The organism is Pseudomonas sp. 5.2 (assembly GCF_059025405.1).
Map to the genome: position 1 here is coordinate 110,504 of NZ_JBYBHH010000003.1, position 57,671 is coordinate 168,174.

Annotated in this window: 48 protein-coding genes and 1 pseudogene (2 of these 49 running past the window's edge); 22 read left to right on the forward strand and 27 right to left on the reverse strand. The window is 63.4% G+C overall.

All coding sequences use genetic code 11. The features are described from left to right. The 3 genes in view from AC5PZ0_RS06305 to AC5PZ0_RS06315 are tightly spaced (each overlapping or abutting the next) and all read left to right on the forward strand, a layout consistent with a single transcriptional unit that may run on beyond the window. Positions 1–200: the 3' portion of a DUF484 family protein gene (locus tag AC5PZ0_RS06305; RefSeq protein ID WP_493854547.1), read on the forward strand. It extends 511 nt beyond the left edge of the window; 200 of the gene's 711 nt are visible here — the last part of the coding sequence; its start codon lies off the left edge, out of view; the stop codon is at positions 198–200. Then, positions 200–1,099: a tyrosine recombinase XerC gene (gene xerC, locus AC5PZ0_RS06310; protein WP_275748283.1), complete on the forward strand. Its 900-nt coding sequence runs from the start codon at positions 200–202 to the stop codon at positions 1,097–1,099. Before AC5PZ0_RS06305 ends, xerC begins: the two co-directional genes overlap by 1 nt. Then, a complete protein-coding gene (locus AC5PZ0_RS06315; RefSeq protein WP_085272188.1) occupies positions 1,096–1,791 on the forward strand; it encodes an HAD family hydrolase in 696 nt (231 codons plus the stop codon). Before xerC ends, AC5PZ0_RS06315 begins: the two co-directional genes overlap by 4 nt. A gap of 166 nt (positions 1,792–1,957) precedes the next feature. Here the strand turns inward: AC5PZ0_RS06315 and sutA are convergent, their stop codons facing one another. The 3 genes from sutA to glnK form a co-directional block, all read right to left on the reverse strand. Beyond that, positions 1,958–2,284, reverse strand: coding sequence for a dormancy-specific transcriptional regulator SutA (sutA, locus tag AC5PZ0_RS06320; RefSeq protein WP_027592204.1), 327 nt, complete (start codon positions 2,282–2,284; stop codon positions 1,958–1,960). A gap of 431 nt (positions 2,285–2,715) precedes the next feature. Beyond that, entirely contained in the window at positions 2,716–4,047 is a 1,332-nt protein-coding gene (locus AC5PZ0_RS06325; protein ID WP_027592203.1) for an ammonium transporter, read from the reverse strand. A gap of 47 nt (positions 4,048–4,094) precedes the next feature. Then, complete coding sequence (gene glnK, locus AC5PZ0_RS06330) at positions 4,095–4,433, reverse strand: P-II family nitrogen regulator (protein WP_002555808.1); 339 nt, start codon at positions 4,431–4,433, stop codon at positions 4,095–4,097. 385 nt (positions 4,434–4,818) lie between these two features. On the opposite strand from glnK, the gene AC5PZ0_RS06335 reads away from it, so the two are divergent. After that, a complete protein-coding gene (locus tag AC5PZ0_RS06335; protein WP_027592202.1) occupies positions 4,819–5,079 on the forward strand; it encodes an accessory factor UbiK family protein in 261 nt (86 codons plus the stop codon). Positions 5,080–5,082: 3 nt separating this feature from the next. Here AC5PZ0_RS06335 and AC5PZ0_RS06340 read toward each other — a convergent pair whose 3' ends face one another. Next, positions 5,083–7,110: a DUF4034 domain-containing protein gene (locus tag AC5PZ0_RS06340; protein ID WP_493854548.1), complete on the reverse strand. Its 2,028-nt coding sequence runs from the start codon at positions 7,108–7,110 to the stop codon at positions 5,083–5,085. Between the two features lie 256 nt (positions 7,111–7,366). Between AC5PZ0_RS06340 and AC5PZ0_RS06345 the strand changes: the two genes are divergently transcribed. Further along, positions 7,367–8,854, forward strand: a complete 1,488-nt coding sequence (locus AC5PZ0_RS06345) for a YifB family Mg chelatase-like AAA ATPase (RefSeq protein WP_027592198.1) — start codon at positions 7,367–7,369, stop codon at positions 8,852–8,854. 36 nt (positions 8,855–8,890) lie between these two features. Here AC5PZ0_RS06345 and AC5PZ0_RS06350 read toward each other — a convergent pair whose 3' ends face one another. The 3 genes from AC5PZ0_RS06350 to AC5PZ0_RS06360 all read right to left on the reverse strand — a co-directional run bounded on the left by AC5PZ0_RS06350 (position 8,891) and on the right by AC5PZ0_RS06360 (position 10,782). Further along, positions 8,891–9,319: a DoxX family protein gene (locus AC5PZ0_RS06350; protein WP_493854549.1), complete on the reverse strand. Its 429-nt coding sequence runs from the start codon at positions 9,317–9,319 to the stop codon at positions 8,891–8,893. Positions 9,320–9,397: 78 nt separating this feature from the next. After that, positions 9,398–9,760 carry a response regulator transcription factor gene (locus tag AC5PZ0_RS06355; protein ID WP_493854621.1) on the reverse strand — a complete coding sequence of 121 codons (363 nt, stop codon included), beginning with the start codon at positions 9,758–9,760 and terminating at the stop codon, positions 9,398–9,400. Between the two features lie 29 nt (positions 9,761–9,789). Then, entirely contained in the window at positions 9,790–10,782 is a 993-nt protein-coding gene (locus AC5PZ0_RS06360) for a response regulator (RefSeq protein ID WP_493854550.1), read from the reverse strand. Between the two features lie 245 nt (positions 10,783–11,027). Here AC5PZ0_RS06360 and AC5PZ0_RS06365 point away from each other — a divergent pair, with 245 nt between their 5' ends. Further along, a complete protein-coding gene (locus tag AC5PZ0_RS06365) occupies positions 11,028–16,130 on the forward strand; it encodes a trifunctional serine/threonine-protein kinase/ATP-binding protein/sensor histidine kinase (RefSeq protein WP_493854551.1) in 5,103 nt (1,700 codons plus the stop codon). A gap of 160 nt (positions 16,131–16,290) precedes the next feature. Here the strand turns inward: AC5PZ0_RS06365 and AC5PZ0_RS06370 are convergent, their stop codons facing one another. Together AC5PZ0_RS06370 and AC5PZ0_RS06375 are read right to left on the reverse strand one after the other, a co-directional pair. Further along, complete coding sequence (locus AC5PZ0_RS06370) at positions 16,291–18,078, reverse strand: monovalent cation:proton antiporter-2 (CPA2) family protein (protein ID WP_252826214.1); 1,788 nt, start codon at positions 18,076–18,078, stop codon at positions 16,291–16,293. A 145-nt stretch (positions 18,079–18,223) separates the two neighbouring features. After that, positions 18,224–19,198 carry a GlxA family transcriptional regulator gene (locus tag AC5PZ0_RS06375; RefSeq protein WP_493854552.1) on the reverse strand — a complete coding sequence of 325 codons (975 nt, stop codon included), beginning with the start codon at positions 19,196–19,198 and terminating at the stop codon, positions 18,224–18,226. Positions 19,199–19,377: 179 nt separating this feature from the next. Here AC5PZ0_RS06375 and AC5PZ0_RS06380 point away from each other — a divergent pair, with 179 nt between their 5' ends. Together AC5PZ0_RS06380 and ycaC (AC5PZ0_RS06385) are read left to right on the forward strand one after the other, a co-directional pair. Beyond that, positions 19,378–19,758, forward strand: coding sequence for a helix-turn-helix domain-containing protein (locus AC5PZ0_RS06380; protein ID WP_274884839.1), 381 nt, complete (start codon positions 19,378–19,380; stop codon positions 19,756–19,758). Positions 19,759–19,840: 82 nt separating this feature from the next. Further along, positions 19,841–20,467, forward strand: coding sequence for an isochorismate family cysteine hydrolase YcaC (gene ycaC / locus AC5PZ0_RS06385; protein ID WP_493854553.1), 627 nt, complete (start codon positions 19,841–19,843; stop codon positions 20,465–20,467). Between the two features lie 75 nt (positions 20,468–20,542). Here ycaC (AC5PZ0_RS06385) and ycaC (AC5PZ0_RS06390) read toward each other — a convergent pair whose 3' ends face one another. Beyond that, the gene (gene ycaC, locus AC5PZ0_RS06390) at positions 20,543–21,172 is read right to left on the reverse strand and encodes an isochorismate family cysteine hydrolase YcaC (protein WP_099430781.1); all 630 of its coding nucleotides are present in this window, start codon (positions 21,170–21,172) and stop codon (positions 20,543–20,545) included. A 135-nt stretch (positions 21,173–21,307) separates the two neighbouring features. Between ycaC (AC5PZ0_RS06390) and AC5PZ0_RS06395 the strand changes: the two genes are divergently transcribed. The 3 genes from AC5PZ0_RS06395 to AC5PZ0_RS06405 all read left to right on the forward strand — a co-directional run bounded on the left by AC5PZ0_RS06395 (position 21,308) and on the right by AC5PZ0_RS06405 (position 25,370). Beyond that, positions 21,308–22,219 (forward strand): LysR substrate-binding domain-containing protein, encoded by a 912-nt coding sequence (locus tag AC5PZ0_RS06395; RefSeq protein WP_493854554.1) that lies wholly within the window; start codon positions 21,308–21,310, stop codon positions 22,217–22,219. 288 nt (positions 22,220–22,507) lie between these two features. After that, positions 22,508–23,770 carry an OprD family porin gene (locus AC5PZ0_RS06400; protein ID WP_493854555.1) on the forward strand — a complete coding sequence of 421 codons (1,263 nt, stop codon included), beginning with the start codon at positions 22,508–22,510 and terminating at the stop codon, positions 23,768–23,770. A 1-nt stretch (position 23,771) separates the two neighbouring features. After that, positions 23,772–25,370: an MFS transporter gene (locus AC5PZ0_RS06405; protein ID WP_493854556.1), complete on the forward strand. Its 1,599-nt coding sequence runs from the start codon at positions 23,772–23,774 to the stop codon at positions 25,368–25,370. 51 nt (positions 25,371–25,421) lie between these two features. Here AC5PZ0_RS06405 and AC5PZ0_RS06410 read toward each other — a convergent pair whose 3' ends face one another. The 4 genes from AC5PZ0_RS06410 to ycaC (AC5PZ0_RS06425) form a co-directional block, all read right to left on the reverse strand. Next, positions 25,422–27,263 (reverse strand): amidohydrolase, encoded by a 1,842-nt coding sequence (locus tag AC5PZ0_RS06410; RefSeq protein WP_027592188.1) that lies wholly within the window; start codon positions 27,261–27,263, stop codon positions 25,422–25,424. Between the two features lie 405 nt (positions 27,264–27,668). After that, a complete protein-coding gene (locus AC5PZ0_RS06415; RefSeq protein ID WP_085272179.1) occupies positions 27,669–28,487 on the reverse strand; it encodes an alpha/beta fold hydrolase in 819 nt (272 codons plus the stop codon). Between the two features lie 39 nt (positions 28,488–28,526). Then, positions 28,527–29,093, reverse strand: a complete 567-nt coding sequence (locus AC5PZ0_RS06420; protein ID WP_027592186.1) for an antibiotic biosynthesis monooxygenase — start codon at positions 29,091–29,093, stop codon at positions 28,527–28,529. Positions 29,094–29,210: 117 nt separating this feature from the next. Then, positions 29,211–29,840 (reverse strand): isochorismate family cysteine hydrolase YcaC, encoded by a 630-nt coding sequence (gene ycaC / locus AC5PZ0_RS06425; RefSeq protein ID WP_027592185.1) that lies wholly within the window; start codon positions 29,838–29,840, stop codon positions 29,211–29,213. Between the two features lie 434 nt (positions 29,841–30,274). Here ycaC (AC5PZ0_RS06425) and AC5PZ0_RS06430 point away from each other — a divergent pair, with 434 nt between their 5' ends. Beyond that, positions 30,275–30,736 (forward strand): PBECR2 nuclease fold domain-containing protein, encoded by a 462-nt coding sequence (locus AC5PZ0_RS06430; protein WP_493854557.1) that lies wholly within the window; start codon positions 30,275–30,277, stop codon positions 30,734–30,736. 337 nt (positions 30,737–31,073) lie between these two features. Beyond that, positions 31,074–32,501 carry a mechanosensitive ion channel domain-containing protein gene (locus AC5PZ0_RS06435; protein WP_493854558.1) on the forward strand — a complete coding sequence of 476 codons (1,428 nt, stop codon included), beginning with the start codon at positions 31,074–31,076 and terminating at the stop codon, positions 32,499–32,501. A 108-nt stretch (positions 32,502–32,609) separates the two neighbouring features. Here AC5PZ0_RS06435 and amaA read toward each other — a convergent pair whose 3' ends face one another. After that, positions 32,610–33,896, reverse strand: coding sequence for an L-pipecolate oxidase (amaA, locus tag AC5PZ0_RS06440; RefSeq protein ID WP_027592183.1), 1,287 nt, complete (start codon positions 33,894–33,896; stop codon positions 32,610–32,612). Between the two features lie 181 nt (positions 33,897–34,077). Then, positions 34,078–35,568 (reverse strand): L-piperidine-6-carboxylate dehydrogenase, encoded by a 1,491-nt coding sequence (amaB, locus tag AC5PZ0_RS06445; RefSeq protein ID WP_012274799.1) that lies wholly within the window; start codon positions 35,566–35,568, stop codon positions 34,078–34,080. Positions 35,569–35,703: 135 nt separating this feature from the next. Between amaB and AC5PZ0_RS06450 the strand changes: the two genes are divergently transcribed. After that, a complete protein-coding gene (locus AC5PZ0_RS06450) occupies positions 35,704–36,588 on the forward strand; it encodes a LysR family transcriptional regulator (protein ID WP_493854559.1) in 885 nt (294 codons plus the stop codon). 207 nt (positions 36,589–36,795) lie between these two features. Continuing rightward, positions 36,796–38,190 carry a 2-oxoadipate dioxygenase/decarboxylase HglS gene (gene hglS, locus AC5PZ0_RS06455; RefSeq protein ID WP_493854560.1) on the forward strand — a complete coding sequence of 465 codons (1,395 nt, stop codon included), beginning with the start codon at positions 36,796–36,798 and terminating at the stop codon, positions 38,188–38,190. A gap of 3 nt (positions 38,191–38,193) precedes the next feature. Here hglS and AC5PZ0_RS06460 read toward each other — a convergent pair whose 3' ends face one another. Next, a complete protein-coding gene (locus tag AC5PZ0_RS06460) occupies positions 38,194–39,147 on the reverse strand; it encodes a LysR substrate-binding domain-containing protein (RefSeq protein ID WP_027592180.1) in 954 nt (317 codons plus the stop codon). A gap of 154 nt (positions 39,148–39,301) precedes the next feature. Here AC5PZ0_RS06460 and AC5PZ0_RS06465 point away from each other — a divergent pair, with 154 nt between their 5' ends. Further along, positions 39,302–40,690 (forward strand): NorM family multidrug efflux MATE transporter, encoded by a 1,389-nt coding sequence (locus AC5PZ0_RS06465; protein ID WP_274884834.1) that lies wholly within the window; start codon positions 39,302–39,304, stop codon positions 40,688–40,690. Positions 40,691–40,721: 31 nt separating this feature from the next. Here the strand turns inward: AC5PZ0_RS06465 and AC5PZ0_RS06470 are convergent, their stop codons facing one another. Further along, positions 40,722–42,386, reverse strand: coding sequence for a putative bifunctional diguanylate cyclase/phosphodiesterase (locus tag AC5PZ0_RS06470; protein WP_265968645.1), 1,665 nt, complete (start codon positions 42,384–42,386; stop codon positions 40,722–40,724). Positions 42,387–42,672: 286 nt separating this feature from the next. On the opposite strand from AC5PZ0_RS06470, the gene rep reads away from it, so the two are divergent. After that, a complete protein-coding gene (gene rep / locus AC5PZ0_RS06475; RefSeq protein WP_099430788.1) occupies positions 42,673–44,682 on the forward strand; it encodes a DNA helicase Rep in 2,010 nt (669 codons plus the stop codon). Between the two features lie 65 nt (positions 44,683–44,747). After that, positions 44,748–45,320, forward strand: a complete 573-nt coding sequence (locus tag AC5PZ0_RS06480; protein WP_003253535.1) for a xanthine phosphoribosyltransferase — start codon at positions 44,748–44,750, stop codon at positions 45,318–45,320. A gap of 117 nt (positions 45,321–45,437) precedes the next feature. Here AC5PZ0_RS06480 and AC5PZ0_RS06485 read toward each other — a convergent pair whose 3' ends face one another. The 7 genes and pseudogenes from AC5PZ0_RS06485 to dadA all read right to left on the reverse strand — a co-directional run bounded on the left by AC5PZ0_RS06485 (position 45,438) and on the right by dadA (position 52,418). Next, the gene (locus AC5PZ0_RS06485; protein WP_493854561.1) at positions 45,438–47,297 is read right to left on the reverse strand and encodes an acetyl-CoA hydrolase/transferase C-terminal domain-containing protein; all 1,860 of its coding nucleotides are present in this window, start codon (positions 47,295–47,297) and stop codon (positions 45,438–45,440) included. Between the two features lie 152 nt (positions 47,298–47,449). After that, on the reverse strand, positions 47,450–47,875 hold the full coding sequence (locus AC5PZ0_RS06490; protein WP_493854623.1) for a hypothetical protein: 426 nt from the start codon (positions 47,873–47,875) through the stop codon (positions 47,450–47,452). A gap of 105 nt (positions 47,876–47,980) precedes the next feature. Continuing rightward, positions 47,981–48,298, reverse strand: a pseudogene (locus tag AC5PZ0_RS06495) (RHS repeat-associated core domain-containing protein); the annotation flags it as partial. A gap of 316 nt (positions 48,299–48,614) precedes the next feature. Then, positions 48,615–49,019, reverse strand: coding sequence for a c-type cytochrome (locus AC5PZ0_RS06500; RefSeq protein ID WP_033693936.1), 405 nt, complete (start codon positions 49,017–49,019; stop codon positions 48,615–48,617). Positions 49,020–49,173: 154 nt separating this feature from the next. Continuing rightward, a complete protein-coding gene (locus tag AC5PZ0_RS06505; RefSeq protein WP_099430791.1) occupies positions 49,174–49,722 on the reverse strand; it encodes a cupin domain-containing protein in 549 nt (182 codons plus the stop codon). 123 nt (positions 49,723–49,845) lie between these two features. Then, entirely contained in the window at positions 49,846–50,919 is a 1,074-nt protein-coding gene (gene alr, locus AC5PZ0_RS06510) for an alanine racemase (RefSeq protein ID WP_493854562.1), read from the reverse strand. Between the two features lie 194 nt (positions 50,920–51,113). After that, positions 51,114–52,418 (reverse strand): D-amino acid dehydrogenase, encoded by a 1,305-nt coding sequence (dadA, locus tag AC5PZ0_RS06515; RefSeq protein WP_186681483.1) that lies wholly within the window; start codon positions 52,416–52,418, stop codon positions 51,114–51,116. A gap of 155 nt (positions 52,419–52,573) precedes the next feature. Between dadA and dadR the strand changes: the two genes are divergently transcribed. After that, positions 52,574–53,062, forward strand: coding sequence for a transcriptional regulator DadR (gene dadR / locus AC5PZ0_RS06520; protein ID WP_003258963.1), 489 nt, complete (start codon positions 52,574–52,576; stop codon positions 53,060–53,062). A 2-nt stretch (positions 53,063–53,064) separates the two neighbouring features. Here the strand turns inward: dadR and AC5PZ0_RS06525 are convergent, their stop codons facing one another. Beyond that, entirely contained in the window at positions 53,065–53,418 is a 354-nt protein-coding gene (locus tag AC5PZ0_RS06525; protein ID WP_027592171.1) for a YkgJ family cysteine cluster protein, read from the reverse strand. A 195-nt stretch (positions 53,419–53,613) separates the two neighbouring features. Between AC5PZ0_RS06525 and AC5PZ0_RS06530 the strand changes: the two genes are divergently transcribed. Continuing rightward, complete coding sequence (locus tag AC5PZ0_RS06530) at positions 53,614–54,906, forward strand: NAD(P)/FAD-dependent oxidoreductase (RefSeq protein WP_493854563.1); 1,293 nt, start codon at positions 53,614–53,616, stop codon at positions 54,904–54,906. A gap of 28 nt (positions 54,907–54,934) precedes the next feature. On the opposite strand, the gene AC5PZ0_RS06535 is transcribed toward AC5PZ0_RS06530, so the two are convergent. Further along, a complete protein-coding gene (locus AC5PZ0_RS06535; protein ID WP_493854564.1) occupies positions 54,935–55,165 on the reverse strand; it encodes a DUF1127 domain-containing protein in 231 nt (76 codons plus the stop codon). Positions 55,166–55,343: 178 nt separating this feature from the next. Here AC5PZ0_RS06535 and AC5PZ0_RS06540 point away from each other — a divergent pair, with 178 nt between their 5' ends. Beyond that, positions 55,344–56,774 (forward strand): aminotransferase-like domain-containing protein, encoded by a 1,431-nt coding sequence (locus tag AC5PZ0_RS06540; protein WP_177323868.1) that lies wholly within the window; start codon positions 55,344–55,346, stop codon positions 56,772–56,774. Between the two features lie 60 nt (positions 56,775–56,834). Further along, positions 56,835–57,671: the 5' portion of a phospholipase D family protein gene (locus AC5PZ0_RS06545; RefSeq protein ID WP_265970271.1), read on the forward strand. The gene runs 717 nt beyond the window's last position; only the first 837 of its 1,554 coding nucleotides appear in the window; it begins with the start codon at positions 56,835–56,837; the stop codon falls past the right edge of the window.

Genomic DNA, 57,671 nt, shown 5'->3' on the forward strand with positions numbered 1-57,671 from the left:
GTGAAGATCAGCGCCTCGAAGTCGGCTCCAGCGCCGTTGCCGCCCTCGAATACCAAGGGCTGCACGGCGTACTGGCGATTGGCAGCCGCGACCCGCAACACTACAAGAGCAGCGTCGGCACCCTGTTCCTCGGCTACATTGCCGAGGTGCTGGGCCGTGTCGTGCCGCGCGTTACCCTGACCCTGCGTCCGGTGCGCTGATGGAACGCCAGCTGGAGGCTTATTGCGCCCACCTGCGCAATGAGCGCCAGGTGTCCGAGCACACCCTGCTGGCCTACCGCCGTGACCTCGACAAGGTCATTGCCTACTGCAACGATCAGGGCATCGCCGGCTGGCCAGCGCTGCAAATCCAGCAGCTACGCCAGTTGATCGCCCGCCAGCACCACCAAGGCCAATCCTCGCGCAGCCTGGCGCGCCTGCTGTCGGCCGTGCGCGGCTTGTACCGATACCTGAACCGTGAAGGCCTGTGCCAGCACGACCCGGCCAGCGGCCTGTCTGCGCCCAAGGGCGAGCGCCGCCTGCCCAAGACGCTGGATACCGACCGCGCCCTGCAACTGCTCGACGGCGGCGTCGACGACGACTTCATTGCCCGACGTGACCAGGCCATCCTCGAACTGTTCTATTCGTCAGGCCTGCGCCTGTCCGAACTGGCTGGCCTCGACCTCGAATACCTCGACCTTGCCGGCGGGCTAGTGCAGGTGCTGGGCAAGGGTGGCAAGGCGCGCGTACTGCCTGTCGGCCGTAAAGCCCGCGAGGCCCTGCAGGCGTGGTTGCGCCTGCGCGGCATCGGCGGCCCACGCGACAGCGCCGTGTTCATCACGCGCCAGGGCAATCGCCTGAGCCCACGGGCCATCCAGATGCGGGTCAAGGTCGCCGGCGAGCGCGAGCTGGGCCAGCACCTGCACCCGCACATGCTTCGCCATTCTTTCGCCAGCCATCTGCTGGAATCGTCCCAGGACCTGCGTGCGGTGCAAGAGATGCTCGGCCATGCCGACATCAGCACCACGCAAATCTACACCCACCTGGACTTCCAGCACCTGGCCGCGGTGTACGACAGCGCCCACCCTCGGGCCAAACGCAGCAAAGGCACAGACTCATGAGCATCAAGCTGATCACCTTCGACCTCGATGACACCCTGTGGGACACCGCGCCGGTGATTGCCAGCGCTGAAGTGGTGCTGCGCGACTGGCTCGAAGCCAACGCGCCGATCCTCGGCGGCGTACCGGTCGAACACCTGTTCGCCATTCGCGAGCGCCTGGTGCAGGCCGAGCCCGGCCTCAAGCACCGTATCAGCGCCCTGCGCCGGCGGGTGCTGTTCCATGCCCTGGAAGAAGTCGGCTACAGCGAAAAGCACGCGCAGGCGCTGGCCAACGAAGGCTTTGAAGTGTTCCTGCATGCACGCCACCAGGTGGAAATCTTCCCTGAGGTGCAGCCGGTGCTGGAAATCCTGCGCCACCAGTACACCCTGGGGGTGGTCACCAACGGCAACGCCGATGTGAGCCGCCTGGGCTTGGCGGACTACTTCCGCTTTGCCTTGTGCGCCGAGGACCTGGGCATCGGCAAACCGGACCCGGCACCGTTTCTGGAGGCGCTGAAACGTGGCGAGGTCGAAGCCAGCGCGGCGGTGCATGTGGGTGACCACCCCGGCGATGACATCGCCGGCGCCCAACGGGCCGGGCTGCGGGCCGTGTGGTTCAACCCACAAGGCAAGGCCTGGGCCGGTGAGCGGGCACCCGATGCCGAGATCCAGCGGCTTTCGCAACTGCCTGAGGTAATGGCGCGCTGGCGCTGACAGGGGCCGCTTCGCGGCCCATCGCCGGCAAGCCAGCTCCCACAGGTATGCGCTGCGCCTAAGGTAGCTTTATCCTGTGGGAGCTGGCTTGCCGGCGATAGCGCTCCTAAACCCAACAGGCACAAAAAAGCCCGCAGCGACGGCGGGCTTTTTTGTGGGCGACCACTCAGATAGGGCGGCTGCCGTATTTGTTGTCCGGCTTCTTGGGCGGATCGGCGACCACGTTGGCCTCCACTTCCTGCACCTTGCCACCGCGCGAAAGGAACTCTTCCATCGCTTTGGCCAGGGCATCGCGCTCCTTCTGCTTGGCTTCCATGCTCGGCATCTCGTCTACCGAGACAGCGGCCTTGGACTTGCCTTTGGCAGTGGGCGCAGGGCTATCGTCTTCGCCAGCGTCTTCCGCAACGTCGTCAGCCGCTGCTTCGAGACCCTCATCAGCCTCATCATCGTCGCCTACTTCGAGGTCGTCGTTTTCCAGATCATCGTCGCTCATGTTCTACCTCATGACTTGCGAAAAGCAGGTTGGTTATAGACCAGTGCAGCCGTAGACCGGCAGCCACCGGTGAAAATTCAACTGGCCGTGGGTTGGCCACTGCCTTGGGCATCCACCTCCTGATGGGAGGGTCGTACCCTGCAGGCCCTGCTCCTGGCAGGACCTGACGAAATCCTTGAGCCACCTGCTGGCCACGCGCTAATGGCAAGCCTAGCAAAGGCTGGGGAAGCGTGCGGACTGCATGTCAAACACCCTTCGGCGCGCATTCTAGCGCGCCCGTGGAAAAAGCAAAGCTCCATAAACGCTCGGCATCTTGTAAGTTTTCTGCCTACGTCGCGAACGTGACGGATAAACCGTTTGCCGTGCGGGAAATGGCAAAAATCAGACGAAAAAATGCCCGGCGAACCGGGCAAGTTTTTACCGCGTCGCAGTTACAGGTTGTAGCCGCGTTCGTTGTGCTGAGCCAGGTCGAGGCCGACCGACTCTTCTTCTTCGTTGACCCGCAGGCCCATCACCAGGTCCAGCACCTTGAGGATCACGTAGGTGACGATGGCGGTGTAGACCACGGTGAAAATCACGCCTTTGGCCTGGATCCAGACCTGCATGCCGATATCGGTGACCGTGCCGAAGCCGCCCAGGGCCGGTGCGGCGAACACACCGGTAAGGATGGCGCCGACGATACCGCCGATACCGTGTACGCCGAAGGCATCCAGCGAATCGTCATAGCCCAGCTTGCGCTTCAGGCTAGTGGCGCAGAAGTAGCAGATCACACCCGAAGCCAGGCCGATCACCAGGGCGCCCATCGGGCCCACGGTGCCTGCGGCAGGCGTGATTGCGACCAGGCCGGCGACCACACCCGAGGCGATGCCCAGGGCGCTCGGCTTGCCGTGGCCAAGCCACTCGGCAAACATCCAGCCCAAGGCTGCGGCGGCGGTGGCGATCTGGGTCACCAGCATGGCCATGCCGGCCGTGCCGTTGGCGGCGGCGGCAGAACCTGCGTTGAAGCCGAACCAGCCGATCCACAGCATCGCTGCGCCCATCAGGGTGTAGCCCAGGTTGTGCGGGGCCATCGGCGTGGTCGGGTAGCCTTTGCGCTTGCCCAGCACCAGGCAGCACACCAGGCCAGCGATACCTGCGTTGATGTGCACCACGGTACCGCCGGCGAAGTCCAGCACGCCCCAGTCCCACATCAGTGCGCCATCACCGCTCCACACCATGTGCGCGATCGGTGCGTACACCAGGGTGAACCAGATGCCCATGAACACCAGCATCGCGGAGAACTTCATGCGTTCGGCGAAGGCACCGACGATCAGCGCCGGGGTGATGATGGCGAAGGTCATCTGGAAGGTGATGAACACCGCCTCAGGGAACAATGCGGTGGCCGAAGTCAGGCTGTCGGGCGTGACGCCGCTGAGAAACGCCTTGGAGAAGCCACCGACGAAGGAATTGAAGTTGAGCACGCCCTTTTCCATACCGCTGGTATCGAAGGCCATGCTGTAGCCGTAGACGACCCAGAGAATGCTCATCAGACCGGTGATCGCGAAGCACTGCATCATCACCGAAAGTACGTTCTTGGAACGCACCATGCCGCCATAGAACAGGGCCAGGCCCGGGATGGTCATGAACAGCACCAGCGCCGTAGCGGTCAACATCCAGGCGGTGTCGCCGGAGTTCAGCGCTGGGGCAGCTTCCTCTGCCAGGGCGAGCCCGGGCATTACGAGGGACAATAGGGCTCCTAGCCCTGCGATCTTACGCAGAGTCATGTTGTTTTCTCCTGGGGCGTTGGGTTTGGTGAGGCTTTTTTTGTTACTTAGATCGCGTCGGTATCGGTTTCGCCGGTACGGATGCGGATCGCCTGCTCCAGATTCACCACGAAGATCTTGCCGTCACCGATCTTGCCGGTGTTGGCTGCCTTGGTGATGGCTTCGATTACCCGATCAAGGTCCTTGTCGTCGATGGCGACGTCGATCTTCACCTTGGGCAGGAAGTCGACCACGTATTCAGCACCGCGATACAACTCGGTGTGGCCCTTCTGCCGACCGAAGCCTTTGACTTCAGTGACGGTGATGCCCTGCACGCCGATTTCCGACAGTGACTCGCGCACGTCGTCCAGCTTGAACGGCTTGATGATGGCTGTGACTAGCTTCATGAAACTCTCTCCCGATTTGGTGGACTTGCCCCAGGAAAACAAACCCGTCTCAAGTCTAAGCGCAGCGGTTGGCTTTGTAACGCGTCGTCGGCATCCGGCTCCGCGTGCGCACTGCCTGGTCACAAGGAACTGCATCAGTGCATGGCTCGTACAGGTCATTGCAGAAACCTTGCCAGTTCCACTAAAACGCCAGAAAACAGCGAGTTGCACGAAATAGTCGGGATTGGCCAGTCGCCAGCATTGAAAAGATGCACGATTTCGGTGCGCGCCGGCTTGGCCCACTGCGCGAAAAATGTGCAGTGCACACTGCTTGCTCACTGGCCAAACCGCGTTTTGCTGCGTGTTACACTGCGGGTCATTTTTCAGTTTCAGTGGACAGCCGAACATGCTCGCGCCCAAAGCCCTTCTTGATGCCCTGAGCGACCAGGCCTCACGCCTGTTCAGCAGCGATACCGCCCAGCCCCGCGCCGAACTGGAAAGCCAGTTCAAGGTGCTGATGCAGGGCGCCTTCAGCAAGCTGGACCTGGTCAGCCGCGACGAATTCGACAGCCAGATGGTCGTGCTGGCCCGTACCCGCGCCCGCCTGGAGGCCCTGGAGAAACAGGTCGCCGAGCTGGAAGCGCGGATGGCGCCGACCAGCGAATAAGGCTCAGGCGGAGGCCTGCAATCGATCCTCGCGCCGATTACCTGGTTTCGGCGGTAGCTCGCTGGCGTGCAGTGTGCCGCGAAACAGCGTCGCGCCGCACAAGGTGAACAGTGTCTTCACCCGGTTGTGCGAGTTGAGTATCTCAGCCTGGATATGCTCGATGTCGTTATCCGCCGGCTGCAATGCGACCGCACGGTTGATCCACTCGATGGCGGCGAAGCGGCTTTGCTTGCGCGTGCCATGCCCTTGCATCCAGGCCAGCCCTAGTTCAGCACTGGCGCGAGCGGCAATACTGGCGTCCGGGTGCTCGACCAGCGCCTGCAAGTAGTCGACGGCTTCGGCCTGTTCCTGCGGTTCGCCGAACTGACGCAGCAGAATACCCAGCTGCAAACGCGCACTGGCAGCGGTCTGCAAATCGCCCAACGCATCGTTCAACAATCGCCTGACGGCCAGCATGGCACTGCGCTCATTCAAGGCTTCTGCGCTTTGCATGCGACGGCAGGCCAAGGTGTATTTCGCCTGCTTGCAACCGGTCTCTACCGCGCGCAACAACCAATAGTCGGCAGCACTCGCGTCCAGGTACTGCGCGGGGGTGTTGGGCAGCGCGCCTCGGTGCAGGTCATGAAGGCTAAGGGCAGCCTCTGGCAGGCTCAGCTCGGCACAGCGCTCATAAAGGTAGAACGCCGCCTCGTGCTGGTTGGCAGCCCAAAGTAGGCGTGGCACTTCAAGCACGTCCAAACCCGGCCCTTGGCGGCCACATTGGCGCTTTACCGCAGCCAGTGACCACACACGTGCCTGCTCGTTCGAGCACTGAAAACCCCACAGCCCAAACGCATGCCCAACCGCCCGCAAAGCACAGGCGGCGGGGTGCGAGCGGCTCGCGCAGAGCTGCTCGATAGCGATACGAAAGGCCTGCTGATCATCCTTCACTGCGTGGAACAGCATGACGCAGACAAAACTACGGAAGGGCTGGCCGATGCCTGGGACGAACCCAAGGTCAGGGTAAAGATTCACACTGGCGGCAAAATCGCGCAGGGCGCCGGCGTAATCCTGCTGAGCACAACCGCGCAATGCACCACGCCAGGCCAGCAAGGTGGCGCGCTCCCTGGGCCTCAGTGCTCGCAGCGACCACCCCTTGAAGACCTGCAGCCACACAGCGATCGACTGCGACTGGCCGGCATGCGGCAGTTCGAGCTGGTCCTCGATAGCCAGCCAGCGCAGTGCATTGCGTTGTTCCTCGCGCCAACGCTCACACAGCGGCCCACTGGCCAGGGCGTCGATCGCGGCGTCACTGCCTCCCCAGCAGGGCAACAGGTAGGTTGCATAAGCCTGAATCGCTTCGAAACAGCCGGGGAATGCGCCAAGTGCTTGATGCAGCCAATAGTGCTGGGCGTTTTCTCGCCCCTGCTCGGCCCGTTCGCCCAGGCACGCCGGTAAGGCCTGTGGCAGTTCGGCCAGGGGTAGCAGGCCGTATCTCACCAGCAGCGGCGCTGCAGCCTCTTGCACCTCCACGTCGGCCTCAGTGCAGGGGCTGAAGCGCACCGGCTGGCCGTCGAACAGGCCCAGCAACCAGCCTGGCTCAGCGAAATGCGCGCTGATCTTAAGCATGCCGATCGCCGCTGCCACGGGCTGGCTCGAGCGCTCCATGGCACGCAGCAGGTGCACCGCGCCAATCTCGCAAACCTGCTCCGCCGCCAGCCGACGCTCGGCGCTGATGGGCTGGGTGTTGGCAGACTCGCGGATATGGCAGGCCCGGCTGAAACAATGAAAGCCCATCACTACCTGAGGGTGATAGGCCTTGGGGCAGGCATCGATCCAGGCCTTGAGGATCTGCGTCAGGGCCTTGTCGCCCTGGCTGTCCCAATCGACCAGCATGTGCCCTTCGACGGCCTCCAGGTAGGCCGGAAACTCGCCGGGCGGCGACTGCCGCCAGCGTACTTCGAGGATGTCGAAGAAGCGGTTGAGTTCAACGAATGCACTGGCCTGCACCAGTTCACGGATTGCCTGGCGAGTGCGAGTGAGCGTTTGCACGGGGCAATACCTCAAGTCCATTTGTAGGAAGTTGTGTTGCCATCCCATGGCAATCACAGTAGCCCTTCAACACTAAGCCATACCCTGGATCTGCGCAAAAATAATTGGATCCATTTGTGTCGGATTCTAAGAAAACCCAGGGGAAATACCTGACCTGAAAAACCAGGACGCACACTTATTGCGCTGATCGCGGCTGTCGCCGCTAAGCTTGCCCAAGCCGCAGGAAGCGGCCCCATTCCGCGACAATGGAGCGTCCATGTCACTTGCTCTCGTCCACAGCCGCGCCCAGGTCGGCGTGCAGGCACCGGCGGTCAGCGTCGAAACCCACCTGGCCAACGGCCTTCCCCACCTGACCCTGGTCGGCCTGCCCGAAACCACGGTCAAGGAAAGCAAAGACCGGGTCCGCAGTGCCATCGTCAATTCCAGCCTGGATTACCCAGCCAGGCGCATCACGCAAAACCTGGCGCCTGCCGACCTGCCCAAGGATGGCGGGCGTTATGACCTGGCCATTGCCTTGGGCATCCTCGCCGCGAGTGGGCAGGTGCCGGTGGCCACCCTCTGCGACATCGAATGCCTTGGCGAACTGGCGCTGTCCGGCCAATTGCGCCCCGTGCAGGGCGTGCTACCGGCGGCGCTGGCGGCACGGGAAGCGGGCCGGGCGCTGGTAGTCCCGCGGGAGAACGCCGAGGAAGCAAGCCTGGCAGGCGGGCTGGTGGTGTATGCCGTCGGGCACCTGCTGGAGCTGGTCGCCCACCTGAACGGCCAAGTGCCCTTGCCGCCGTATGCCGCCAATGGCCTGGTCTTGAACAGCCGGCCCTACCCCGACCTCAGCGAGGTACAGGGCCAAATCGCGGCCAAGCGCGCCTTGCTGCTGGCGGCTGCCGGGGCCCATAACTTGTTGTTTACCGGCCCGCCTGGCACCGGCAAGACCTTGCTTGCCAGCCGCCTGCCAGGGCTGTTGCCGCCACTGGACGAGCGCGAAGCGCTGGAGGTGGCAGCCATTCAGTCAGTCAGCGGCCATGCGCCGTTGAACAGCTGGCCGCAACGCCCGTTCCGCCATCCACACCACTCAGCCTCGGGCCCTGCGCTGGTAGGCGGTAGCAGTCGGCCGCAACCCGGCGAGATCACCTTGGCTCACCATGGTGTGCTGTTTCTCGATGAACTGCCCGAATTTGAGCGGCGTGTGCTGGAGGTATTGCGCGAGCCGCTCGAGTCCGGCGAGATCGTGATTGCAAGGGCTCGGGACAAGGTACGCTTCCCTGCGCGGTTCCAGTTGGTGGCCGCGATGAACCCCTGCCCTTGCGGCTATCTGGGCGACCCTACCGGCCGCTGCCGCTGCAGCACCGAGCAGATCCAGCGCTATCGCAACAAACTGTCGGGCCCACTGCTGGACCGCATCGACCTGCACCTGACCGTGGCGCGTGAAACCACCACCCTCAACAACCAACCCAGCGGCGAGACCAGCGCCGCTGTCGCCGAACGGGTGGCCGAAGCACGCGAGCTGCAGCAACGCCGGCAAGGGTGCGCAAATGCCTTTCTCGACCTCAACGGCTTGCGCCGCCATTGCCCGCTGGAGGCGGCGGACCAAGCCTGGCTGGAGACAGCCTGCGAACGGTTGACCCTGTCGTTGCGCGCGGCACATCGGCTGCTGAAAGTGGCACGCACGCTGGCGGATCTGGAAGGTGTGGCGTCGATTACCAGGGCGCACCTGGCCGAGGCGCTGCAGTATCGGCCGGGGAGTTGATTGGGCGAAGCCCTTTTTGCGGCCGCACTGCCGCCCCTATCCGGCGATGTTCTTTTGCTGAAGCCCAGCAATCGAGAATGTTCCCGGTCCGGTCAGCGCCAGCCCGCCATACAGCACCACCAATAACCAGGCGAATTGGCCCTGCTCCAGCGTCCAGTCAGGGTGCACCACCACCAGGGCCACCAACAACACCACCAGCACTGGCAAGCAAGCCAGCCGCGCCGCGACACCCAAAATCAGCAATACCGGGCAGAACACTTCGGCAAACACGGCCAAGCCCAACGTCAACGGCGCACCCAGGCCAAAAGGGTCCTCGATGCGCTGCAGTTCACCGTTCCAGTCCAATAGCTTGGGTAACCCATGGATCAGCAACAACAGCAAGGCAGCCGCAACGCGCATGAACAGCAAACCGGCTGCGGTGAAGATGGGGGATGAAGCGTCATGCAAGACATTAGGGCGTAGCATCTGGGTGTGTCTCAAGGATGGGTCGACTGCGAACCTTCGCCGATCCATGCCTGGATTGATTGCGCAGATGTGCTTTCTCTAAACCGCTCTTGCGCCAGTCAACGCCGCCTCCACCGCCGCCAGCAACGCCTCTTCAGAAAACGGCTTGCCCAGGCACGCCACCGCCCCATGGCGCTGCGCAGCCTTCAGCGCCATGTCGTCCCAATGCGCCGACATGCAGACGACCGGCAGCCGCCAGCCCCTGCGCGCCAGCTCACGCAGTACGTCCAGCCCGGAAAGCCCAGGCATCTTCAAGTCCAGCAACGCACACCCGGCCTCGCGCGCCAGCGTCGAGGCCAAGAACTCTTCGCCCGAACCAAACAGCAACGCGCCGAAGCCTGTCGCTCGCAGCAGGTTGGCCAGGCTTTTGCGCACAGACGCATCATCGTCGACGATGCACACCCACGCCCTGTCGCGTTCAACCTCGGGTTTCATGCGGCGCCCTGGCCCTCGGCACGGGCCTCGAGCACGTTGTGCATGGCGACCAGTTCGACCAGCGAGCGGGACTGCATCTTGTTCATGATGTTCTTCTTGTGCACCTTGGTCGTCACCTCGCTGGTGCCAATCTCTTTGGCAATCTGTTTGTGCGACAACCCGCCGACCACCAGCGCGAACACCTGCCGCTCACGTTGGGTCAGCCGCGCGTACTTTTCCCTGACTTGCCGTGTATGCCGCCACGCGCGCCCAGCCGTCAGCGCACGGGCACGCAGAGCCGTCAGCAGGGTCAGCAATTGCGCCTCATCAAAGGGCTTGGTCAGGAACTCCACAGCACCCGCACGCATCGCCTGAACGGTCATGGGAATAGTGCCGTGGCCGGTCATGAACACGATCGGCCAGGGCAGGTCGAGCCGACGCACCATCGCCTGCAGCTCCAAACCGCTGGCCTCAGGCAGGTTCATGTCCAGCAACAGGCAGGCATAAGGCGTGTCGGCATGCGCTTCAAGCAGCGCCTCAGCCGAGGCGTACAGGCGATGCACAATGTCGTGCGAGCGAAAGAGTCGCCCCAAGGCTTTAAGCACCGATGGGTCGTCATCCACCACCAGCACGGGCACCGCTGCGCAATCAGCCGCGGGCTCAGCCGTATCGAGGTCGAAGCCTAGCGAAGCGTTGCTCGTGGGTCTCGCCGGCAGGTCGAGGGCCACTTCAGCCGCCAGCCGATAGCCGCGGCGTGGCACGGTCTGGATCAGGCCGCGGTCACCGAACGCCTTGCGCAACAAGGAGATCTGCACCTGCAGGTTGTTGTCTTCGACCACCGTGCCGGCCCACACCTGGCTGAACAGCTCGTCCTTGCCAACCACGCGGCCTTTGGCGCGAATCAGTGTTGCCAGCACCTCGAAAGCGCGCCCGCCCAACACGATCGGCTTGCCGTCGAGAAACGCTTCTCGTCGCTCCAGCGACACCTGGGCATTGCCAAATCGGATCATGGTCTTCTCGAGTCTCACGGGTCCGGGCGGTTGCGCAGCCCCGTGCAATCTAGGCCAGCGCCCGCATTCATACAATTATCCCGAGGGATAGGTTGGCCTTGGGACTATACAAGCGCCCGCCACGGCCAAGGGGACGATAACGGTCAAGATGGTTCCCGTTCCTGCCAAGCCGTCTGGCCCGCGCATGCGCGGGGGGATCGCTGCGTATACTCGCGCCCTTGGATGTGGTTAGCAGGGGGTGCTTGATGCTCGATGAACGCCTCGCTTACAGGCCCATCGATTATGACCAGTCGATCGACGAGGGCTGGTTGAATCGGTGCGACATCACTCGCCTGGGGCAGGAAGGCGAGCTGACCTACTTCCGCCTGTGTGACCCCGGCACGGGGCAGGCCTGGATCGCTGTGCGCGCCCCAATCGAATCCCCTGCTGCCTGCCAGCGCCTGGAGCACGATTATCGCCTGCGCCTCGACCCGAAGTGGGCCGTGATGCCCTCGGCCTATGTGCGTTCGGCCGAAGGGCCGCTGCTGGTGTATCCGGGCGGCCGCTCGGTCGCCGACCTCATCGCCCAAGGCCCGGCAGCGCTCCCCGGCTTCCTCGACATCGCCGTCAACGCCGCATCAGCATTGGCGCTGGCACACGCTGCCAACGTACTGCACGGCGCCTTGCAACCCGCGCATATCTGCGTGCAGCACGCGCAGCGGGTGAGGCTTGGCGGGTTTCGCGCGGACGCGCACTCACTCATCAGCGAGCAAGGCGCCCCCATCGGCAATTGGTCCTACCTGGCGCCGGAACAGATCTGCCCCCTCGGCTCCAGCAGCGACCAACGCAGCGATATCTATGCGCTGGGTGCCATCCTGTACCAGCTTTTGCTGGGCGAGTTGCCGCTCGCCGGGCGCGACACACTGCACTGGCGCCAGCTGCATGCCGGCGTGCAGCCACGGGCGGCCGTCGAGGTCGACAACCGCGTGCCGCAGCCACTCAGCCGCATCCTCGCCAAGGCCCTGGCCAAAGAGCCCGATGCCCGCTACCAGACCGCCCGTGCGCTGGCGGTGGACTTTGCTCACTGCCAGCGGCAGTGGCTGGCGGCCCAGGCCATCGAAGATTTCGAGCCTGGCAGCGCTGACCCCCTTTCGCCCAACCACGAACGCCTCTATGGCCGCACAGCCGAGCAGAAGGTCATCACCCTGCTGCTCAAGGCATTGCGCCGCGACAGCGCGCCCCAGGCCCTGTTCATCAAGGGCGCTACCGGCATGGGCAAGTCCAGCCTGGTACAGGCAGCGCTCAAGGGCGGCGCCGAGGGTTATTGGGCCAGCGGCAAGTGCAACAGCCTGGAACGGGCGGTGCCCTATGGGCCCTGGATCGAGATTCTCGGTTCGCTGACCACCCAGTTGCTGGCCAAGAACCGCGATGACCTTGACGCGCTGCGCCGTGAAATTCTGCGGCGCATCAAAGGGCGCGGCCGTTTGCTGGGCAAGCTGGCCCCAGACTTGAAGCTGGTGATCGGGCCCATGGCCGAGTTCCCGGAAAAGCCCACACGGCTCGCCTTGCAGAAAGAGCTGCGAGCGATCGTCGAATTCCTGCAGGTGTTCAGCCGCCCCGGGCGACCATTGGCGCTGTTTCTCGATGACATGCAGTGGGCTGACGACGCCACGCTGCACTTGCTTGATGAGCTGCTGGAGCAAGCACCCAGCAACCTGCTGTTGATCTTCGCCCGGCGCAGCGATGCACCACCCGGCAGCAAGCCCCTGGCTACCCCCGCGTCCATCCGTAGCACCACCCTAGACCTACGCCCCCTCACCGTCGGCGCCGTGATGGAGATGATCAGCGAGCGCTACCACGCCGCGCCTGACGCTGCCTTGCAGCTCGCCGAGCTGGTGCACGCGAAGACCGCTGGCAACCCGTTCTTCATCCACCAGATCCTCGGGGCGATGGTCGAGGACCAGTTGTTCACCTTCGACACCCAGACCATGCGCTGGTCGTGGTCGCTGCCAGCAGTAGCGCAACACCGCTATGCCGACAACGTCGCCGACCTGATGGTCCATCGCCTGACACGCCTGCCTGAAGCCCAGCGCACTGTGCTGCGCTTTGCCAGCGCCGCGGGTGGCCGATGCGACGAGCGCCTGCTGCGCAGCATGCTGCCACTGCCCGCCGAGCAACTGGCCGAACAGCTCAAGGCCTTGATTGGCGCGGGCTTCCTGCTACCTGGACACAAGCCGCTGGTGTTCTCGCATGATCGCGTACTGGACGCCGCCTACGCACTCACCCCATCGCGCGAGCGGCCGGCGCTGCACGCGCATATTGCCCAAACCATGCGGGCGGCCTGGCAAACAGCTCAGCACGACGCGGTGTTTGAAATCGCCAACCAGGTGCAGTTGGCCTGCCCGCATGCATTTGCTGCCAGCGACTGCGAAGGGTTTCTGGTGCTGCTGCAGGAGGCCGCGTTGCGGGCGCGCGACAATGCCGCCTATGAGCAGGCCGCCGGCTACCTGCAGGCGGCCGACGAACTGCTGCGCCTCGGCACCACGCCCGGCAGCCAGGCAAACCATGCCTTTGCCATCGCCTGCCTGGCCGCTGAGTGCGACATGCAACTGTCACGCATGCCACAGGCCAACGTTCGCATCCTCGAATGCCACCAGCGTGCGCTATCGGCGCTCGACAAGGCCCGGGTATGCAAGCTTGAAGCACGCCTGCATACCTTGCGTTCGGACTACCCAGCCGCCATCGCCTGCGCCATCGGCGGCCTTGAGCTGTTGGGCATCACGCTCGCCCAGGGCATCCACCCCGAGCAAGTCGAGGCAGCCTATGGCCGTATCCACGCCCTGATCGAGAACAAGGGCCGTCATTGCCTGGAATCGTTGCCCAGAGCCGACTCGGAAGACGCGGCGGTGGCAATCGCGCTGCTGGCGACCCTGTCATCATCGTTCTTCGTCAAGGACGACCTCTGCTTCCTGCACCTGGCCAAGATCATGGAGCTGTCATTGCTCCACGGCGTCGCCCCCGGCAGTACCTATGGCCTGGCCTGGTTCGGCGTGATGGCGGCCGAGCGCTTTGCCGCCTACCACGACGGCCATGCTTACTGCCTGGCAGCGCTCAAGCTGATCGAGCGGCACGGTTTCGAGGCCGACTTGACCAGCGCCCTGCTCGCCCTCGACCAGGTCAGCGCCTGGACCGCGCCGATGGAGTTTGCCCGGCGCACGGCACTGGAAGCAGTCGAATCGCCGCGCCTGAGCGGCGACCTGGCGATGGCCTGCTATGCCCGCAATCACCTGGTTTCCGACTCACTGTTCATGGGCCAACCCTTGCAGGAAGTCAGCGGCGAAGTGGAGCAAGGGTTGGTCACCGTTCGCGGCTACGGCTACAGCGATGTCGAACACATCCTCTTGGCCCAGCAGGCGTTCGTCGCTGTCATGACCGGCAGCAGCGGCAGGGTCGGCCTTGCGTCGCGCTTGGGGTGCCAAGCGCCTGCCGAAGCCCGCGTGCACACCATAAAGTCCTGCACCACGCTGTTCTTCAAGCACCTCTACGCCGGCATGTCGGCCTTTTACCTGGGCGATATCAAACAGGCCGTACGCCAACTCGCCAGCGCCGGCAGCCATGCCTGGGCCGCCCCTGCACACATCAACCTGGCCGACTACCACCTGTTCCGCGGCCTGACCCTGGGCAGCCCGGAAGCCCCGGGCAGCGCGATGGGCAAATTGGCTGCGCTGCACGAATTGCGCGAGCGCTTTGCTGCGTGGGCGAGCTTCAACCCGGTCACCTTCCGCAACAAGCTCCTGCTGATCGAAGGTGTGATCGCCAAGCTCAGCGGCGATGGCCTGGCCGCCATCCGCTGCTTCGACCAGGCCCAGATCGCCGCCACGGCCGCCGGTTTCATCCATGAGCAGGCCCTGGCCCACGAGCAATTGGCTGAAGTGTGCATCCCCAGTGGCTTGATCTCTGGCGCCAACCTGCACCTGCGCATTGCCCGTGACTGCTTCCACATCTGGGGTGCCACGGGCAAGGTGCGCCAGCTCGAAACCCTGCACCCGTTCCTGCGCACCCAGCCCGTACAGGAAACCTACCGCTCTGCCAGCCAGGCCAGGCTCGACCTGGAAGTCGGCCTGGAAGCCGCGCGCGCGCTGTCCGAAGAGGTGCTGCTAGAGGGCCTGATCGAAACCTTGATGGGCCACCTGACCCAGCATTCCGGCGCCGACCACGGTGCCCTGCTGATCGTCAGCGGCGCCGAGTTCCAGATGGCCGCGCTGGCCTACATCGACGATGCGGGTCTGCACGTGCGCATGGACAATTGCCAGAAGTTCCTGACCCAGGCGCCGCTGTCGATCATCAATGCCACCCTGCGCACCAAGAAACCCATGGTGCTGAACGACGCCCTCAGCGACTGCCCAGAAGCGTTTCGCCAGGAGCTGCACGCACGCAACGCCCGCTCGGTGCTGTGCCTGCCGCTGCTGCTGCAGGGTGTGCTGATCGGCCTGGTCTACCTGGAAAACCGCCTGGTGCCGAACCTGTTCGGCAGCCAGCGCCTGGCCATGCTGGAGATTCTCGCTTCGCAGGCTGCGGTATCGCTGCAAACGGCCAAGTTCTATACGCGCCTGGCCGAGGACAACCAGAGCCGCGCGCAGATGGAGGCCGAGCTGCGCCGCTCACGTGCAGAGCTGGCCCGCAGCGCGCACCTGCAGGTGATGAACGAGTTGTCCGCCTCCATCGCCCACGAGATCAGCCAGCCCCTGCTCGGCATCGCCGCCAATGCGGCCGCCAGCCTGCGCTGGCTCAAGCGCGGCAAGCCCGACCTGGAAGAAGCCATCGCCGGCCTGGAAGATATCCGCAACGACAGTGAACGGGCAGCCAACATCGTCCGCGCACTGCGGTCGCTGGCCAAACAGTCGCCGATACAACTCAAGCCGGTGAAGCTCGATGCGCTGATTCTGGAAGTGGTGCGCCTGACATCCTCGGATGCCTTGAAAGGCGGCGTGAAGGTGCAAACCCGGTTGCAGGCCGCAACGAGCCTCATGGCCGACCCGGTGCAGTTGCAGCAGCTGATCTACAACCTGATCACCAATGCCCTGGAAGCGCTGGCGGGGTTCCGCGACGATGGCCTGTTGCGCATCACGTCTGCCGTGGTCGAGGCGGGGGTGGAGATTTGCGTGGACGACAATGGGCCAGGGATTGCGCCAGAGGAGCTGGAGCGGGTGTTTGGTGCGTTCTACACCACCAAGAGTGGCGGGCTGGGGATGGGGCTGGCGATCTGCAGCTCGGTGATTCAGGCCCATGGTGGGCAGTTGCAGGCTCAGGTTTCGGAGCTGGGCGGGTGCCGGATCAGGTTGACGGTGCCGGTTCGGGCGGATGATTGACGTGTTTTAGCCTGCACCGGCCTCTTCGCGGGCAAGCCCGCTCCCACAGGGCCGTGTGTTTGCCCGCGAAGGGCTGCCCTGCAGCCCCAGTCTATGATGGAAAAACTCTGGGAAACATCCCATGTAGATAGCGGACGGTGACACTGCGCAAAATCAAAACTCAATCCGCATCCGAATCAAACAACCGCTCCAACTCCACCCGCGCTTCCTTCGCCGTCTGCATCACCTTGGCCCGGTCATCGCGCACCTGCCCCTGCGCCTCCAGCACTTCTTCGTCATGCTGGGTGAACCGCGCAATACGGTCCGCCGCTTGTTCGTCACTCAACCCTAACCCCACCAGCGCACGGCGGGTCAGCTCCAGGCTTGAGTAGAACGTCTCGCGAATGGGCTCGGCACCCACGTCCACCAGCTTGTGAACATGCTGGCGGTTACGTGCCCGGGCCAGCACTTTCAGGTGCGGGTACAGGCGTTTGACCCGCTCCGCCGTGCGGGTGGTGACTTCCGGGTCGTCGGTAGTGATCACGAAATACTCCGCCTCGCCCACCTTGGCCGCATGCAGCACTTCGGGGCGCAGGGGGTCACCGTAGAACACTGGGGCCTGCTCGAACATGCGGGTCATCTCGATGGCGTCCACCGAGGTTTCCAGGGCGATGAAAGGGATCTTCTGGGCACGCAGGATGCGCGAGACGATCTGCCCCATGCGGCCCATGCCAACGATCACCACGCGCGGTGCATCGGTCTGGATCTGCTTGTACTGTTCGGGCACTTCACGCTGCGGTTGCGGGCGCTTGAGGGCACGGGCGCAGCCGAGCATCAACAGGGGCGTGATGGCCATCGACAAGGTGATGGTCATCATCAGCAGGTCGTAGGTCTGCGTGTCGAACAAGCCTTGGTCCTTGCCCAGCTTGAACACCACGAAGGCGAACTCGCCACCCGCCGCCAGCACCATGCCCAGGCGCAGGGCGCTGGCGCTGTTGAGGCCGCCGGCCAGCCGGCCGACCACTATCAGCAAGGTCAGCTTGACCGCGATCAGCAGCAGGGTCAGGCCCAGCAGCACCAGTGGCATTTCCAGCAGCAGGCTGAGGTTGGCGCCCATGCCAACACTGATGAAGAACAGCCCCAGCAACAGCCCTTTGAACGGCTCGATCTGCGATTCCAGCTCGTGCCGGTACTCCGAGTCGGCCAGCAACAGGCCGGCCAGGAATGCACCCAAGGCCATGGAAATACCGGCCTCTTCCATCAGCCAGGCGGTGCCGATCACCACCAGCAGTGCGGTGGCGGTTGAAACCTCTGGCAGGCCGGTGCGCGCGACGATGCGGAACACCGGGCGCAGCAAGTAGCGGCCGCCCACGATGACCACGGCGATGCTGGCGAACACCTTCAGTGCATGTTCAAGGCTGTCACCGTGGCCGGTATCCGGGCCGCTGGCGGCCAGCAGCGGGACCAGGGCAATCAGCGGAATGGCAGCGATGTCCTGGAACAGCAGGATGGCAAACGCCAGGCGACCGTGCGGCGCGTTGAGCTGCTTGCTTTCGGCCAGGCTCTGCAGGCCCAGGGCGGTGGATGACAGTGCCAGGCCCAGGCCCAGCACCAAGGCGGCGGCCAGTGACTGGGCGAAGCCGAACAGGGCGATGGCGCCAATCACCGCGCCGGTCAGCAGTACCTGCGCAGCGCCCACGCCGAACACCGACTTGCGCATCAGCCACAAACGCTTGGGCGACAGTTCCAGGCCGATGATGAACAACAGCAACACCACGCCGAGTTCCGAGATGTGCGCGACGCTTTCGGTATCGCGGATCAGCCCCAGTGCCTGCGGGCCGATGGCCACGCCGGCCAGCAGGTAGCCGATCACGGCGCCCAGTTGCAGGCGCTTGGCCAGGGGAACAGCAAGGACTGCAGCGAGCAGGAAGATCACCGCGGTTTGCAGAAGGCTGCCTTCGTGTGGCATTGGCTCGTACTCCATGAGCTGCCGGGGCAGCGTTGAACAATGTGGCCGGCAATTCTGGGCATTGTGCGGGTATCAGACAATCCGGCTTGCAGGAGAAACATTGTCCCGCTTAGCAAGACAATCAGCTGATCACACGCGCATCGGCTCAGCTTTCGCCAAACTGCGCCCGGTACTGTGCTGGCGTCATGCCGATGCGCTCGCAAAACACCTTGCGCATATGCCGATCACTGCCAAACCCACAGCGTGCCGCCACCACCTTCAACGCCAGGTCGCTGCCTTCGAGCAGTTTGCGCGCTTGGTCAATGCGCGCATTTTGCAGGTACTGCAACGGCGTGATACCGACCTCGCGCTGGAATGTACGGGCAAAGTTGCGGCTGCTCATGGCCACCAGGTCGGCCATTTTCTGCACGGTAAAGGCCAGGTCGATATGGTCGACGAGATAGGCCTGCACCCGCGCGGTTGGTGAATCATCACGCGGCACGGCCGCCAGCAACGGCCCATACGGGGTTTGCCCGCCCTGACGATGGCGAGCGACCAGCAGCACCTTGGCCACTTCCAGGGCCAGGGCCTTGCCGTGGTCTTCGGCGACCACGGCCAGCGCCAGGTCGATACCGGCGGTGATGCCGCCCGAGGTGATCAGGCAGCGGTCGATCACGTAGATCTGTTCGGTCTCGACGTTCGCCTCAGGGAAGGCCCGCGCCAGCCGTTCGACGTAGTTCCAGTGGGTGGTGCAGCGATAGCCGCCGAGCAGGCCGGCCCGGCCCAGCAAGAACACGCCGGTGCAGATGGCACCAAACCGCTTGGCCCCGCGCACGGCCTGTGGCAGCCAGTGCTCAAGGCCCGGCAGGGCGACGTCATAGGCCCCTGGGCCGCCGGGTACCAGCAACAGGTCGACGGCTTCGGGCAGCTCTTCCAGGCGCAGGTCGGCCATCACCCTCAGCCCGCATGAGCCGCGCACCGTACCCTGGCCTTCGGCCAAGGTGATCAGCCGGTACTGCCGCTCAGCGGGCAAAAACCGGTTGGCGATGGCAAAGGCGTCCATGGGGCCGGTGACATCCAGCAACAGCACATCATTGAACAGCACCATCGCCACGGTGCGGTGGGCGGGATTTTCCTGCATGCCTCTTTCGCCTTGAATGCGGGCCGCCGGTAGCGGCCTGAAACTGAACACGCGCGCATCTTAAGGTATTGGTATAGCGGCCAGGGCCAGCACTGCACAATTAAGAACTCTTCAGGTTTGCCTCAGGACTTTGTCATGACCCGGGGGCGAGACTTTCCTCATTGAACAGGAGAGTCGCCATGAGCCCTCTGACGATCCGCAGCACCTCACCGGCCCCAGGCGCGCTGACCCCTGCGCGGCTGCGCCAGGCCAAGGAACTGATGCTGCACAGCCCTTTGTCGATCATCGAGATCGCCGGTGTGTGCAACCTGACCCGCAGCCATTTCTCGCGCGCGTTCAAGGTCAACACAGGTTTGTCGCCCCAGGCCTGGCGCCTGCTGGCGCGCATGGAGAAGGCCAAACGCCTGCTGGCCACCGAGGCGCCGATCACCCATGTCAGCCTCGAATGTGGTTTCTGCGACCAGTCCCATTTCACCCGGGCTTTCAGCCGCCTGGTCGGCCAGCCGCCCAAAGCGTGGCGGTTGACCACGCAAGGTGCCGCGTCCGGCACGCATTCTTAAGCGCCTTTTATCCATTGGTATACCACCTTCGGGTAGTACACCTGAGTTTCACACCCTAAGCCCAATGCAAGGAGTTACCCTCATGAGCCAACCGGATTACAAGCGCCTGAACAAAGACGACGCGGTGGTGCTGCTGGTCGACCACCAGACCGGCCTGATCTCCCTGGTGCAGGACTTCTCGCCTAACGAGTTCAAGAACAACGTACTGGCCCTGGGCGACCTGGCCAAGTTCTTCGGCCTGCCGACCATCCTCACCACCAGCTTCGAACAAGGCCCCAACGGCCCGCTGGTGCCCGAGCTGAAAGAGATGTTCCCAGACGCGCCGTACATTGCCCGCCCTGGCCAGATCAACGCCTGGGACAACGAAGACTTCGTCAAGGCGATCAAGGCGACAGGCCGCAAGCAGCTGATCATCGCCGGCGTGGTCACTGACGTGTGCGTGGCCTTCCCGACCTTGTCGGCGCTGGCTGAAGGCTTCGAGGTGTTCGTGGTGACCGACGCTTCCGGCACCTTCAACGAAACCGTGCAGCAGGCCGCGTGGGTACGCATGACCCAAGCGGGCGCACAAATGATGAACTGGTTCTCGGTGGCCTGTGAGCTGCACCGCGACTGGCGCAACGACATTGAAGGGCTGGGCAATCTGCTGTCGCAGCGGATTCCCAACTACCGCAACCTGATGAACAGCTATTCGGCGTTGAGCGCTCGCTGATCCACCCCTGCACAGCGACAAAAAAGCCGGCACCCTCACAGGGCGCCGGCCTTTTCGTTTGCCACTAGCGGGTGATTACTTACCCGCCGTCAGCGCGTTGTAGCTGGTCATCAAATTCCGATAATCCGGAATGTGGTTGGAGCACAGTGCTGCCAACCCTTCGACGTCATTGCGCCAGTCGCGGTGCAGCTCACAGGCCACGCCGAACCAGGTCATCAGCTGCGCACCGGCACGGCTCATGCGGTCATGGGCGGCATCGCGGGTCATTGCATTGAAGGTGCCGGAAGCGTCGGTCACCACGAACACCTCGAACTCTTCTTCCAAGGCTGCCAGCGCCGGGAATGCCACACAGACCTCGGTCACTACACCGGCGATGATCAGCTGCTTCTTGCCAGTGGCCTTCACTGCCTTGACGAAATCTTCGTTGTCCCAGGCGTTGATCTGGCCTGGGCGGGCAATGTACGGGGCCTCTGGGAACAGCGCTTTCAGCTCGGGCACCAGCGGGCCGTTGGGGCCTTGCTCGAAGCTGGTGGTAAGGATGGTTGGCAGGTTGAAGAACTTGGCCAGGTCCGCCAGGGCCAGTACGTTGTTCTTGAATTTGTCCGGTTCGATGTCACGGACCAGGGACAACAGGCCAGCCTGGTGGTCGACCAGCAGCACAGCGGCGTCATCTTTGTTCAGGCGGTTGTAGGTGAATTTGCTCATGGTCCGTGCTCCTAAAAGGTTTCGATGTTTTCAGTAAGTGGGGTGTTTCGCGTTGATGGGCACAGATTAAATTCATCACCTTTGCTGCGGTAGACTGCGAAAATTGCCTTTAGCGTTCCATTTGGAGAACGATCATTGGAAGACCTCAACTCCCTCTACTACTTCACCCAAGTCGTCGAGCACGGCGGCTTCGCCCCGGCCGGGCGGGCGCTGGACATGCCCAAGTCAAAACTCAGCCGGCGCATTGCCGACCTTGAGGACCGCCTGGGCGTGCGCCTGCTGCACCGCACCAGCCGGCACTGCTCGTTGACCGAAATTGGCCAGGCCTACTACAACCGCTGCCTGGCCATGCGCGTGGAGGCCGAGGGCGCGGCGGAGATCATCGAGCGCAACCGCAGCGAGCCTCGCGGCCTGGTGCGCATCAGCTGCCCGACCACCCTGCTCAATTCCTGGGTCGGGCCAATGCTGACCCGCTACATGCTCAAGTACCCGCAGGTGGAGCTGTTCATCGAAAGCACCAACCGCCGCGTCGACCTGCTGCACGAAGGCTTCGATGTCGCGCTGCGCGTGCGCTTTCCGCCACTGGAAAACACCGACATGGTGATGAAGGTGCTGAGCAACAGTACCCAGTGCCTGGTGGGGCATCCGCAGTACCTGGCGCAACTGCCCGAAGGCTTCGACCCGCAGCTGCTTGGCACGCTGCCCAGCGTGCATTGGGGCAGCGCCCAGCGTGAGTACCAATGGGAGCTGTTCCAGGGCGAGGACATGAGCCGCAGCATCGTGATCCAGCACACGCCGCGCATGGTCACCGACGACCTGTTCGCGCTGCGGCATTTTGTAGTGGCCGGGGTTGGCATCGCGCACTTGCCACGGGTCGCCGTGCGCGAAGACTTGGCCGAGGGCCGGCTGGTGGAGTTGCTGCCGGAGTGGCACCCGCGGTGCGGCATCGTGCATGCGATCTTCCCGTCACGGCGCGGGTTGTTGCCGTCGGTGCGGTCGCTGATCGATCACCTGGCCGAGGAGTTCGCGATCAGCGACATGGCCTGAGTCAGTTGCTGTCCGTACCGGCCTCTTCGCGGGGCAAGCCCGCTCCCACAGGGGCACCAGCGCCCTGGAGATCACGCCAACCCTGTGGGAGCGGGCTTGCCCCTCGCCTAGGTGTGCGCCACAGTCTCGGATCATCCACCCCGGTGCCCTCCCTCCGGGGCACCAGCGCCCTGGAGACCACGCGGTCCCTGTGGGAGCGGGCTTGCCCCGCGAAGAGGCCAGCACACCCTTACAAGACCTTGGCCTACGCTTGCCTCACAGTCTCGGATCATCCACCCCGGAGCCCTCATGATCCGCGCCAATCACGGACCAGGCCGCGCCCTGCTCGCCTCCCTCGCCCTCTGCCCCGCACTTAGCCAGGCAGATGAACCCGGCTGGTCGCTGCTCAGCCGCAACTACTTCCTGCACAGCGACTTCCGCTCGCCTTCCGGCAGCGGCCAAAACTACCGCCAGGAATGGGCCCAAGGCTTCATCGGTGAAATCCGTTCGGGGTTCACCGAAGGCACGGTGGGTGTTGGCATCGACGCGCATGGTTTTCTTGGCCTCAAGCTCGACGGTGGCCGCGGCCATGCCGGTACCGGCTTGCTACCGCGTGACAGCGATGGCCGTGCCGAGTCCGACTATTCCAGCGCCGGTGCAGCCCTCAAGCTACGCCTGGGCAATACCCTGCTGCGCTACGGCGAGATGACTGTCGAGACACCGGTGTTCGACACCGGCGACAAACGCCTGCACCCCGAATACGCCACGGGTTGGTTGCTGGAGAACACCGACCTGCCCGACTGGCGCCTGCAGGCGGGCCGCTTCACTGCGTTCAACAACCAGGACAACAGCTCGACCCACGACGATTTTGCCGGCTACGGCGCCACCACCCATGGCCGCGCTATCAGCCTGGCCGGCGCCACGTTCGCCCCCGATGGCCCGTTCGGCGGTGCGCTGTACGCCAGCCAGCTGCAAGACACCTGGCGCCAGGCCTACCTCAATCTCAACCTGGCCGAGGGCAATTGGCGCCTGGACGGCAACCTCTACAAAACCCGTGATACCGGCAACGCCAGCGCTGGCGCCATCGACACCACCGCCTACAGCCTGGCGGGCAAGTACCGCTTCGGTGCCCAGGCGCTGACCCTGGCCTACCAGAAGGTCGAGGGCGACACCCCCTTCGACTTCGTCGGCGGCGACTCCATCTACCTGGCCAACTCGATCAAGTACGCCGACTTCAACGGCCCCGGCGAGCGTTCGTGGCAACTGCGTTACGACCTCGACTTCGCCACCCTCGGCATGCCCGGCCTGAGCCTGATGGGCCGCTACGTCAGCGGCCGCGGTGTCGATGGCACGCATGCCCCGGCAGGTGGCGCCTACACCTCGCAACAGGGCCAGGGCGGGCGTCACTGGGAGCGCGATGTCGACCTCAAGTACGTGGTGCAGTCCGGTGCCGCCAAAGACCTCAGCCTGGCGCTGTCCCACGTCAGCCACCGCGCCAACCAAGCCCAGGCGGGCGATGATATTGACCGCCTCTACTTGATCATCGAATACCCACTCAAAGGCGGCTTCTGAAATGAGCACCTCCCCCTCAGGCGCTTGGAGCCCCTTGCGCAACACCACATTCCGCATGCTGTGGATCGCCACCATCGCCTCCAACATCGGCACCTGGATGCACGAGGTGGGCGCTGGCTGGTTGATGACCACGCTGTCGGCCAGCCCGCTGCACGTGGCACTGATCCAGGTGGCGGGTTCGCTGCCGATGTTCTTCCTCGCCCTGCCCGCCGGCGCGGCGGCGGATATCGTCGACAAACGCCGCTACCTGTTACTGGTGCAACTGTGGATGTCAGCCGTTGCCGTGGTGCTGGCGGCCTTGAGCCTGCTCGGCATGATGAATGTCACCTTACTGCTGGTACTGACGCTGGCCTTAGGCATCGGCACAGCGCTGATGATGCCGGCCTGGAGTGCGCTGACACCGGAGCTGGTGGGCAAGGAAGACCTGGCCAACGCCGTGGCCATTTCCAGTGTCGGCATCAATGTCTCGCGGGCAATCGGCCCGGCCTTGGCAGGCGTGGTGGTAAGCCTGGTGGGGCCATGGCTGACCTTTGCCCTGAATGCCGTATCGTTCGCCGGGGTGATTGTGGTGTTGCTACTGTGGAAGCGCGACGTGAAGGAGCCGCTGCTGCCGGCCGAACGTTTTATCGGCGCCATGCGCACCGGGTTGCGCTTTGCGCGTAGCGCCAAACCGCTGCAAGCAGTCTTGGTGCGGGCGCTGGCGTTCTTTCTCTGCGCCAGCGCCGGCACCTCGTTGCTGCCCTTGATCGTACGCGGCGAGATGCACGGCACAGCATCCGATTTCGGCCTGTTGCTGGCGGCGATCGGCATCGGCGCGGTGGCCGGCGCGACGTTGTTGCCGCGCCTGCGCGAGCGGATCAGCCGAGATCGCCTGGTGATGCTTGCCAGCCTGCTGTACGCGCTGTTCCTTCTAGCCCTGGCCTTGGTGCGCAACTTCTATGTGCTGCTGCCGGCGATGCTGCTCAGCGGCGCAGCGTGGATCGCAGTGCTGTCCAACCTGCAAGTTGCGGCGCAAACCTCGGTACCCGCCTGGGTGCGGGCGCGGGCGCTGTCGGTGTATATCCTGATCTTCTTCGGCGCGATGGCGTGTGGCGGCCTGCTGTGGGGCACACTGGCCAGCCATGCATCGATCACCCTGAGCCTGCTGCTGGCAGCCGGTGGCCTGGGGCTTGGGACCCTGCTGACCTGCAAGGTGACCCTGCCCGAAACTGAGGCCGAGGAATTGACCCCATCGCTGCATTGGCCAGCGCCGTTGCTGGACGATGACCTGGACCAGGACAGCGGGCCGGTGATGGTCACAGTCGAGTACCACATCGAACCGGCCAAGGCCGAGGCGTTCCAGCTGGCAGCGCGCGAACTGGAAGCCATGCGCAAGCGCAATGGCGCGTTGTCGTGGGGGTTGATGCGCGACAGTGCCGACCCGCACCTGTGGCTGGAGTTCTTCTTCGAGGAATCGTGGCTGGAGCACCTGCGCCATCACCACCGGGTGACCCGAGGCGAGCTGAAGATCGAAGCGCGGGTGCGGATGCTGCAGACAGAAGGTGTGCCGGTGCAGATTCGGCACCTATTGGCTGGGCAGTCGCACAAGCCACAGCATTGACGCCAGCACAAACAAAAAAGGGGCCCTGATGGGCCCCTTCTTCACATCAGCTTAGAACGCAAAACACGAACACCCCAACGCCCCCCAGAACCCTTGGAAGTCGTTCACCGGCACGCTGGAATGCCGCGCCTTCTCGTGGCTGTGTGCATGCACCCCACACGGCCCGCTGCACTGGTGCACCGCCGCTGCCAACGATGGCGTACCCACACGCCAGTGCCCCGGCACCTTGGCCACCGGCGACCATTCCGGCAATACCGGTACCTGCGGTGGGCCGAGCCTGTCGAACTCGCCGGCAGCGTACACGACCTTGCCGTCAACGATGGTCAGCACCGACTCGATGCCCTTGATCGCTTCTTCCTCGACACTGAAGAAGTCCAGCGACAACGCCGCCAAGTCCGCCAACTGGCCAACCTTGATCTGGCCCTTCTTGCCCTGCTCGCTGGAGAACCAGGCGCTGCCCTGCGTGAACAACTGCAGCGCGGTGTCACGGCTCAGGCCCTCGGGGTACAGCTCCATGCCGCCGACGGTCTTGCCGCTGACCAGCCAGTACAGCGAAGTCCACGGGTTGTAGCTGGAGACGCGGGTCGCGTCGGTACCGGCCCCAACCGGCACGCCCATGTCGAGCATGCGCTTGATCGGCGGGGTCTGCTCGGCAGCCTTGGCGCCGTAGCGGTCGACGAAGTACTCACCCTGGAAGGCCATGCGGTCCTGGATGGCGATACCGCCGCCCAAGGCGCGCACGCGCTCGATGTTCTGCGGGGTGATGGTCTCGGCGTGGTCGAAGAACCACGGCAGGCCATTGAACGGGATGTCGCGGTTGACCTTCTCGAACACATCCAGCATGCGCGTGATGGATTCGTTGTAGGTGGCGTGCAGGCGGAACGGCCAGCGCTGCTCGACCAGGTGGCGTACCACCGGTTCCAGCTCTTCTTCCATGGTTTGCGGCAGGTCCGGGCGCGGCTCGAGGAAGTCCTCGAAGTCGGCCGCGGAGAACACCAGCATCTCACCCGCGCCGTTATGGCGCAGGAAGTCGGTGCCGCTGTGCAGCTTGACGCTGGAGGTCCACTTCTTGAAGTCGTCGAGTTCTTCCTTGGGCTTCTGGGTGAACAGGTTGTAGGCGATGCGCACGGTCAGCTGGTTGTTGTCTGCCAGCTCCTGGATCACCGAGTAATCGTCGGGGAAGTTCTGGTAGCCGCCCCCGGCGTCGATGGCGCTGGTCAGGCCCAGGCGGTTGAGCTCACGCATGAACTGGCGGGTCGAGTTGACCTGGTACTCCAGCGGCAGCTTCGGCCCTTTGGCCAGGGTGGCGTAGAGGATCATCGCGTTAGGGCGGGCGATGAGCATGCCGGTCGGCTCGCCGAACTTGTTGCGCTGGATCTCGCCACCCGGCGGGTTCGGCGTGTCCTTGGTGTAACCCACGGCTTTGAGCGCGGCGCGGTTGAGCAGCGCGCGGTCGTACAGGTGCAGCAGGAACACTGGGGTATCGGGCGCGGCCTGGTTGATTTCTTCCAGGGTCGGCATGCGCTTTTCAGCGAACTGGAACTCGTTCCAGCCACCGACCACACGCACCCACTGCGGGGTCGGGGTACGGGCGGCCTGGTCCTTGAGCATGCGCAGGGCATCGGCTACCGAAGGTACGCCTTCCCAGCGCAGCTCCAGGTTGTAGTTCAGGCCACCGCGGATCAGGTGCAGGTGGGAGTCGTTCAGGCCCGGGATGACCGTGCGCTGCTTGAGGTCGATGATCTGCGTGGTGGCGCTTTTGTGGGCCATGGCTTCGGCGTCGCTGCCGACGGCGATGAAGCGGCCGTCCTTGATGGCGACGGCGGTGGCGGTGGGCTTCTCACGGTCGACAGTGTGCAGTTTGCCATTGAACAGAATGAGGTCGGCGGTCATGGAGCCTCCTTGAGTGGATGCATGGGCGGAACCGGCGGAGCCGGCGAAGGGCAATGCGGACCAGAGCGCGCCGGCGGCACCGAGCACGGTGCTGGTGGCGAGGAACTGGCGACGGCTCTTGTCGTTAGGGTCCTGGGACATGGTCTTCTCCGTCTGGGTGCGGCAGCGGCAAGCGCAACTGCGGAGCATGCCGGTTCAAGCCTGGTCAGGGATTGCATGGATGTGCGGTGGGTTGAAGAAGGTTAGCCCTGTTCACGTTTTGTGCTGCCAGGGCCGGCCTCTTCGCGGCGGTCCGGCGCCCCGGTGAACCCGCTCCCACAAGGGCATCACATGCCCCAAAAGCTGTGTTGATCCTGTGGGAGCGGGTTTACCGGGGCGCCGGACCGCCGCGAATGCCTCACACCGTCATCGCTGGAGGAACGCCAACAAGTCTTCATTCAGCTGCTGCGCATGCGTCACGGCAAACCCATGCGGCGCACCTTCATACACCTTCAGCTCGGCCCCACGAATCAACTCGGCGGCTTTCTTGCCCGTGGTCTCGAACGGCACGATCTGGTCCGCATCACCGTGAATCACCAAGGTCGGCACCTCGATCTTGGCCATGTCCGGGCGGAAGTCGGTCTTGGAGAACGCGGTGACGCAATCCAGCGTGCCCTTGATCGAGGCCAGCAGCGCGATGTTCAGGGTCTGCGTCAGCACCCCCTGGGACACCTGCTGCCCTTGGTTCAAGCCATAAAACGGCGTGGCAAAATCGGCGATGAACTGCGCCCGGTCGGCACGCAAGCCCGCCTGAATACCCTCGAACACCGCAGCCTCGACCCCCTCAGGGTTATCATCCCGCTGGCCAAACACCGGCGTCACCGCCCCCAGCAGCACAAGCCCAGCCACCCGCTCGTTACCATGGCGCGCGATGTAGCGGCTGACATCGCCACCGCCCATGGAGAAGCCCACCAAGGTCACTTCACGCAGGTCGAGGTGTTCGATCAGTTGGGCGATGTCATCGGCAAACGTGTCGTAGTCATAGCCATTCCACGGCTGGCTCGACCGGCCGAAACCACGGCGGTCGAAGGCGATGGCGCGGTAGCCACGGCTGGCCAGGAATTCCATCTGCGAATCCCACATGTCGGCGTCCAACGGCCAACCGTGGCTGAACAACACGGGCTTGCCGCTGCCCCAGTCCTTGAAATAGAGCGAAGTGCCATCGCGGGTTACGAGTGTGCTCATATCGGTATCTCCTTGAAAGTCTATGGGGAAGGGGCTGAATCAGCCACGCAGCCAGTTGGCGCAGCGGCGGGTTACCCACGGCATGATGTAGAACACCACGGGCAGGATGACAAACAGGTTGACGATCAGGTTGCCGGTGATCGCGCCGCCCAAGTGCGGAAAGCGCGCGAACAACGGCGCCAGCAGTTGCGGAATGACCATGGTCATCGGGCAGATCACCAGGTAGGTCAGCAACGCTTGCTTCCAGCGCGGCGGTTGTGCCGCCGTGGTGCTCGGTGGGGTGAACCAGAACTCTGGGTCTTCGTGAACCTGGGTGTTGTCGCCCTCCTCCAGCAGCGGCAGCACCTGGCTGACCAGCGTCTGGCGCTCGGTGGAGTTGACCCAGGCCTGCAGCAGGCTGGCATCGCTGAAGCGCACCACGGTGGTGAAGTGGCGGCCGCCGTCTTCGGGGCGGATCACGTTGACGTCGAGGTGGCCGGGTTGGCGGCGCGCGGCACTGACCGTGTGCTTGAGCCAGTCCTCGTAGCCGGCCAGCGCCTCGGCGCGAACTTTGTGCTGGATGACCAGGGTGACCACGTTGCGGTTGTCTTGGAGTGCGGTGTTCATCGACATTCCTTGGGATGAGCTGGCCCGCACTCACTGTGCAACAGCGAACGGGCGGAGGATTGAATGGGTGTGCTGCCCTTGCCGGGCACCGACGGTCGGTGCCCGGTGCGCGGCGGCTTACTTGCCGGCGTTGAAGGCGTTGTAGCTGGTCATCAGGTTGCGGTAGTCCGGGATGTGGTTGGAGCACAGCGCCGCCAGGCCTTCGACGTCATTGCGCCAGTCGCGGTGCAGCTCACAGGCCACGCCGAACCAGGTCATCAGCTGCGCACCGGCCTGGCTCATGCGGTCATGGGCGGCATCGCGGGTCATCGCGTTGAAGGTGCCGGACGCATCGGTTACCACGAACACCTCGAACTCTTCTTCCAAGGCTGCCAGGGCCGGGAAGGCGACGCAGACCTCGGTCACTACACCGGCGATGATCAGCTGCTTCTTGCCGGTCGCCTTTACCGCTTTGACGAAGTCTTCGTTGTCCCAGGCGTTGATCTGGCCTGGGCGGGCAATGTAAGGGGCGTCTGGGAACAGCGCTTTCAATTCAGGCACCAGCGGGCCGTTGGGGCCTTGCTCGAAGCTGGTGGTGAGGATGGTTGGCAGGTTGAAGAATTTGGCCAGGTCGGCCAGGGCCAGCACGTTGTTCTTGAATGCGTCTGGCTCGATGTCGCGGACCAGGGACAGCAGGCCAGCCTGGTGGTCGACCAGCAGCACAGCGGCGTCGTCTTTGTTCAGGCGGTTGTATTTGAATTGGGCCATGGTCGTTGCTCCTAAGGGTTTTGATGTTCAGTAAGTTGGGTGTTTCGCGTTGATGGGAGAAGATTAAAACCATCACCTTTGGAGCGGTAGATAGTGGTTTTTGGCTTTAGCGTTCTGTTTTGTGAACGATGGATTGGCAGGCCTGTAAACGGGCAAGCCGGCTTCATGGACGCTGGGCTTGTTGAAGACCACAAGCCAATTCCTACGCCATTGCTTCGTCTGAGGAAAATCCCTACAAGTAGTGTCGATACCGATCTGATTGCTCGTGTTGCCCCTGGTACCTAGGCTTGTGGACTTGCCGTCGCTTCAGCAATCGCTAGTCGCCAGGTACTTCTTTGAACCCCCCTATCTCGCCCGAGAAAATCACTGAGAAAACGTGTCAGAGCACTTGGTTGGATAGGGGGTTGCCAGACCTCAGGTCTCTTGACCGTGAAATGCGTGCACAAGCCATCGATGAGGTCGCTGCAGCAGGCACCCATGAGGGCGCCATTGAGCGCGTTGCTCACCACCTAGGCTTGAGCAACTCATCGAGCGCCTTTGTGGTCATCAACACACCCTTGGGGGATGTTCAGATTCGACGCAGCTGCATCCATCACATCGTCGAGAAAAGGCAAGATGCGCGGGAGCGCTACATTCAAGTAGCTGTGGATACCCTGACCGGGCCGTTTGAGGTGTGGAGCGTGGCCTATACCAACGACACACATAGGTTGGCATTTATAGGGATATATGAAGCCAAGCGGCAGATGCTGGCGATCGTTACACTCGAGAGCGGAAAAATGCTGTGGAATTTCATGCAGTGCGACGCGAAAGCACTCAACAAGCACCGCCATGGCGAACTGCTGTACAAGCGCTATGAGTTTCTGCCGGGCAAAGAAAAGGGCCACTGTCACCAGTAGCCCTGAATAGACGCTTGATATTCATATACACACCCTCAAGCCGGGGTGTGGAGGTCTCACCCTGCGCTGATGATTCAGCCATCGACGGGGTTCCTACGCCAGTTACTGCCGCTGAATGGCAACTGGTTTCGCGCTCGGGTAAAACGCTATCACAGTCTTTGAGCAAGTCAACAGCTTTGCGGCAATGCGGGATGTAGTTGGAGCACAGCGCCGCGAACCCTTCGACCACAGGGCAACGGCCTTGACCTTCAGATACAACTCACCCGTCCCCCCATTGCCTGCCTGCCCAACCTGCTCTATTACTACGCACAGCCCTCCCCTCACCCCCGAGACCACCATGCTGGCTTTCATCCAGTCGTCCCCGTTGTTGCTCGGCACTTCACTGATCCTGCTCGACCTGATTCTCTGGCAACTGATCCCCCTCCAACGCCGGGCCTGGCGTATCGGCTCGCGGCTGGTGATTTTCCTGCTGTTCAGCTGGGTGCTGCTGGCCGCGGGCATGAGCCCTTTGCAGCCGCCGCCATGGCCTGACGATGTGTCGCGCAACCTGATGGCGACAGTGCTGACGATCGGCTGGTGGCTGTTCGGTGCGCGCACGGTGACCGTGGTGTTCGGGCTGTTGCTGGTGGCGCGTGGCAGCCATGGCGGGCGGTTGCTGCAGGATGTGCTGGGGGCGCTGATCTTTTTGGCGGCGGTGGTGGCTGCGGCGGGCTATGTGATGCAACTGCCGGTGAAGGGGCTGCTGGCCACCTCCGGGGTGATGGCCATCGTCATCGGCCTGGCGCTGCAAAGCACCTTGGCCGACGTGTTCAGCGGCATCGTGCTGAACACGACGCGGCCGTACCAGATCGGCGATGCCATCTCCATCGACGGCACCGAAGGCAAGGTGCTGGACATCGACTGGCGTGCCACGCGGCTGCTGACCAGTGCTGGCAGCCTGGCGGTGATCCCCAATTCGGTGGCGGCCAAAGCCAAACTGCTCAACCACAGCCGCCCGCCTGACGTGCATGGGGTGTCGATCAGTTTGGTGGTGCCGGCCAAGGTGCGCCCCAAGCGGGTGTTTGATGCGCTGGAAAAGGCCCTGCAGGGCACGCGCGCGATACTCGCCACGCCAAAGCCCAAGGTCACGGTGAAGGCGTCGACCCTGGAGTCGGTGGAGTACGAAGCCAGTGGCTTCATTGCCGACATGGGCGGCAAGACCGACGCGCGCAATCAGCTGTTCGACCTGGCCCATCGGCACCTGGAGGCCAGTGGCGTGATGTGGAACGTCGACCTGGCCCTGCCGCCGCGCAGCCGCCAACGCGAGGTGCTGGATGAAGTGCGGGTGTTCCGCTCGCTGAGCGATGAAGAGCGCGATGCGCTGAGCCAGCGCATGACGGCCGTGGAATACCTGGCGGACCAAGTGATCCTGGGTGTGGGCGAGCGCTCGGATCACCTGTTGGTGATTGGCAGCGGCGTGGTTTCAGCGTCGATTCGCGATGGCGACAAGCTGCTGGAGGCCGGGCGCATGGGGCCGGGGGAAGTGCTGGGGATCGAGGGCATCATCGACGAAGACGACGGCTTTGCCGAGTTCCGCACGCTGACCAGTTGCGTGCTTTACCGCATCGACAAGGAACAGGTGAAGAGCTGCCTGGTGCAGCGGGGCGAGGTGCAGACGGCGTTGAGCAAGTTGCAGCGGTTCAGGCGGCAGAGCCGGGAGTCGTTGTTGCTGCAGAAGCCGACCCTGATCAAGAAAGGTGGCTTTCTCAGTTGGTTGCACAAGTAAATATGCACCGGCCTCTTCGCGGGCAAGCCCGCTCCCACAGGTAATCCACAGTTGCTGAAGGCTGTGAAAACCTGTGGGAGCGGGCTTGCCCCGCGAAGAGGCCAGTGGCTACAACACCACCCTCAAGCACTGCCCCGCGTGGTACAGCGAGAACCCGGACTCGTAGAACGCCGTGCGCAGCGACGGCGCGCTCACCCCGGTCATCGGCGAGAACGGAATCGGCAGGCTGTCCGCTTCGTCCTTGAGCAAGAACTCGGCAAACGCTCGCCCGATCACGGTCCCGGTGGTGTTGCCGCGGCCGTTGTAACCGGTCACCGCCACCAGCCCCGGCGCCGGCTCGAACAGGCGCATCAGGTGGTCGGGGGTAAAGTCGATGCAGCCGGTCCAGTGCATCTCCCACTCGACCTTGCCCAGCTCAGGGTAGTAATGGCTCTGGATACGGTCAGCCCAGCTGCGCACGAACCAGGCCGGCTTGTTGTCGACCCGGCCCAGGCTGCCGAGCAGCAGGCGGCCCTGGTCGTCGCGGCGGATGCTGCTGAGTACGGTGCGGGTGTCCCAGGAGCCCTGGCCATGCGGCAGTACCTTGTCAGCGGCAGCGCCGTGCAGCGGCTTGGACGCGACCTGGTAGTAGTAACCGCGGAAGAACTGCTTCTGCAGGTTGCTCCAGTCGCCTTCGGTGTAGGCACCGGTGGAAATCACCACCTTGTCGGCGCGCACCGAGCCACGTGCCGTTTTCACGCGCCAGCCATCGCCTTCGCGCTCCAGGCCCTCGACCGAGGACTGCTGGAACACCTTGCCACCCAGGCGCGAAACCGCAGCGGCCAGGCCTTGGGTGTAACCCATGGGGTTTATGGTGCCGGCGCGGCGGTCGAGCAGCGCGGCGGAAATCTTGTCGGTACCGCAGTATTCCTGGCACTGGGCGCCGGTCAGCAGCTCGACGTCAGCGCCGCGGCGGCTCCATTGTTCATGGCGGGCTTCGAGGTCGGCGATGCCGGTGGCGTTGTGCGCCATGTGCAGCGTGCCTTTGTGCTGGGCTTGGCAGTCGATACCCAGGCGCTCGATCATGGCGAATACCTCGCCCGGTGCTTCGCCAAGCACCTTGTTCAAGCGGCTGCCCTGCTTCTGGCCGAGGGTCGCCTCGACGTCGTCGGGGCGGATCCAGGTGCCGGCATTGACCAGGCCGACGTTACGTCCGGAGCCACCGTGGCCGATCTTCCAGGCTTCCAGCAAGATCACCGACTTGCCCTGTTCGAGCAGGTGGATCGCTGCGGACAGGCCGGTGATGCCGCCACCGATGACACAGACATCGGCCTTGTGCTCACCGGCCAGGGCCTGGGCGGCGACGGTCGGTTTGCTGACGAATTCCCACAAGCATTGTTGACGCAGTTCGGACATGGCCGGCTCCAGCAGTGTTGTTCTTATTGCGGGTGCATCTGGTTTTGTTGGGGCCGCTTTGCGGCCCATTCGCGGGACAAGCCCGCTCCCACAGGGACCACACAGGCCTGAAAGGCAGCGGGGATCCTGTGGGAGCGGGCTTGCCCCGCGAACCGGGGGCAAAGCCCCCGGCCCTGCAGCATCAGTCGAACACGATACCCTGCGCCAGCGGCAGCTCGCGCGAGTAGTTGACGGTGTTGGTCTGACGACGCATGTAGCCTTTCCAGGCATCCGAACCGGATTCACGACCACCGCCGGTTTCTTTCTCGCCACCAAACGCACCGCCGATCTCGGCGCCGCTGGTGCCGATGTTGACGTTGGCGATGCCGCAGTCGCTGCCCGAGGCACTCTGGAAGCGCTCGGCTTCACGGATGTCGGTGGTGAAGATGCACGAGGACAGGCCTTGTGGCACTTCGTTGTTCAGGCGCAGGGCCTCTTCGAAATCATCGTAGGCCAGCACGTAGAGGATCGGCGCGAAGGTCTCGTGGCGAACCACGTCGCTCTGGGCCGGCATCTCGGCGATGGCTGGGGACACGTAGTAGGCGTTCGGGTACTGGTCTGCCAGCTGACGCTCGCCGCCAAACACCTGGCCACCTTCGTCGCGGGCCTTGGCCAGCGCGCCCTGCATGGCGTCGAACGACAGTTTGTCGATCAGCGGACCCACCAGGTTGTCTTTGCGTGGGTCACCGATACGTACTTTGCCGTAGGCGGCTTTGACGCGGGCAACCACTTCGTCCTTGATCGAGCGGTGCACGATCAGGCGGCGCAGGGTGGTGCAGCGCTGGCCCGCAGTACCCACGGCGGAGAACAGGATGCCGCGCACAGCCAGGTCCAGGTCCGCGCTCGGGGCCAGGATCATGGCGTTGTTGCCGCCCAGTTCGAGAATGCTGCGGCCGAAGCGAGCGGCAACACGTGGGCCGACTTCACGGCCCATGCGGGTGCTGCCGGTGGCGCTGACCAGCGGCACACGTGGGTCATCGACCATCGCTTCGCCCGCTTCACGGCCACCGATGACCAGTTGCGCCAGGCCAGCCGGTGCATCGCCAAAGGCTTTCAGGGCTTTTTCGAACAGCGCCTGGCAGGCCAGGGCGGTCAATGGGGTCTTTTCCGACGGTTTCCACACCACCGAGTTACCGGCCACCAGGGCCAGCGCGGTGTTCCAGGCCCAGACGGCAACCGGGAAGTTGAAGGCGCTGATCACGCCAACCACGCCCAGCGGGTGCCAGGTTTCACGCATGTGGTGGCCAGGGCGCTCGGAGGCGATGGTCAGGCCGTACAGCTGACGCGACAGGCCGACGGCGAAGTCGCAGATGTCGATCATTTCCTGGACTTCACCCAGGCCTTCCTGGGTGATCTTGCCGGCTTCGATCGAAACCAGTTCGCCGAGGTCGGCCTTGTGTTCACGCAGCACTTCACCGAACAGGCGGACCAGCTCGCCGCGGCGTGGGGCCGGCACGGTGCGCCAGGCGTCGAAGGCGCTTTGGGCCTGATCGATGCGGGCGATGGTCTCGGCCTTGCCGAGCAGTTTCACCGAGGCGATCTGGCTGCCGTCGATCGGCGTGTGAACAGGGTAGTCGCCCTGGGTGTAAGCCTCGGCGGCAACGCCAAGGCGCTCGAGCAATCCAGCAACCATTTGTGCATCTCCTACATCGGTGATGGGGTGGAAAAATGATGTGGATCAGTATTAATCCGATCACACCAGTGCAACAAACGACCTTTATTCCGCATATCATTCCGTCAGGTAATGATTTGAGCCGCAGAGACCGCTATGTCCAAACGCTTGGTGCCCTCCATGACCGCCCTGCAGTGCTTTGAAGCTGCAGCCCGTCATTTAAGTTTCACCCGTGCCGCCGAAGAGCTGCACCTGACCCAGAGCGCGGTCAGCAAGCAAGTGGCGCAACTCGAAGACATGCTGCGCCACCACCTGTTCCTGCGCATTCGCCGCCGCCTGCAACTGACGCCAGCGGGCAGCCTGTACCTGGCCGAGGTCAACAAGATCCTCACCCAGGTGGACATGTCCAGCCGCTACGTACTGACCTATGGCGAGCAGACCGAGATATTGAAGGTAGCCACTCAACCGAGTTTTGGCGTGCGCTGGCTGATCCCCCACCTCAAAGGCTTTGGCAAGCGCCACACCAATATCCACCTGGACATCCGTAACGAGATGGAGCCATTCGCTTTGCTGCAAGGCTCGGCGGATGTGGTGTTCTTCTATGGGCAAGGCACCTGGCCGGGGGCGACCTGCGTGGAGCTGTTCCGCGAAGAGGTGGTGCCGGTGTGCGCGCCGGAGCTGTTGGCCGGGCGGGCGCTGGCCGATGCCGGTGAGTTGGCCGAGCTGGTGCTGCTGCAGAGTACGTCGCGGCCAGAGGCGTGGCATGAGTGGTTTCTGGAGCTGGGGCTGCAGAGTGTCAGCGCCTACCATGGGCCGCGGTTCGATACGTTCTATATGGCCTTGAGCGCGGCGCAGGCGGGCTGTGGGGTGGCGCTGGTGCCGCGGTACTTGGTGGCCAAGGAGCTGAATGAAGGGAGCCTGGTCATTGCCTGGAATCATGCGATGAAGAGTACCGGGGCGCATTACCTGGCGTATGCCGAGCATGCGGCCGAGGTGCCGAAGGTGCGGGCGTTGGTGGAGTGGATTCACGAGCAGTTGTAGGCTCTAGGGCCTCTTCGCGGGTAAACCCGCTCCCACAGGTACTGCACAGCGTTCAAACATTGCACCACCCCTGTGGGAGCGGGTTCACCCGCGAAGGGGCCCTAAGGTCGATCAAAAAAGGAATGACACTCGCACTTTTTTTCGCTTGTGAGCCATGTGCATTCCCAGCTTTCATGTAAGCGTCCGAACCCAACCAGGAAGCTAGCGATGCCCGCCCACGATTTCGTCAGCCCAGACAGCATCCGCGCGCAGTTCTCTGCCGCCATGTCGCTCATGTACAAACAGGAAGTGCCGCTGTATGGCACGCTGCTGGAGCTGGTGAGCGAAATCAACCAGCAGGTGATGACCCAGCAACCAACGGTGGCCGAAGCGCTGCGCTGGACCGGCGAAATCGAGCGCCTGGACCAGGAACGCCACGGCGCCATCCGCGTCGGCACCGCCGAAGAACTGGCGACCATCGCCAAACTGTTCGCGGTGATGGGCATGGAGCCCGTCGGCTACTACGACCTCAGCTCTGCAGGCGTACCCGTGCACTCCACCGCCTTCCGCGCCGTGCACGAGCAGTCCCTGCATGTCAGCCCGTTCCGGGTGTTCACCTCGCTGCTGCGCCTGGAACTGATCGACAACCCGCAACTGCGCGAACTGGCACAGGGCATCCTGGCCAAACGCAAGATTTTCACCCCGCGCGTACTCGAGCTGATTGCCCAGTGCGAGCGTGACGGCGGCCTCAGCGCAGCCGACGCCAAGGCGTTCGTGCAGGAAGCGCTGCACACCTTCCGCTGGCACCATGACGCCACGGTAACCGCCGAGCAGTACCAGCAACTGCACGACCAGCACCGTCTGATTGCCGATGTGGTGGCCTTCAAGGGCCCGCACATCAACCACCTGACCCCGCGCACCCTGGACATCGACGCGATCCAGGTCGGCATGCCGGCCAAGGGCATTCCGCCAAAGGCCGTGGTCGAAGGCCCGCCCACCCGCCGCCACCCAATCCTGCTGCGCCAGACCAGCTTCAAGGCGCTGCAGGAAAAAGTCGCCTTCAGCGGTCAGCAAGGCAGCGAGGGCAGCCACACCGCGCGTTTCGGCGAGATCGAACAACGCGGTGCCGCACTGACGCCGAAGGGTCGCCAGCTGTACGACAAACTGCTCGATGCTACCCGCGCCGCCTTGGGCGGTGTGCCAGCCGAAGCCAATGCCGAGCGTTACAGGACGCTGTTGAGCCAGACCTTCGCCGAGTTCCCCGACGACCTGGCGCAGATGCGTGAACAGGGCCTGGCCTACTTCCGTTACTTCGCCACCGAAAAAGGCCTGGCCGCTCGCGATTACAGCGACCGCCCGACCACCCTGCAAGGGCTGATCGATGCGGGGCATGTGCACTTCGAGGCGCTGGTGTACGAAGACTTCCTGCCGGTGAGTGCAGCGGGGATCTTCCAGTCCAACCTGGGCGATGATGCGCAGGCAGAATACGGCAGCAACGCTAACCGTGAGGCGTTCGAAGCTGCATTGGGGCTGAAGGTGCAGGATGAGCTGGCGTTGTATGCGCAGAGCGAGCGCCGCTCGTTGCAGGCGTGTGCACAGGCGCTGAACCTGGGGTCGATGTAAGCCTTAGGGTCGCATTGGGTCGCGCTGCGGCCCAAGCGTCGGCAGGACCTGCACATCCGGCAGGTCCATCGCCGCCACCTCCGCGTGCAAGAATTCGCTCAAGCGCCGCAACCGCTCGCCACCCGGCCGGGTGCGCGGCCACACCAGGTAGTAATCCATGCCGCTGGGCACCGCCGTTGGCCAGGGCAAGCTCAAACGCCCCTGCGCCACATCCTCGGCCACCATCAGTAAATCCCCCATCGATATCCCATAGCCACGCGCCGCTGCGATCATGCCCAACTCCAGGGTATCGAACACCTGGCCGCCCTTGAGCGACACCTTGTCGCTAAGCCCCATGCGCTCCAACCATTCGCGCCAGTCACGCTTGTCCACGGTCGGGTGCAGCAGTTCGATGCAGGCCAGCCGACGCTCGTCCCACGGCCCATCATCGAGCAGGTCCGGCGCACCCACCGGGATCAGCAGTTCGGGAAACAACCGGCGCACTTCCCAATGCGCCGGGAACACGCCATCGCTGAGCAACACGGCGCAATCGAAAGGCTCCTGGTTGAAATCGACATGGTCGACGTCCATCCAGGCGCTGGTCAGTTGCACTTCGTTACCGGGCTGCAGGTGACGAAAACGGCTTAGGCGGGCCAACAACCAGCGCATGGTCAGGGTGGAGGGCGCTTTCATGCGCAAGATGTCATCTTCGCCGCGCAAGGTGTCGCAAGCCCGCTCCAGCGCGGCGAAGCCTTCGCGCACGCCGGGCAGCAACACCCTGGCCGCTTCGGTCAATTGCAAGCTGCGGCCGCTGCGCACGAACAGGCGGCAAGCGAAGTGTTGTTCAAGGGTGCGGATATGGCGGCTGACCGCACTCTGGGTAATCGAAAGCTCTTCGCCGGCACGGGTGAAGGAGCTCAGTCGCGCAGCGGCTTCGAATGCGCGCAAGGCATACAACGGTGGGAGCTGACGAGACATTAGGCACCTGCCATGCGGGCTGGGGAACGGATCGCTGACAGCATAAACACATGAGTCAAACTCATGCCAATGATCGTTTTTATCCTTTTGTGCAAAGCTGACCAAAGCCTCAGAATCGCCCTTCGCTCACGGGATCAGGAAAAGGACCACACGCATGCATGTAGCGCCTACCACCGAACTCAAGGCTTTGCTGCGCCTGGCCGGGCCGCTGATCGCCTCGCAGTTGGCGCACATGCTGATGGTGCTGACCGACACCCTGATGATGGCCCGCATCAGCCCGCAAGCCTTGGCGGGCGGCGGCTTGGGCGCTGCGAGCTACTCGTTCGTGTCGATTTTTTGCCTGGGCGTGATCGCCGCGGTCGGCACGCTGGTGGCCATCCGCAAGGGTGCCAACGACATCGAGGGCGTCACACGCCTGGCACAAAGCGGCCTGTGGCTGGCCTGGGGCCTGGCGCTGGTCGCGGCGCTGGCGCTGTGGAACCTGGAGCCGGTGTTGCTGATGTTTGGCCAACAGCCGGAGAACGTCGCCTCGGCCGCCGAATTCCTCACCCTGCTGCCGCTGGCCCTGCCCAGCTACCTGACCTTCATGGCCCTGCGCGGCTTCACCAGCGCGCTTGGCCGCTCGACGCCGGTGATGGTCATCAGCGTGATAGGCACGGTGCTCAACTACCTGCTCAACGTTGCGCTGATCGAAGGCATGTTCGGCCTGCCCAAGCTGGGCCTGATGGGCATCGGCCTGGTCACTGCCGTGGTGTCGCTGGGCATGGCGATTGCCTTAGCCCTGTACATCCGCTGGCATTCGGCCTATGCCGCCTACCCGCTGCGCCAGGGCCTGTCACGCCCTTCCCTGCCAGCCCTGCGCGAGCTGTGGCGGCTGGGCCTGCCGATTGGCGGCACGTACATGGTGGAGGTCGGCCTGTTCGCCTTTGCCGCGCTGTGCATGGGCGTGCTCGGCAGCACGGAGCTGGCGGCGCATCAGATCGCGCTGCAGATCGTTTCCACGGCGTTCATGGTGCCCACCGGGCTGTCTTATGCCGTGACCATGCGCGTGGGCTTGTACTACGGCGGCGGCAACCTGCTCGCGGCCCGCAGCGCAGGCCGGGTGGGGATCGGTTTTGGCGGGATGATCATGTTCGCCTTCGCCGCGCTGTTCTGGCTGTTGCCGGATGCCCTGGTGGGGTTGTTCATCGACCGCAACGACCCCGCGTTCGCGGCCATCTACCAACTGGCCGTGCAGCTGGTGATGGTCGCGGCCTGGTTCGAGCTGTTCGACGGCATGCAGACCATCGCCATGGGCTCGATCCGTGGGCTGAAGGACGCCAAGACCACCTTCCTGATCGGGCTGTGCTGCTATTGGCTGGTGGGCGCCCCCAGCGCTTGGCTGTTCGCCTTCAACCTGGGAGGCGGCGCGGTCGGGATCTGGTGGGGGCTGGCGTTGGGGCTGGCCTGTGCGGCAGTGGCGCTGACCCTTGGCTTTGAATGGCGGATGAAACGTCTGTTGAGAAAGGCGGGTTTGCCTGACAGGTCTGCACTGCCTGTGTGATTGCCGGGGCTGCTTTGCAGCCCTAGCCGCATTACAGGCTAACCAGATGCGGCGTTCCACAGTCCTGCAGAAACGCCATCAACTCCGCCACCGGCAGCGGCTTGCTGACCAGAAACCCCTGCACCTGGTCACAGCCGAACTCACGCAACAACGCCATCTGCGCTTCGCTTTCCACACCCTCGGCAACCACTTCGAGGTTGAGGTTATGCGCCAGGTTGATCATGGCGTGCACCAGCTTGCGGTTCTCCTCGCGCATTTCCATCTCGGCGACAAAACTGCGGTCAACCTTGAGCAAGGCGATCGGCAGGCTGTTCAAGTGCACGAACGATGAGAAGCCAGTGCCGAAGTCATCCAGGGAAAAACGCACGCCCAAGCGCCCAAGGGCATCCATGGTCTGGCGCACCCGTTCGTTGCGGCGCATGACCGCCGTCTCGGTCAGTTCGAACTCCAGCCAGCGGGCATCGACGCCGTGCTCGATGATCAACCTGCTCAGGGTGGTCAGCAGCTGGCTGTCCTGAAACTGCCTGAAGCTCAGGTTCACCGCCATGTGCAGCGGCGGCAGGCCATGCTCGCACAGCGCTTGCATGTCACGCAGCGCGCGCGATATCACCCAGTAGCCAAGCGGCACGATCAGCCCGCTCTGCTCGGCCAGCGGCACGAACTCGCTGGGCGGCAACAGGCCGCGCTCGGCATGGCGCCAGCGCACCAGCGCCTCAAGGCCAACGATGCGCCCATCGGCCAGGTTCAGCCGTGGCTGGTAATGCAGCTCCAGCTCGTCACGGCGCAGGGCCCGGCGCAGCTCGCTTTCCAGGTCGGCGAGGCTGCGGGCGTTGCGGTTGATGCGTTCGTTGAAGACATGAAAAGTACAGCCCTGGCTACCCTTGGCCTGGCGCATGGCGATGTGCGCATGCCACATCAGCGGGTCGGCGCCGCCCTGCGCCCGGGCGTGAGCCAGGCCCAGGCTGCAGCCGAGCAGCAGGCTTTCGCCGTCGATCCAGTAGGGCTCGGCCAAGGCTTCGATGATGCGTTCGGCTATCCACTCGGCGCGGTTCGGGTCGCGGCGGGTATCGATCAGCAGGGCGAATTCGTCACTGCCCAGCCGGGCCAGCTGGTCGCCGGCCTCCAGTTGCAGCTTGAGCCGTGCCACCACCTGCAGGATCAGCCGATCGCCGCTTTGATGGCCAAGCGCGTCGTTGACGTGGCGGAAGTTGTCCAGGTCGAGGTGGCCGAGGGCCAGGCCACGGCCATCCCCCTCTGCCAGGCGCGTGGTCAGCAAGGCCTGGAAACCCTGGCGGTTGGCAATACCGGTCAGCGGGTCCTGCTCGGCCAGGCGTTGCAAAGTGGCAACCAGCACGCCGCGCTCGCGAACGTGGCGCAACGAGCGGCGCAAGGCATCGGCATTGAGGTGGTCACGCACCAGCCAGTCGCTGACCCCGGTGGGCGCCACTTCAGGCTCGTGATCGAGCAGCACGACCGTGGGCAGCTCGCAGCGGCCGGGGGCTGGCTGCAAGGCCGGGGTGGCCAGGATCACGGCTTGGCGGTCGTGGCTGAACAGGCTATCGACCGACTCCCAGTCAGGTGCGGTCAACAACACCGCGCTGCCGCTCAGTGCCTGCACGCACTCGCGCAACAGCACGGCCCATTCCGGCTCATCAGCCAACAGCAGCAAACGCAACGGTTCGACAGGCGTGGACAAGCGGGCTCCTTAGGGCATGGGCGGGTGCAACGGCAGAGGCCAAGTATGCCACTGCATGAATGAAAATGATTTACGCTTTTATATATGTAGGCAACGACACATTTCGTCGTGCATCGTGCGCGAAACCAGGCCAACCGGCAAATACGATTTTTTCGGTGAATAGCATGAGCCTGACTAATACTTATGCGCTGATAAAAGTCTGACTCAGACGTCAGACGGTCGCGCCATTACCGGCCCATGCCTGTTAGAATGCGCGGCTATTTTCTGGCGACCCCCGGTTTCTAGCATGTCCCGACTCAATCCCCGGCAACAGGAAGCCCGAGACTACGTCGGCGGCCCTCTTTTGGTGCTCGCCGGTGCAGGTTCCGGCAAGACCAGCGTCATCACGCGCAAGATTGCCCACCTCATCCAGAACTGCGGCATCCGTGCCCAGTACATCGTGGCGATGACCTTCACCAACAAGGCCGCGCGCGAGATGAAGGAGCGGGTCGCCACCTTGCTGCGCCCGGGGGAAGGCCGCGGCCTGACGGTGTGCACCTTCCACAACCTGGGTTTGAACATCATCCGCAAGGAGCACGACAAGCTGGGCTATAAGCCAGGCTTTTCGATCTTCGACGAGTCCGACATCAAGGCGTTGCTGTCGGACATCATGCAGAAAGAGTATTCCGGCGACGACGGCATCGACGAGATCAAGAACATGATCGGTGCCTGGAAGAACGACCTGATCCTCCCGCCCGAGGCCCTGGAAAAGGCCCGCAACCCGCGCGAGCAGACCGCCGCCATCGTCTACACCCACTACCAGCGCACGCTCAAGGCGTTCAACGCGGTGGACTTCGACGACCTGATCCTGCAGCCGGTCAAGCTGTTTCAGGAGCACCCCGAAGTGCTGGAGCGCTGGCAGAACCGCGTGCGCTACCTGCTGGTGGACGAATACCAGGACACCAACGCCAGCCAGTACCTGCTGGTGAAAATGCTGATCGGCATGCGCAACCAGTTCACCGTGGTCGGCGACGATGACCAGTCGATCTACGCCTGGCGTGGCGCGCGGCCCGAGAACCTGATGCTGCTCAAGGAGGACTACCCCTCCCTGAAGATCGTCATGCTCGAACAGAACTACCGCTCCACCAGCCGCATCCTGCGCTGCGCCAACGTGCTGATCGCCAACAACCCACACGCGTTCGAGAAGCAGCTGTGGAGCGAGATGGGCGTGGGCGACGAGATCCGCGTGATCCGCTGCAAGAACGAGGAAGCCGAGGCCGAACGCGTGGCCATGGAAATCCTCACCCTGCACCTGCGCACCAACCGCCCGTACAGCGACTTCGCCATCCTTTACCGCGGCAACTACCAGGCCAAGCTGATCGAACTGAAGCTGCAGCACCACCAGGTGCCGTACCGCCTTTCGGGTGGCAACAGCTTCTTCGGCCGCCAGGAGGTCAAGGACCTCATGGCCTACCTGCGCCTGCTGGTGAACCCGGACGACGACAACGCCTACCTGCGCGTGATCAACGTGCCGCGCCGGGAAATCGGCTCCACGACCCTGGAAAAGCTCGGCAATTACTCGACCGAACGCGGTATCTCGATGTACGCCGCCAGCGAAGAGCTGGGCCTGGGCGAGCACCTGGACGCCCGTTACACCGAGCGCCTGCAGCGCTTCAAGCACTGGCTGGACGGGGTGCGCCACAAGGTGGCGCTGGATGACCCGATCGCCGCGCTGCACGAGATGATCCGCGACATCGACTACGAGAACTGGATCCGCCAGCAAACCGCCAGCGACAAAGCGGCGGAGTTCCGCATCAGCAACGTCTGGTTCCTGGTCGAAGCGCTGAAAAACACCCTCGAGAAGGACGAAGAGGGTGACATGACCATCGAGGACGCCATCGGCAAGCTGGTGCTGCGCGACATGCTCGAGCGCCAGCAGGAAGAGGAAGAAAACGCCGAAGGTGTGCAGATGATGACCCTGCATGCCTCCAAGGGCCTGGAATTCCCTTACGTGTTCATCATGGGCATGGAAGAAGAGATCCTTCCGCACCGCTCCAGCATCGAAGCCGACACCATCGAAGAAGAACGCCGCCTGGCCTACGTGGGCATTACCCGCGCGCGCCAGACCCTGGCCTTCACCTTTGCGGCCAAGCGCAAGCAGTACGGCGAGATCATCGACTGCACCCCGAGCCGGTTCCTCGACGAACTGCCGCCGGACGATTTGGCCTGGGAAGGCCTGGACGATGCGCCCGTCGAAGTGAAAGCCGCGCGTGGCAACAACGCACTGGCCGATATTCGGGCGATGCTCAAACGCTGATCAACCCTTACTCTTTAACCGTTGCCGCTGTTGCGGCCACCTTTGCTACATCGAGGAAAACCACAGTGGAAGCACTGCATCAGAAGATTCGCGAAGAAGGCATCGTGCTTTCCGATCAGGTTCTTAAAGTCGACGCGTTTCTCAACCACCAGATCGACCCTGCGCTGATGCAGTTGATCGGTGACGAGTTCGCCCGCCTGTTCGCCGACGCCGGCGTGACCAAGATCGTCACCATCGAAGCCTCGGGCATCGCCCCGGCGGTGATGACTGGCCTGAAGCTGGGCGTGCCGGTGATCTTTGCGCGCAAGCACCAGTCGCTGACCCTGACCGAGAACCTGCTGACTGCCTCGGTGTACTCCTTCACCAAGCAGACCGAGAACACCGTGGCCATCTCGCCGCGCCACCTCAACAGCAGCGACCGCGTGCTGGTGATCGACGACTTCCTGGCCAACGGCAAGGCGTCGCAGGCACTGATCTCGATCATCAAGCAGGCCGGCGCCACCGTGGCCGGCCTGGGTATCGTCATCGAGAAGTCGTTCCAGGGCGGCCGTGCCGAGCTGGACAGCCAGGGCTACCGCGTTGAATCGCTGGCCCGGGTGAAGTCGCTGGAAGGCGGTGTGGTCAGCTTCATCGAGTGATGGCCATTGGGGCCGCTTTGCGGCCCATCGCGGCGCAAGGCCGCTCCCACATGGGTTAATGCAGCCCCCTGTGGGAGCGGCCTTGCGCCGCGATGGGCTGCGCAGCAGCCCCCGCTATCACCCAGTCGCCGCCAACCCCGCCAGCAACAACCGCTGATAAATCTCGTCCTTTAGCCCCTGGGGATCATCCAACCCCATTCGCACCAGCTGGCCCCCATACCCCTCCGGCCCCGGCGCATCCAGCGCGGCCTTGCCCAGCTCCAGCGCTTCGCTCAGCCTGAACTTGCTCTTCAACCAGTTCAGCGCCCGCAGCAAGTCCCGCTCCTCAGCCGTGAAATCTGTCCCCAGCGGATACTCCGGAAACAACCCTGCATGCCGTGCCCGGATGGCCTCGAGCCGCTCCGGCGTATTGTCAGTGAAGCGGGCTTCCAGCTCGAAATCCTTGGCCAGCTTGCCGGCCTTCTTGGCCTGCGCCATCAGCTCGCCCTGGAAGCGTGAGTCACTGACCGCCAGCAGCCGCGCAATCACCTCACTGTCAGTCTGCCCACGCAAATCGGCGATGCCGTACTCGGTTACCACGATGTCACGCAAATGCCGGGGAATGGTGCAGTGGCCGTACTGCCAGAGCAGGTTGGACGTCACCTGCCCACCCGCCTCACGCCAACTGCGCAGCAGCAAAATCGAGCGCCCACCCTCCAGCGCGTGGCCTTGGGCGACGAAGTTGTACTGCCCGCCCACGCCGCTGAGCACACGGCCATCCTCCAACTGGTCGGCAACCCCCGCGCCGAGCAAGGTCATGGTGAACACGGTATTGATGAAGCGGGCATCCCGACGTTGGCGGCGTTTCAGTTCCTCTTGGCCATACAGCTCGTTGATGTAGCTGATCCGCGTCATGGCAAAGCGTGCGCGCTGCTCCAGCGGCATTTCCCGCAAGCGTTGGTAGAACACCCGCGGGCCAAGGAAAAACCCGCCATGCACCAGCACGCCCTGCTCGTCCGCCGGGCGCCGCACCACGCCTGCCTCGGCCAGCGCCAGCAGGCCATTGACGAACATCTCGCTGCAACCGTAGAGGCCTTGGGCGAAGGCATCCAGCCCCCCTTCGCGCTCGATCAGGGCCTGCCACGGGCCGACATCCAGTTCATCCATCAAGGCCCGGTAGCCGGCGTTGTCGCCCTGCCTGGCCAGCAACGCCGCGGCCACGGCATCGCCCATGGCGCCAATGCCGATCTGTAGCGTGCCGCCATCGCGCACCAGCGTGCAGGCGTGCAAGCCAATGCAATGGTCCTGGGTGTTGACCGGCATGTTTGGCGTGGAGAACAGCCGACGTTGCTCCACCTCGTCAATCAGCAGGTCGAAGGCGTCGATGCTTAGCTCCGCATCACCCGGCATGTAGGGCAGTTCGGCATGAACCTGCCCGAGCATGAGAATGGTCTCGCCGGCCGCGCGGCGCTTGGCGATTATCGGCAGCAGGTCGAGGGTGATGTCGGGGTTGCAGGCCAGGCTCAGGTGCACGGGCTTTTCGGGCGTGGCAGCCACCAGCTGGGCAATCAGGTTCAGGCCCTTGGCGTTGATGTCGCGGGCAGCGTGGCTGTAATTGCTGCTGATGTAGTCCTGCTGGGCAGTCTCGCTGTGCAGCAGGCTGCCGGGCTGCATGAAGAACTGCTCGACGCGGATGTTCGGTGGCAGTTGGTCGTTGCGCAGGTCGGCGAGGTAAGTGAGTTCTTCGTAGTCGGCAAAGACACGCTCGACGAAGGGCTCGAGAAAACGCCGCTGCAGGCCATCACCCAGTGGCGGGCGACCGAGGCTGAGGGCGGTGTAGATCGTCAGGCGACGTTCGGGCAGGTCGCGCACCCGGGCGTACAGGGCGTTGACGAAGGCGTTAGGTTTGCCAAGGCCCAGTGGCAGGCCCATGTGGATATGGGCCGGCAGGCGTGACAAGACCTGCTCGACAGCCTGATCGATGGCGCAGAGGTGCATCTTGGCCTCCTGAGTCTTCCATGGGTTCAGGGGTTGGACACGTATTCATGTGGGTTGGTTGCCTGGGCCCCTCTGGGCGAGGCGTCCCCTCACCAACGTTGCATTTCTATGTACCACAGAGGTTTCAAGGTCAGAATGATTAAACTTGGCAATCAGAATGAGTCACCGATGAGCGGGTGAAGGAGTCTAAGCGGCATTCTGATCTCTGTCCGCACAATAATATTACTGAACGTAGGGGGCCTAATTAGCAGAATGTCAGGACTCGGACGATCAAATTGCACACCCGCTCTCCAGCGCTCAACATCTCTACCATATACCCCGAAAATTCGCCCATCCTTTCCAGCATATTTATTGGCGTGCATGTAACTTGTCGAGCCATAAAGCCCTCTGCCGAGAAGGGTGCGTTTCAAGCGATTTGCATCTACTCCTGCCTCCAACGACTGCGTATACATCTCCTGACTACCATGAAAGCCAATCAATTCATAGTCAAAAGGCACGCCATCGGCTTGCTCGACAATTTTCATATTGTATTTATTAGGGATATCACGATAACTAACGAAATGCTTTTCGTATTCCACGGGAATGGACTCGTATACGGTAGCAGGCAAATTATGCTTTTTGGGGAAGGGACGTCTGTACAGATCAACGAGCGGCTTGAAAACCGAACTATTACCACTTGGGTCCTGTCGGTTTAGGGGATCTCCAAGGCAGTACGCATATGGATTCAACCCGCCCGCTGCAAAGGGACTCATGCTGTCCGGGCTAATGAATCGCATCAATGATGTGCTGAATGATCGACGACCATTGCCCAGTGGGTAACAACCGGTAGCAGGATCCGGTCGGTCACCATTAAATCCGAGCAAGGTCTGGAAGGGCGAGTGATAGCCATAAGGTGAATAGCCCAGATTCCCGCGAGCACTACCGGGGATTGGCATTTGTGGCTGTGTTCGGCTGGCTGCATTCGGCTGCAGACAGTTATTATCCGCTATTCCAAAACCCATTGTTAACTACCTACCATCGCAGCCAGAAGCTTGAGTATTTTCCAAAACCCCGAAAAACAAAACTGATAGAAATGCTAGTTATGCATGAGGCCGATGCTGAATTATTGACGGTTACTGAGTCTTCCATGGATTCAGGAATTGGCTTGATTGACTGTGCCGGCCCTTTCTCGGCTAAAGCCGGTCCCACAGGGATTTCAAAGTCTTTGAGCCCAGTGCTGTATCTGTGGGAGCGGGTTTACCCGCGAAAGGGCCGGCACAGCCAGCACAAAAACAAAGCCCGCCATCAACGGCGGGCCTCGTGCAATTCAGCTGTTACTCACAACCCCGACATCTTCTTGATCGCCCCTTTCAGGTCATCATCCGAGCAATCCGCGCACGTGCCTTTAGGCGGCATGGCGTTGATGCCGGTAATGGCCTTGGCCAGGATGCCATCCAGGCCGCCCTGGTGGTCGGCGCGTTCTTTCCACGCCGCGGTATCGCCGATTTTCGGCGCGCCGAGCAAGCCGGTGCCATGGCAGGCATTGCAATGCTTGGCGATGATGTCGTCTGGCGTCTTGGCACCGCCGCCGCCTGCCGCCGCGGCCACTTCCATGCCCTTGCACTCCTGGCCTTGGACGCACACCTGGCCAACCGGCTCTAGCCGCTTGGCGATGTCGTCGTTGGTCGCAGCGGTTGCGCTCATTGCCCAGAGGGCGAATACGGCTGCTGGTACGGCCAGCATCTTCTTGATTTGGTTCACGCGTACACCCTCATGGTGGCTAATCACGCTCGCGGCCACGGGTCGGCGAGCGTTGAAAAGTATAGCGGGAACCCAGAGACCGTGAAACGACCCTACACAGGAAAGGGGTATTGCCGAATCAATGCACTGCGCTGGATCAAAAGTTTGAAGGCGTCGCCGCGCTGATCAGCCGGGCCGGCTCGGCGAAGGGGTTGCGAAAGCGGTGCGGACGGGTGCTTTCGAAGTAGTAACTGTCGCCTTCTTCGAGGATGAACACTTCGTTGCCGACCACCAGTTCAAGCCGGCCTTCGAGCAGGATGCCGGTCTCTTCGCCGTCGTGGGTGAGCATTTCGGCGCCGGTGTCGGCACCCGGTGGGTAGACCTCGGTGAGAAATGCGATGGCCCGGTTGGGGTGCGACTTGCCCACCAGTTTCATGGTCACCGCGCCGTCCGAGATATCGATCAGCTCATCGGCCTTGTAGACGATCTGCGTCGGGCTCTCGACAGCCAGTTCGACCGAAAAGAATTCGACCATCGACATCGGAATGCCGCTCAACACCTTGCGCAGCGAACTGATCGAAGGGCTGACGCTGTTTTTCTCGATCATCGAGATGGTGCTGTTGGTTACGCCCGCGCGCTTGGCGAGTTCACGTTGTGACAGGCCCTTGAGCTTGCGGATGGCTTGCAGTCGTTCGCCGACGTCCAAAGCTGGAGCCTCCTGAAACGGGTAGAAATAGGGGTGGATGTGAACGATATCATGGCAATGCCGTTCAGTATTTACAACACACCACCCCTCAAGCTGTCCGCTTCAGCGTCTCATTCGTCGCACTTACTCACCGCAGTAGTCTTTCGGCACCCGCTTCAGGTTGCAGAAGATCTGGTAGGGGATGGTGCCGGCCTGCGCAGCCACTTCGCTGGCCAGCACCTGCTTGCCCCACAGCTCTACCGGGCTGCCGACGTTAGCTTCTGGCACATCGGTCAGGTCGATGCAGAGCATGTCCATCGAGACCCGGCCGATCAGCTGGGCGCGCTTGCCGGCGACCATCACCGGGGTGCCATTGGGGGCTTGGCGCGGGTAGCCATCGGCGTAGCCCATCGCGACCACGCCGACACGGGTCGGCCGCGGGCTGGTGAACTTGGCGCCGTAGCCAACCGGCTCACCGGCGGGCAGTTCGCGCACGCTGATGACGCGCGACTGCAAGGTCATCACCGGTTGCAGGCGTTGCGCCTCGGCCTGGGCGACTTCGAAGGGGGTGGCGCCATACAGCATGAGGCCTGGGCGTACCCAGTCGCCGCCAGCCTGTGGCCACGCCAACACCCCGGGCGAGTTACGCAGGCTGCACTCGGCGGCCAGGCCCTGACGCGCAGCCTCGAACACCGCGATCTGCTCGGCGGTGGCGTCGGCGTCCAGTTCGTCGGCACGGGCGAAATGGCTCATCAGTACGATGCGCGCCACCTTGCCGCTGGCCAGCAGGCGCTGATACGCCTCGTGGTAATCCTTGGGGTGCAGGCCTACGCGGTGCATGCCGCTGTCGAGCTTCAGCCAGATCGTCAGTGGCTTGTGCACCTGGGTCTTTTCGATCGCTTCGAGTTGCCACAGCGAATGCACCACGCACCACAGGTCGTGCTCGGCGATCAGCGCCAGCTCGCTGGCCTCGAAAAAACCTTCGAGCAGCAAAACGGGGGCTTTGATACCCGCGGTGCGCAGCTCCAGTGCTTCTTCGATGCAGGCCACGGCAAAGCCGTCGGCTTCGGCTTCCAGCGCCAGGGCGCAACGCACCGCGCCATGGCCGTAGGCATCGGCCTTGATCACGGCAAGGGCTTTGGCGCCGGTCAGTTCACGGGCGAGGCGGTAGTTGTGGCGCAGGGCCTGGAGGTCGATCAGGGCGCGGGCGGGACGCATGGCGGCATGCCTTATGGTGGTTCAGTTTAAAAACAGTGTCTGCTTCTTCGCGGGCAAGCCCGCTCCCACAGGTACTGCACAGTGTTCAATAGCTGTGCTGACCTTGTGTGAGCCACAGGTACTGCACAGTGTTCGATAGCTGTGCGGTCCCTGTGGGAGCGGGCTTGCCCGCGAAGAGGCCGGTACAGGTGAACTTATTGCTGGTGAACGGGCGCGGTCTGCCCGTGCTTGGCCACTTCCCGGCTGTTGCCATACCGAGAAATATCCAGCCCTTCGGCACTGATCTGCGGCTTTTTACGTGCAATCAGGTCCGCCAGCAGGCGACCGGAGCCGCACGCCATGGTCCAGCCCAAGGTGCCGTGGCCTGTGTTGAGGAACAGGTTACGGAACGCTGTGGCACCCACGATCGGCGTACCGTCCGGGGTGGCCGGGCGCAGGCCAGTCCAGAAACTGGCTTGGCTCAGGTCACCGCCGCGAGGATAAAGGTCGTTGACGATCATCTCCAGCGTTTCGCGCCGACGCGGGTTGAGCGACAGGTCAAAACCGGCGATCTCAGCCATGCCGCCAACGCGGATGCGGTTGTCGAAACGGGTGATGGCAACCTTGTAGGTCTCGTCGAGAATGGTCGACGTCGGCGCCATCTCGGCGTTGGTGATCGGCACGGTCAGCGAGTAACCCTTGAGCGGGTAGACCGGCGCCTTGATGCCCAGTGGCTTGAGCATCTGCGGAGAGTAGCTGCCCAGGGCCAACACGTAGCGGTCGGCGGTTTCCAGCTTGCCGTCGATCCATACACCGTTGATGCGGTCACCGGCAAAGTCCAGGCGCTGAATGTCCTGGCCGAAGCGGAACTCCACACCCAGCTTCTGCGCCATGTCGGCGAGCTTGGTGGTGAACAGCTGGCAATCGCCGGTCTGGTCGTTGGGCAGGCGCAGTGCACCGGCGAGGATGTCTTTAACCCCGGCCAGGGCCGGTTCGACGCGGGCAATGCCATCGCGGTCGAGCAGTTCATACGGCACGCCGGACTGTTCGAGCACAGCGATGTCCTTGGCTGCGGCATCGACCTGAGCCTGGGTGCGGAACAACTGGGTAGTGCCCAAGGTGCGGCTTTCGTAGGCGATGCCGGTTTCGGCGCGCAGCTCGTCGAGGCAGTCGCGGCTGTACTCGGACAGGCGCACCATGCGCTCCTTGTTCACCGCATAGCGGCTGGCGGTGCAGTTGCGCAGCATCTGTGCCATCCACAGGTACTGGTCAACGTCGCCGGTGAGCTTGATGGCCAGTGGCGCATGGCGTTCGAGCAGCCACTTGATGGCTTTGAGCGGCACACCCGGGGCAGCCCAGGGTGAGGCATAGCCGGGCGAGATCTGGCCTGCGTTGGCGAAGCTGGTTTCCATGGCCGCCGCTGGCTGGCGGTCGACCACCGTCACTTCAAAACCTTGCCGGGCCAGATAATAGGCACTGGCGGTTCCGATGACACCGCTACCAAGTACCAGAACTCGCATTGTTGATCCCTCGCACGCGGCGCACCGCAGTCTTTTGTTGAAATGGCATGGATGCGCGCAGTATAAAAATTACAGACCAGTGCAATTCACTATATAAAAGCCTATATTTGGCGAGAATTCTCGGCAATATTGCCTTTCACGGAGGGGCATCCCCTATGAGAACCCAGCACCAGAGCAAGCGTGAACTGGACAAGATCGACCGCAACATACTGCGGATCCTGCAGAATGACGGCCGTATTTCCTTCACCGAACTGGGCGAGAAAGTTGGGCTTTCCACCACCCCGTGCACCGAGCGCGTCCGCCGCCTGGAGCGCGAGGGCATCATCATGGGCTACAACGCCCGGCTCAACCCGCAGCACCTGAAGGGCAGCTTGCTGGTGTTCGTCGAAATCAGCCTGGACTACAAGTCTGGCGACACCTTCGAGGAGTTCCGCCGCGCCGTGCTCAAGCTGCCCCATGTGCTGGAGTGCCACCTGGTCTCAGGCGACTTCGACTACCTGGTGAAAGCGCGCATCTCGGAAATGGCCTCGTACCGCAAGCTGCTGGGCGACATCCTGCTGAAGCTGCCGCACGTGCGCGAGTCGAAGAGCTACATCGTGATGGAGGAAGTGAAAGAGAGCCTCTGCCTGCCGATTCCGGACTGAGGCTAGACCAGCACTTGGCGGGTGGTGGCGATGAACTGGTGAACGAGCTGCTCGGCCTCGGGCTCGATCATCTGTTCCGGGCCGCGACCGCGTGGGCAGGCCATGCGCGGGGTGGTGCCGAACAGGCGGCAGATCATCGGCCGCTCTTCATACACCGTGCAACCATTGGGGCCCAGGTGCACGCAGTCCAAGTGCTCCAGCGCAGCGGCCTGCTCCGCCTCGGTCTTGCGCGGCAGGCGGGCCATTTCTTCGGTGGACGTGGTGACCGGGCCGCAGCAATCGTGGCAACCGGGCTCGCACTCGAATGAGGGGATGAGCTCGCGCAGGAAGTGGATCTTGTGGCGGTTGCAGGACATGGCGGGTACACAATGAGGGTCGAGGTCGAATTATAGGGCCAATCGCCGGCAAGCCGGCTCCCACCAGTACACCGCTTATCTCAGGGGCAGTGCAGCCCCGGTGGGAGCCGGCTTGCCGGCGATTGGGCCAGTTGCCCCACCACAAAACCCCAGCTTATCCTCCCCCCTTCTGTTTTCCTGCCCAGGACCTGCCCCATGATCCATAGCGCGCAGCACGCCGCCTCCTATTACGCCGCCAGCAGCGCGCCCCACCCCGACCACGCTTTCCTGCAAGGCGAGCACAACGCCGACGTGTGCATCGTCGGCGGCGGCTATTCAGGCCTGAACACCGCCATCGAACTGGCCGACCGTGGCCTCTCGGTGATCCTGCTGGAAGCCCGCAAGCTCGGCTGGGGCGCCAGCGGGCGCAACGGCGGGCAACTCATCCGCGGGGTTGGACATGGCCTGGACCAGTTCCTTCCAGTGATCGGCGAAGAAGGCGTGCGTAGCATGAAGCTGATGGGCCTGGAAGCCGTGCAGATCGTCCGCGAGCGGGTCGAGCGCCACGCCATCGCCTGCGACCTGACCTGGGGCTACTGCGACCTGGCCAATAAACCTGCTGAGCTGCTGGGCTTTGCCGAAGAGGCTGAAGCACTGCGCAGCTTGGGCTACGAGCATGAGCTGCGCCTGGTCGGCAAAGACGATATCCACAGCGTGGTCGGCGCCGAGTGCTATGTCGGCGGCCTGATCGACATGGGCTCGGGCCACCTGCACCCGCTCAACCTGGCCCTTGGCGAGGCGGCCGTAGCCAGCCGCCTGGGCGTGCGCCTGTATGAGCAGTCGGAAGTCACCCGCATCGAGTATGGCCCAGAGGTCAAGGTGCACACCGCTCAGGGCCGGGTCCGCGCCAAGACGCTGGTGCTGTGCTGCAATGCCTACCACAACGACCTCAACCGCGAGCTGGGCGGCAAGGTGCTGCCCGCCGGCAGCTACATCATTGCCACCGAGCCACTGGGCGAGGAACGCGCGCGCACACTGCTGCCACAGAACATGGCCGTGTGCGACCAGCGTGTAGCGCTGGACTACTATCGCCTGTCTGCGGACCACCGGCTGCTGTTCGGCGGTGCCTGCCACTATTCCGGCCGCGACCCGCAAGACATCGCCGCCTACATGCGGCCGAAAATGCTCAAGGTTTTCCCGCACCTGGCCGATGTGCGCATCGAGTTCCAATGGGGCGGCATGATCGGCATCGGCGCCAACCGCCTGCCGCAGATCGGCCGTTTGGCCAGCCAGCCGAATGTCTATTACGCCCAGGCGTACTCTGGCCATGGGCTCAACGCTACCCACCTGGCCGCACGCCTGCTGGGCGAGGCCATCAGCGGCCAGCAAAGCGGGCGCTTCGACCTGTTCGCCAAGGTGCCGCACATCACCTTCCCGGGCGGCAAGCACCTGCGCTCGCCGCTGTTGGCACTGGGGATGCTCTGGCACCGGCTGAAAGAGCTGGTCTGAATGCTGCCGTGCCTACAAATTGAGCCGTTTATGCCTTCCAGAAGGGTTTGCGCCCTTCTGTACGGGCCTGCTCCCAGCTCAGCCCGACATCGCGCAACTCATCGTCTTTCAGTTGCAACAGCGCCCTGCGGGTATGCCAGCGATGCACCATCAGCCCCCAACGGCTCAGGCCCGCTGGCGCATTGAAGACCTTGGCCCGCTGCCCGGCTTCCAGGTCCTTGGCCATCAGTTGCAAGCGCACATCGCTCATGCCACCCATCACTGCGTTCTCCCGTTCAGTTGATACCGTGGAGCAAGCATGCGCGTTGGTAATGGTGACAATACAGATCCACTAGCGGCTTATTATTCCCATACAGAATTGGCGAATCGACGCGTGAATGCTGTATTTTCAGCGCAACTGTACTGGTCGCTATCCGCAGGCGACGCTGGAGTATGCCGTGACGCTCTACCTCAACCTCGCCGAGCTGCTCGGCGCCCGTATCGAGCAAGGCCTGTATCGCCCCGGCCAGCGCCTGCCTTCGGTGCGCGCCCTCAGCATGGAACACGGCGTCAGCCTGAGCACCGTGCAGCAGGCCTACCGCATGCTCGAAGACAGCGGCATGGTCTCGCCGCGGCCCAAGTCGGGCTACTTTGTCAGCGAACACCGCCACCTCCCTGCCCTGCCCGCCGTCAGCCGCCCGGCCCAGCGCCCTGTGGACATTTCCCAGTGGGAACAGGTGCTGGAGCTGGTCCGCAGTACCCCTCGCCAGGACGTGATGCAACTGGGCCGAGGCATGCCCGACGTCAACAGCCCGACCCTCAAGCCGCTGTTGCGCAGCCTCGCCCAACTGAGCCGGCGCCAGGACATGCCTGGCCTGTATTACGACAACATCCATGGCAACCTGGCCCTGCGCGAGCAGATCGCCCGCTTGATGCTGGACTCCGGCTGCCGCCTGGGCCCGGCCGACCTGGTGGTGACCACCGGCTGCCATGAGGCGCTGTCCTGCAGCATTCGCGCGGTGTGCGAGCCGGGCGATATCGTCGCGGTCGACTCGCCCAGCTTCCATGGCGCCATGCAAACCCTCAAGGGCCTGGGCATGAAGGCACTGGAGATCCCCACCGACCCGGTCACCGGCATCAGCCTCGAAGCGCTGGAGCTGGCCCTGGAGCAGTGGCCGATCAAGCTCATCCAGATCACCCCGAGCTGCAACAACCCGCTCGGCTACATCATGCCCGAGGCGCGCAAGAAGGCGTTGCTGAGCCTGGCCCAGCGCTATGACGTGGCCATTCTGGAAGACGATGTGTACGGCGACCTGGCCTACACCTACCCACGCCCGCGCACCCTCAAGTCGTTCGACGACGACGGCCGCGTGTTGCTGTGCAGCTCGTTCTCCAAGACCTTGGCCCCCGGCCTGCGCATCGGCTGGGTCGCGCCGGGGCGTTACCTGGAGCGGGTGCTGCACATGAAGTACATCAGCACCGGCAGCACCGCCAGCCAGCCGCAACTGGCCATTGCCGACTTCATCAAGGCCGGCCATTACCAGCCCCACGTGCGCCGCATGCGCAGCCAATACCAACGCAGCCGCGACGTGATGAGCGACTGGGTCACCCGTTACTTCCCACCGGGCACCCGGGTCAGCCGGCCCCAGGGGGGCTTCATGCTGTGGGTCGAACTGCCCGAACATTTCGACACACTGCGGCTGAACCGCGCTTTACTGGAGCAGGGGGTGCAGGTTGCCGTGGGCAGCATTTTCTCGGCCTCGGGCAAGTTCCGTCACTGCCTGCGCATGAACTTCGCCGCCCAACCTACGCCGGCAATCGAGGCCGCCGTGCGCAACGTGGGTGAAACCGCCCTTCGTCTACTGGATCAGGACGACGCCTGCGCGTAACTTTGCGCCGCCCTCCACGGTCCAACCCCTTAAGCTTTTGCTGTACAGGACGCGCTTACCTTGAGATTGCAGCAAGCTCTGCCGCTTCTGCTGACGCTACTGCTCGGCCTTGCAGGCTGTGCCAGCGTCGGCGCCCCTCGCGAAGTCAGCCAGGCGCTGCCGGCCAACGATTCCGCCTTCGGCCGCTCGGTGCTGCGCCAGGCGGCACCTTATGAGGGGCGCTCGGGCTTTCGCCTGTTGCCCAACAGCAACGAGGCGTTTCGCGCGCGCGCCGAGCTGATCCGCAACGCCCAGGCCAGCATCGACCTGCAGTACTACATCGTCCACGACGGCCTCAGCACCCGCGCGCTGGTGCATGAGCTGCTGCGTGCCGCCGACCGTGGCGTGCGCGTGCGCATTCTGCTGGACGACACCACCAGCGATGGCCTGGACACCATCATGGGCACCCTCGATGCCCACCCGAATATCCAGATCCGCGTCTTCAACCCGCTGCACCTGGGGCGCAGCACCGGCGCCACGCGGGCCGTAGGCCGCCTGTTCAACCTGTCGCGCCAGCACCGGCGCATGCACAACAAGCTGTTCCTGGTGGACAACAGCATGGCCATCGTCGGCGGGCGCAACCTGGGTGACGAGTACTTCGATGCCGAGCCCAACCTCAACTTCACCGACATCGACTTGCTGGGCGTAGGCCCGGTGGCCGAACAACTTGGCCACAGTTTCGACCAGTACTGGAACAGCGCCCTGAGCCGGCCGATCGGCGATTTCCTCTGGCGCCTGCCGGATGCCGACGACCTGCGCGCCAGCCGGCACCGCCTGGAGGTTTCCCTGGCCGAGGCGCGGACGCGGCGCAAGGCCTTGTATGACCGGTTGATGGCGTACCAGTCGCAGCCGCGCCTG

Bases quoted from the DNA above. Each gene is read 5' to 3' on its own strand.
- amaA (WP_027592183.1), bottom strand. From the start codon at position 33,896: ATGTCCGAACTGCGTCAACAATGCTTGTGGGAATTCGTCAGCAAACCG.
- glnK (WP_002555808.1), bottom strand. From the start codon at position 4,433: ATGAAGCTAGTCACAGCCATCATCAAGCCGTTCAAGCTGGACGACGTG.
- rep (WP_099430788.1), top strand. From the start codon at position 42,673: ATGTCCCGACTCAATCCCCGGCAACAGGAAGCCCGAGACTACGTCGGC.
- AC5PZ0_RS06410 (WP_027592188.1), bottom strand. From the start codon at position 27,263: ATGACCGCCGACCTCATTCTGTTCAATGGCAAACTGCACACTGTCGAC.
- AC5PZ0_RS06450 (WP_493854559.1), top strand. From the start codon at position 35,704: ATGTCCAAACGCTTGGTGCCCTCCATGACCGCCCTGCAGTGCTTTGAA.
- AC5PZ0_RS06430 (WP_493854557.1), top strand. From the start codon at position 30,275: ATGCGTGCACAAGCCATCGATGAGGTCGCTGCAGCAGGCACCCATGAG.
- dadA (WP_186681483.1), bottom strand. From the start codon at position 52,418: ATGCGAGTTCTGGTACTTGGTAGCGGTGTCATCGGAACCGCCAGTGCC.
- AC5PZ0_RS06525 (WP_027592171.1), bottom strand. From the start codon at position 53,418: ATGTCCTGCAACCGCCACAAGATCCACTTCCTGCGCGAGCTCATCCCC.
- AC5PZ0_RS06400 (WP_493854555.1), top strand. From the start codon at position 22,508: ATGATCCGCGCCAATCACGGACCAGGCCGCGCCCTGCTCGCCTCCCTC.
- AC5PZ0_RS06325 (WP_027592203.1), bottom strand. From the start codon at position 4,047: ATGACTCTGCGTAAGATCGCAGGGCTAGGAGCCCTATTGTCCCTCGTA.
- AC5PZ0_RS06415 (WP_085272179.1), bottom strand. From the start codon at position 28,487: ATGAGCACACTCGTAACCCGCGATGGCACTTCGCTCTATTTCAAGGAC.
- ycaC (WP_493854553.1), top strand. From the start codon at position 19,841: ATGAGCCAACCGGATTACAAGCGCCTGAACAAAGACGACGCGGTGGTG.
- sutA (WP_027592204.1), bottom strand. From the start codon at position 2,284: ATGAGCGACGATGATCTGGAAAACGACGACCTCGAAGTAGGCGACGAT.
- AC5PZ0_RS06380 (WP_274884839.1), top strand. From the start codon at position 19,378: ATGAGCCCTCTGACGATCCGCAGCACCTCACCGGCCCCAGGCGCGCTG.
- AC5PZ0_RS06350 (WP_493854549.1), bottom strand. From the start codon at position 9,319: ATGCTACGCCCTAATGTCTTGCATGACGCTTCATCCCCCATCTTCACC.
- ycaC (WP_027592185.1), bottom strand. From the start codon at position 29,840: ATGGCCCAATTCAAATACAACCGCCTGAACAAAGACGACGCCGCTGTG.
- AC5PZ0_RS06500 (WP_033693936.1), bottom strand. From the start codon at position 49,019: ATGCTGGCCGTACCAGCAGCCGTATTCGCCCTCTGGGCAATGAGCGCA.
- alr (WP_493854562.1), bottom strand. From the start codon at position 50,919: ATGCGTCCCGCCCGCGCCCTGATCGACCTCCAGGCCCTGCGCCACAAC.
- AC5PZ0_RS06435 (WP_493854558.1), top strand. From the start codon at position 31,074: ATGCTGGCTTTCATCCAGTCGTCCCCGTTGTTGCTCGGCACTTCACTG.
- ycaC (WP_099430781.1), bottom strand. From the start codon at position 21,172: ATGAGCAAATTCACCTACAACCGCCTGAACAAAGATGACGCCGCTGTG.
- AC5PZ0_RS06335 (WP_027592202.1), top strand. From the start codon at position 4,819: ATGCTCGCGCCCAAAGCCCTTCTTGATGCCCTGAGCGACCAGGCCTCA.
- AC5PZ0_RS06360 (WP_493854550.1), bottom strand. From the start codon at position 10,782: ATGATCCGATTTGGCAATGCCCAGGTGTCGCTGGAGCGACGAGAAGCG.
- AC5PZ0_RS06465 (WP_274884834.1), top strand. From the start codon at position 39,302: ATGCATGTAGCGCCTACCACCGAACTCAAGGCTTTGCTGCGCCTGGCC.
- AC5PZ0_RS06315 (WP_085272188.1), top strand. From the start codon at position 1,096: ATGAGCATCAAGCTGATCACCTTCGACCTCGATGACACCCTGTGGGAC.
- AC5PZ0_RS06375 (WP_493854552.1), bottom strand. From the start codon at position 19,198: ATGCAGGAAAATCCCGCCCACCGCACCGTGGCGATGGTGCTGTTCAAT.
- AC5PZ0_RS06345 (WP_027592198.1), top strand. From the start codon at position 7,367: ATGTCACTTGCTCTCGTCCACAGCCGCGCCCAGGTCGGCGTGCAGGCA.
- AC5PZ0_RS06370 (WP_252826214.1), bottom strand. From the start codon at position 18,078: ATGCCACACGAAGGCAGCCTTCTGCAAACCGCGGTGATCTTCCTGCTC.
- hglS (WP_493854560.1), top strand. From the start codon at position 36,796: ATGCCCGCCCACGATTTCGTCAGCCCAGACAGCATCCGCGCGCAGTTC.
- AC5PZ0_RS06420 (WP_027592186.1), bottom strand. From the start codon at position 29,093: ATGAACACCGCACTCCAAGACAACCGCAACGTGGTCACCCTGGTCATC.
- AC5PZ0_RS06460 (WP_027592180.1), bottom strand. From the start codon at position 39,147: ATGTCTCGTCAGCTCCCACCGTTGTATGCCTTGCGCGCATTCGAAGCC.
- AC5PZ0_RS06535 (WP_493854564.1), bottom strand. From the start codon at position 55,165: ATGGGTGGCATGAGCGATGTGCGCTTGCAACTGATGGCCAAGGACCTG.
- amaB (WP_012274799.1), bottom strand. From the start codon at position 35,568: ATGGTTGCTGGATTGCTCGAGCGCCTTGGCGTTGCCGCCGAGGCTTAC.
- AC5PZ0_RS06405 (WP_493854556.1), top strand. From the start codon at position 23,772: ATGAGCACCTCCCCCTCAGGCGCTTGGAGCCCCTTGCGCAACACCACA.
- AC5PZ0_RS06530 (WP_493854563.1), top strand. From the start codon at position 53,614: ATGATCCATAGCGCGCAGCACGCCGCCTCCTATTACGCCGCCAGCAGC.
- dadR (WP_003258963.1), top strand. From the start codon at position 52,574: ATGAGAACCCAGCACCAGAGCAAGCGTGAACTGGACAAGATCGACCGC.
- AC5PZ0_RS06365 (WP_493854551.1), top strand. From the start codon at position 11,028: ATGCTCGATGAACGCCTCGCTTACAGGCCCATCGATTATGACCAGTCG.
- AC5PZ0_RS06485 (WP_493854561.1), bottom strand. From the start codon at position 47,297: ATGCACCTCTGCGCCATCGATCAGGCTGTCGAGCAGGTCTTGTCACGC.
- xerC (WP_275748283.1), top strand. From the start codon at position 200: ATGGAACGCCAGCTGGAGGCTTATTGCGCCCACCTGCGCAATGAGCGC.